The sequence below is a fragment of the Neorhizobium alkalisoli genome, from assembly GCF_007829835.1.
GTDB lineage: Bacteria > Pseudomonadota > Alphaproteobacteria > Rhizobiales > Rhizobiaceae > Neorhizobium.
Genome location: NZ_VIWP01000003.1, coordinates 109,784 through 167,454 on the forward strand (window position 1 = coordinate 109,784; position 57,671 = coordinate 167,454).

General features: G+C 60.6%; 54 protein-coding genes and 1 tRNA gene (2 of these 55 running past the window's edge). 23 read left to right on the plus strand and 32 right to left on the minus strand.

The features are described from left to right. Together FHW37_RS11395 and FHW37_RS11400 are read right to left on the minus strand one after the other, a co-directional pair. Positions 1-787, minus strand: partial view of a response regulator gene (locus FHW37_RS11395; RefSeq protein ID WP_145636332.1) — the 5' portion only. 62 nt of this gene lie to the left of the window's left edge; 787 of the gene's 849 nt are visible here — the first part of the coding sequence; its start codon is at positions 785-787; the stop codon falls past the left edge of the window. Between the two features lie 194 nt (positions 788-981). Then, positions 982-3,438: a mechanosensitive ion channel family protein gene (locus tag FHW37_RS11400; RefSeq protein WP_348642844.1), complete on the minus strand. Its 2,457-nt coding sequence runs from the start codon at positions 3,436-3,438 to the stop codon at positions 982-984. A gap of 175 nt (positions 3,439-3,613) precedes the next feature. On the opposite strand from FHW37_RS11400, the gene FHW37_RS11405 reads away from it, so the two are divergent. After that, positions 3,614-3,865, plus strand: a complete 252-nt coding sequence (locus FHW37_RS11405) for a GlsB/YeaQ/YmgE family stress response membrane protein (protein ID WP_145636334.1) — start codon at positions 3,614-3,616, stop codon at positions 3,863-3,865. 57 nt (positions 3,866-3,922) lie between these two features. Here FHW37_RS11405 and FHW37_RS11410 read toward each other — a convergent pair whose 3' ends face one another. The 3 genes from FHW37_RS11410 to FHW37_RS11420 form a co-directional block, all read right to left on the minus strand. Beyond that, a complete protein-coding gene (locus FHW37_RS11410) occupies positions 3,923-4,414 on the minus strand; it encodes a heme-degrading domain-containing protein (RefSeq protein ID WP_145636336.1) in 492 nt (163 codons plus the stop codon). A gap of 82 nt (positions 4,415-4,496) precedes the next feature. Next, complete coding sequence (locus FHW37_RS11415) at positions 4,497-5,885, minus strand: FAD/NAD(P)-binding protein (RefSeq protein ID WP_186458228.1); 1,389 nt, start codon at positions 5,883-5,885, stop codon at positions 4,497-4,499. Between the two features lie 279 nt (positions 5,886-6,164). Continuing rightward, positions 6,165-6,530 (minus strand): response regulator, encoded by a 366-nt coding sequence (locus FHW37_RS11420; RefSeq protein ID WP_145636341.1) that lies wholly within the window; start codon positions 6,528-6,530, stop codon positions 6,165-6,167. 325 nt (positions 6,531-6,855) lie between these two features. Here FHW37_RS11420 and FHW37_RS11425 point away from each other — a divergent pair, with 325 nt between their 5' ends. From FHW37_RS11425 to FHW37_RS11445, 5 genes are all read left to right on the plus strand, one after another. Then, a complete protein-coding gene (locus FHW37_RS11425) occupies positions 6,856-7,479 on the plus strand; it encodes a YjbE family putative metal transport protein (RefSeq protein WP_145637982.1) in 624 nt (207 codons plus the stop codon). A gap of 426 nt (positions 7,480-7,905) precedes the next feature. Beyond that, the gene (locus FHW37_RS11430; RefSeq protein WP_145636343.1) at positions 7,906-8,316 is read left to right on the plus strand and encodes a hypothetical protein; all 411 of its coding nucleotides are present in this window, start codon (positions 7,906-7,908) and stop codon (positions 8,314-8,316) included. Positions 8,317-8,394: 78 nt separating this feature from the next. Further along, the gene (gene secD / locus FHW37_RS11435; RefSeq protein WP_145636345.1) at positions 8,395-10,911 is read left to right on the plus strand and encodes a protein translocase subunit SecD; all 2,517 of its coding nucleotides are present in this window, start codon (positions 8,395-8,397) and stop codon (positions 10,909-10,911) included. A gap of 108 nt (positions 10,912-11,019) precedes the next feature. Further along, positions 11,020-11,460: a YqaA family protein gene (locus FHW37_RS11440; RefSeq protein ID WP_145636347.1), complete on the plus strand. Its 441-nt coding sequence runs from the start codon at positions 11,020-11,022 to the stop codon at positions 11,458-11,460. 106 nt (positions 11,461-11,566) lie between these two features. Further along, entirely contained in the window at positions 11,567-12,937 is a 1,371-nt protein-coding gene (locus tag FHW37_RS11445; RefSeq protein WP_145636349.1) for an APC family permease, read from the plus strand. Here FHW37_RS11445 and FHW37_RS11450 read toward each other — a convergent pair whose 3' ends face one another. After that, complete coding sequence (locus FHW37_RS11450; protein WP_246690782.1) at positions 12,938-13,555, minus strand: HAD-IA family hydrolase; 618 nt, start codon at positions 13,553-13,555, stop codon at positions 12,938-12,940. 247 nt (positions 13,556-13,802) lie between these two features. Between FHW37_RS11450 and FHW37_RS11455 the strand changes: the two genes are divergently transcribed. Beyond that, on the plus strand, positions 13,803-14,573 hold the full coding sequence (locus FHW37_RS11455) for an SDR family NAD(P)-dependent oxidoreductase (RefSeq protein WP_145636353.1): 771 nt from the start codon (positions 13,803-13,805) through the stop codon (positions 14,571-14,573). A gap of 183 nt (positions 14,574-14,756) precedes the next feature. Here the strand turns inward: FHW37_RS11455 and FHW37_RS11460 are convergent, their stop codons facing one another. The 3 genes from FHW37_RS11460 to FHW37_RS11470 form a co-directional block, all read right to left on the minus strand. Further along, complete coding sequence (locus FHW37_RS11460; protein WP_145636355.1) at positions 14,757-17,939, minus strand: efflux RND transporter permease subunit; 3,183 nt, start codon at positions 17,937-17,939, stop codon at positions 14,757-14,759. Between the two features lie 111 nt (positions 17,940-18,050). Beyond that, entirely contained in the window at positions 18,051-19,229 is a 1,179-nt protein-coding gene (locus FHW37_RS11465) for an efflux RND transporter periplasmic adaptor subunit (protein WP_145636357.1), read from the minus strand. Between the two features lie 229 nt (positions 19,230-19,458). Further along, positions 19,459-20,256 (minus strand): alpha/beta hydrolase fold domain-containing protein, encoded by a 798-nt coding sequence (locus FHW37_RS11470; protein ID WP_432442855.1) that lies wholly within the window; start codon positions 20,254-20,256, stop codon positions 19,459-19,461. Between the two features lie 162 nt (positions 20,257-20,418). Between FHW37_RS11470 and FHW37_RS11475 the strand changes: the two genes are divergently transcribed. Next, on the plus strand, positions 20,419-21,354 hold the full coding sequence (locus FHW37_RS11475; RefSeq protein ID WP_145636361.1) for a LysR family transcriptional regulator: 936 nt from the start codon (positions 20,419-20,421) through the stop codon (positions 21,352-21,354). 35 nt (positions 21,355-21,389) lie between these two features. Here FHW37_RS11475 and FHW37_RS11480 read toward each other — a convergent pair whose 3' ends face one another. From FHW37_RS11480 to FHW37_RS11520, 9 genes are all read right to left on the minus strand, one after another. Next, entirely contained in the window at positions 21,390-22,139 is a 750-nt protein-coding gene (locus FHW37_RS11480) for a BA14K family protein (RefSeq protein WP_186458229.1), read from the minus strand. Positions 22,140-22,300: 161 nt separating this feature from the next. Beyond that, positions 22,301-22,376 (minus strand) — tRNA-Lys (locus FHW37_RS11485). 245 nt (positions 22,377-22,621) lie between these two features. Further along, a complete protein-coding gene (locus FHW37_RS11490; RefSeq protein WP_145636363.1) occupies positions 22,622-23,542 on the minus strand; it encodes a PhzF family phenazine biosynthesis protein in 921 nt (306 codons plus the stop codon). Positions 23,543-23,595: 53 nt separating this feature from the next. Then, positions 23,596-24,351 (minus strand): NUDIX hydrolase, encoded by a 756-nt coding sequence (locus FHW37_RS11495; protein ID WP_145636365.1) that lies wholly within the window; start codon positions 24,349-24,351, stop codon positions 23,596-23,598. Then, entirely contained in the window at positions 24,348-25,457 is a 1,110-nt protein-coding gene (locus FHW37_RS11500) for an endonuclease/exonuclease/phosphatase family protein (RefSeq protein WP_145636367.1), read from the minus strand. Before FHW37_RS11500 ends, FHW37_RS11495 begins: the two co-directional genes overlap by 4 nt. 48 nt (positions 25,458-25,505) lie before the next feature. Then, positions 25,506-26,534 carry an ABC transporter ATP-binding protein gene (locus tag FHW37_RS11505; protein WP_145636370.1) on the minus strand — a complete coding sequence of 343 codons (1,029 nt, stop codon included), beginning with the start codon at positions 26,532-26,534 and terminating at the stop codon, positions 25,506-25,508. Beyond that, complete coding sequence (locus FHW37_RS11510) at positions 26,522-28,216, minus strand: ABC transporter permease (RefSeq protein ID WP_145636372.1); 1,695 nt, start codon at positions 28,214-28,216, stop codon at positions 26,522-26,524. Before FHW37_RS11510 ends, FHW37_RS11505 begins: the two co-directional genes overlap by 13 nt. Positions 28,217-28,228: 12 nt before the next feature. Continuing rightward, positions 28,229-29,230, minus strand: coding sequence for an ABC transporter substrate-binding protein (locus tag FHW37_RS11515; RefSeq protein ID WP_145636374.1), 1,002 nt, complete (start codon positions 29,228-29,230; stop codon positions 28,229-28,231). A gap of 158 nt (positions 29,231-29,388) precedes the next feature. Next, positions 29,389-30,633, minus strand: a complete 1,245-nt coding sequence (locus tag FHW37_RS11520; protein WP_145636376.1) for a PLP-dependent aminotransferase family protein — start codon at positions 30,631-30,633, stop codon at positions 29,389-29,391. A 195-nt stretch (positions 30,634-30,828) separates the two neighbouring features. On the opposite strand from FHW37_RS11520, the gene FHW37_RS11525 reads away from it, so the two are divergent. Further along, positions 30,829-31,281: an RbsD/FucU family protein gene (locus FHW37_RS11525; protein ID WP_145636378.1), complete on the plus strand. Its 453-nt coding sequence runs from the start codon at positions 30,829-30,831 to the stop codon at positions 31,279-31,281. Positions 31,282-31,441: 160 nt separating this feature from the next. Here FHW37_RS11525 and ilvC read toward each other — a convergent pair whose 3' ends face one another. Next, complete coding sequence (gene ilvC / locus FHW37_RS11530) at positions 31,442-32,461, minus strand: ketol-acid reductoisomerase (protein WP_145636380.1); 1,020 nt, start codon at positions 32,459-32,461, stop codon at positions 31,442-31,444. Positions 32,462-32,502: 41 nt separating this feature from the next. Next, complete coding sequence (locus tag FHW37_RS11535) at positions 32,503-33,141, minus strand: TetR/AcrR family transcriptional regulator (RefSeq protein ID WP_145637985.1); 639 nt, start codon at positions 33,139-33,141, stop codon at positions 32,503-32,505. Positions 33,142-33,361: 220 nt separating this feature from the next. On the opposite strand from FHW37_RS11535, the gene FHW37_RS11540 reads away from it, so the two are divergent. Genes FHW37_RS11540 through FHW37_RS11550 form a run of 3 tightly spaced genes read left to right on the plus strand, consistent with a single transcriptional unit; the run spans position 33,362 to position 34,865 of the window. Further along, the gene (locus tag FHW37_RS11540) at positions 33,362-33,685 is read left to right on the plus strand and encodes a DUF4087 domain-containing protein (protein WP_145637986.1); all 324 of its coding nucleotides are present in this window, start codon (positions 33,362-33,364) and stop codon (positions 33,683-33,685) included. A 43-nt stretch (positions 33,686-33,728) separates the two neighbouring features. Beyond that, on the plus strand, positions 33,729-34,448 hold the full coding sequence (locus FHW37_RS11545; RefSeq protein WP_145636381.1) for a helix-turn-helix transcriptional regulator: 720 nt from the start codon (positions 33,729-33,731) through the stop codon (positions 34,446-34,448). A gap of 45 nt (positions 34,449-34,493) precedes the next feature. Then, complete coding sequence (locus FHW37_RS11550; protein ID WP_145636384.1) at positions 34,494-34,865, plus strand: DUF1330 domain-containing protein; 372 nt, start codon at positions 34,494-34,496, stop codon at positions 34,863-34,865. A gap of 62 nt (positions 34,866-34,927) precedes the next feature. On the opposite strand, the gene FHW37_RS11555 is transcribed toward FHW37_RS11550, so the two are convergent. Beyond that, complete coding sequence (locus tag FHW37_RS11555) at positions 34,928-35,836, minus strand: AraC family transcriptional regulator (RefSeq protein WP_145636386.1); 909 nt, start codon at positions 35,834-35,836, stop codon at positions 34,928-34,930. Positions 35,837-36,032: 196 nt separating this feature from the next. Here FHW37_RS11555 and FHW37_RS11560 point away from each other — a divergent pair, with 196 nt between their 5' ends. After that, complete coding sequence (locus tag FHW37_RS11560; protein ID WP_145636388.1) at positions 36,033-37,082, plus strand: NAD(P)-dependent alcohol dehydrogenase; 1,050 nt, start codon at positions 36,033-36,035, stop codon at positions 37,080-37,082. Positions 37,083-37,157: 75 nt separating this feature from the next. Here the strand turns inward: FHW37_RS11560 and FHW37_RS11565 are convergent, their stop codons facing one another. Continuing rightward, on the minus strand, positions 37,158-37,517 hold the full coding sequence (locus FHW37_RS11565) for a winged helix-turn-helix transcriptional regulator (protein WP_432442856.1): 360 nt from the start codon (positions 37,515-37,517) through the stop codon (positions 37,158-37,160). A 190-nt stretch (positions 37,518-37,707) separates the two neighbouring features. Here FHW37_RS11565 and FHW37_RS11570 point away from each other — a divergent pair, with 190 nt between their 5' ends. Both FHW37_RS11570 and FHW37_RS11575 read left to right on the plus strand, forming a co-directional pair. Further along, positions 37,708-38,592 carry an SDR family oxidoreductase gene (locus FHW37_RS11570; RefSeq protein ID WP_145636393.1) on the plus strand — a complete coding sequence of 295 codons (885 nt, stop codon included), beginning with the start codon at positions 37,708-37,710 and terminating at the stop codon, positions 38,590-38,592. A 116-nt stretch (positions 38,593-38,708) separates the two neighbouring features. Then, entirely contained in the window at positions 38,709-39,668 is a 960-nt protein-coding gene (locus FHW37_RS11575) for a bifunctional helix-turn-helix transcriptional regulator/GNAT family N-acetyltransferase (protein WP_145636395.1), read from the plus strand. Between the two features lie 42 nt (positions 39,669-39,710). On the opposite strand, the gene FHW37_RS11580 is transcribed toward FHW37_RS11575, so the two are convergent. After that, entirely contained in the window at positions 39,711-40,979 is a 1,269-nt protein-coding gene (locus tag FHW37_RS11580) for an NAD(P)/FAD-dependent oxidoreductase (RefSeq protein ID WP_145636398.1), read from the minus strand. An 87-nt stretch (positions 40,980-41,066) separates the two neighbouring features. Next, positions 41,067-41,819, minus strand: a complete 753-nt coding sequence (locus tag FHW37_RS11585; protein ID WP_145636400.1) for a pyridoxine 5'-phosphate synthase — start codon at positions 41,817-41,819, stop codon at positions 41,067-41,069. Between the two features lie 370 nt (positions 41,820-42,189). On the opposite strand from FHW37_RS11585, the gene FHW37_RS11590 reads away from it, so the two are divergent. Beyond that, a complete protein-coding gene (locus FHW37_RS11590; RefSeq protein WP_246690740.1) occupies positions 42,190-42,846 on the plus strand; it encodes a MerR family transcriptional regulator in 657 nt (218 codons plus the stop codon). Positions 42,847-42,850: 4 nt separating this feature from the next. On the opposite strand, the gene FHW37_RS11595 is transcribed toward FHW37_RS11590, so the two are convergent. Further along, on the minus strand, positions 42,851-43,975 hold the full coding sequence (locus FHW37_RS11595; protein WP_145636404.1) for an ATP-dependent DNA helicase: 1,125 nt from the start codon (positions 43,973-43,975) through the stop codon (positions 42,851-42,853). Between the two features lie 504 nt (positions 43,976-44,479). Here FHW37_RS11595 and FHW37_RS11600 point away from each other — a divergent pair. The 4 genes from FHW37_RS11600 (at position 44,480) to FHW37_RS11615 (ending at position 47,225) form a co-directional block, all read left to right on the plus strand. After that, the gene (locus FHW37_RS11600; protein ID WP_281407255.1) at positions 44,480-45,382 is read left to right on the plus strand and encodes an N-acetylmuramidase domain-containing protein; all 903 of its coding nucleotides are present in this window, start codon (positions 44,480-44,482) and stop codon (positions 45,380-45,382) included. A 100-nt stretch (positions 45,383-45,482) separates the two neighbouring features. Then, entirely contained in the window at positions 45,483-45,857 is a 375-nt protein-coding gene (locus tag FHW37_RS11605) for a COG4315 family predicted lipoprotein (RefSeq protein WP_145636408.1), read from the plus strand. Next, entirely contained in the window at positions 45,841-46,431 is a 591-nt protein-coding gene (locus tag FHW37_RS11610; RefSeq protein WP_145636410.1) for an RNA polymerase sigma factor, read from the plus strand. Before FHW37_RS11605 ends, FHW37_RS11610 begins: the two co-directional genes overlap by 17 nt. Further along, positions 46,428-47,225 carry an anti-sigma factor family protein gene (locus FHW37_RS11615; RefSeq protein ID WP_145636412.1) on the plus strand — a complete coding sequence of 266 codons (798 nt, stop codon included), beginning with the start codon at positions 46,428-46,430 and terminating at the stop codon, positions 47,223-47,225. Before FHW37_RS11610 ends, FHW37_RS11615 begins: the two co-directional genes overlap by 4 nt. Before the next feature lie 11 nt (positions 47,226-47,236). On the opposite strand, the gene FHW37_RS11620 is transcribed toward FHW37_RS11615, so the two are convergent. Genes FHW37_RS11620 through nthA form a run of 3 tightly spaced genes read right to left on the minus strand, consistent with a single transcriptional unit; the run spans position 47,237 to position 48,955 of the window. Continuing rightward, a complete protein-coding gene (locus FHW37_RS11620; protein ID WP_246690741.1) occupies positions 47,237-47,623 on the minus strand; it encodes a nitrile hydratase accessory protein in 387 nt (128 codons plus the stop codon). After that, a complete protein-coding gene (nthB, locus tag FHW37_RS11625) occupies positions 47,610-48,269 on the minus strand; it encodes a nitrile hydratase subunit beta (protein WP_145636416.1) in 660 nt (219 codons plus the stop codon). The genes FHW37_RS11620 and nthB overlap by 14 nt, the downstream gene beginning before the upstream one ends. After that, a complete protein-coding gene (nthA, locus tag FHW37_RS11630; RefSeq protein ID WP_145636418.1) occupies positions 48,266-48,955 on the minus strand; it encodes a nitrile hydratase subunit alpha in 690 nt (229 codons plus the stop codon). Before nthA ends, nthB begins: the two co-directional genes overlap by 4 nt. Positions 48,956-49,169: 214 nt before the next feature. On the opposite strand from nthA, the gene FHW37_RS11635 reads away from it, so the two are divergent. Then, a complete protein-coding gene (locus FHW37_RS11635; protein ID WP_145636420.1) occupies positions 49,170-50,012 on the plus strand; it encodes an aldo/keto reductase in 843 nt (280 codons plus the stop codon). Here FHW37_RS11635 and FHW37_RS11640 read toward each other — a convergent pair. The 3 genes from FHW37_RS11640 to FHW37_RS11650 all read right to left on the minus strand — a co-directional run bounded on the left by FHW37_RS11640 (position 50,009) and on the right by FHW37_RS11650 (position 53,548). Continuing rightward, positions 50,009-51,019, minus strand: coding sequence for a capsular biosynthesis protein (locus tag FHW37_RS11640; RefSeq protein ID WP_145636422.1), 1,011 nt, complete (start codon positions 51,017-51,019; stop codon positions 50,009-50,011). The genes FHW37_RS11635 and FHW37_RS11640 overlap by 4 nt on opposite strands. 119 nt (positions 51,020-51,138) lie before the next feature. Further along, complete coding sequence (gene ilvN / locus FHW37_RS11645; protein ID WP_145636425.1) at positions 51,139-51,711, minus strand: acetolactate synthase small subunit; 573 nt, start codon at positions 51,709-51,711, stop codon at positions 51,139-51,141. 49 nt (positions 51,712-51,760) lie between these two features. Further along, the gene (locus FHW37_RS11650) at positions 51,761-53,548 is read right to left on the minus strand and encodes an acetolactate synthase 3 large subunit (RefSeq protein WP_145636429.1); all 1,788 of its coding nucleotides are present in this window, start codon (positions 53,546-53,548) and stop codon (positions 51,761-51,763) included. 439 nt (positions 53,549-53,987) lie between these two features. On the opposite strand from FHW37_RS11650, the gene FHW37_RS11655 reads away from it, so the two are divergent. After that, positions 53,988-56,096 carry a helicase HerA domain-containing protein gene (locus tag FHW37_RS11655; protein ID WP_145636431.1) on the plus strand — a complete coding sequence of 703 codons (2,109 nt, stop codon included), beginning with the start codon at positions 53,988-53,990 and terminating at the stop codon, positions 56,094-56,096. Between the two features lie 18 nt (positions 56,097-56,114). Here the strand turns inward: FHW37_RS11655 and miaA are convergent, their stop codons facing one another. Then, positions 56,115-57,005, minus strand: coding sequence for a tRNA (adenosine(37)-N6)-dimethylallyltransferase MiaA (gene miaA, locus FHW37_RS11660; RefSeq protein WP_145636433.1), 891 nt, complete (start codon positions 57,003-57,005; stop codon positions 56,115-56,117). On the opposite strand from miaA, the gene serB reads away from it, so the two are divergent. Further along, positions 57,006-57,671 carry the 5' portion of a phosphoserine phosphatase SerB gene (serB, locus tag FHW37_RS11665; RefSeq protein WP_145636435.1) on the plus strand. 225 nt of this gene lie beyond the right edge of the window, so the window shows 666 of its 891 coding nt (coding positions 1-666); the start codon lies at positions 57,006-57,008; the stop codon falls past the right edge of the window.

The following is a 57,671-nucleotide window of genomic DNA, read 5'->3' on the forward strand; positions in this document are numbered from 1 at the left end:
GCGTGTCGAGGTTCTGGTTGACGCGGCAATAGAATTCCTCGTCGATGAACGGACGCAGCATGAAGTCGTTGCCGCCGGCCTTGAGGAAACGCGCCGTCAGAAGCCGGTCGGAAGAAGACGAGACGCCGATGATGCGCAGCTCATGCGAACCGCGGACCGAGCGGATGCGACGGGTCAGTTCGAAACCATCGATATCCGGCATGTTGTAATCGGTGACGACCAGGCCGATATCCGGGCTCTTCTTGAGGATTTCCAGCGCCTTGGCGCCGTTCTCGGCAACGCTGACGCGGAAATTGTAGCGCTTCAGGCGGCTCGAAAGCAGAGCGCGCGCCGTCGGGCTGTCATCGACGATCAGCACATGGTGGCGATGGTTGGTAAGGAAGCGGCAGACCGATTCCGCCAGCATCTCGACCGCAAAGACATTGTCCTTGAGAATGTAATCGACGATGTCCTTGGCGAGCAGCTTGTCGCGGGTTTCCGCGTGAAAGGTGCCGGTAAAGACGATGGTCGGGATCGACAGATCAACGAGATATTCAAGTGCCTCGCCGTTTTCGGCGCCCGGCAGGTTGATGTTGGAGATCGCAAGGGTGACCGGATCGGTCGAGCGGTCATAAGCCAGCTGCAATTCCTCGAAATTGCGGCAGATCTCGACCTCGATGCCGAACAGCTCCTTCATGCGCGTTCCGATCATCGACGTGAAGACGTTCGAGTCCTCGGCAAGCAATATTCTCGAACCCGCCAAAGACTCGCCTGCATACTGCATGCCAGAAATACCGAGGAATGCCATGGATACCCCTACCCTGATGATACTGTCCCTATGCAAGTATCTCTAGAGCAAACGATTTGCAGAACCGTTAATCGCGGCGGCGATTTCTGTATATATATCAACGGCCACGTACGAGCCGTCGATCAAGGTCAATGATCTCTTACTTGACAGCCCGACTTACATGACTTGTTTTTTACAGTCCGGTCACAGTCGTATCATGCGCCGCCACGCATATCCGCGTCTTCATCTGCCGATATCGGCTTTCCACGATGGAAAACGATCTCCTGCTGCGGGAACGGGATTTCGATATGCTCCTCGCGAAAACGCTTGAGGATGGCGATCCTGAGGTTGTTGCGGATCCGCAATCCGTCACCCATGTCGGCGAGATGGAAGCGCAGCTCGAAATTCAGCGCCGAGGCACCGAAGCTCAGGAATTCCACATGCGGCTCGGGGTTGCGCAGCACTTCCGGGATCTGGTCGACGAGCTCCAGAAGAATATCCATCACCTTCTGCGGATCGGAATCATGGCTGACCGAGATCGGCACTTCCGAGCGGCCGATCCTGTTGCGATGGGTCCAGTTGCCGACCGGCGAGTTGATGAGGTCGGAATTCGGCACGATGATCGACTGCTTGCGGAAGGTTTCGATCTCCGTCGCACGCACGGAGATGCGCTTGACGATGCCTTCATTGGCGCCGGTCACGACATGGTCGCCGACCTTGAACGGCCGTTCAACGAGCAGGATCAGGCCGGAGACGAAGTTCGACACGATGTTCTGCAGACCGAAACCGATACCGACCGAGAGGGCCGAGGCGACGAGCGCGAAGCTCGACAGGTTGATGCCCGCCGCCGAGACGCCAACGATCACGGCCAAGCCCACGCCGAGATAACCGATGCCGGTCTTGACCGAGTTGCGCACGCCGAGATCGACCTGGCTGCGCGCCATGACATTGCCGTCGACCCATTTCTGAACCCAGCGAGTGACGATGTAACCGAGCGCAAAGAGCAGGACGCCGCCGAAAATGCCGACGATCGAGATCGAGACATTGCCGATCCGGATTTCGGTGAAGAAGCGGAAGAACCAGCTCTCGATATCGGCGGGCTGAAAGCCCCAGGTCAGAAGAATAAGCGGAATGCCGAACAGCAGTGCGACCGCATAGATGCTGAGACCGGCAACAAGACCCGTCTGGTCGAGCGCAACTTCGCTGAAATGCCGCTTCTCCGCCAGGCGTCGGCCGATCGTGGTATTCTTGAACGCGCCCTGCTTGGAAATCGCCTTGCCCGAGAGGAAGCCGAGATAGACCAGCACGGCGACGGCGCCGGTCAGGACGATCTGGGTCGAGACGAAGCGCGCAAGGCCGACATAGCCGGTCAGCACGGCGAAGATCAGCAGGCCGCCCGCGACACGAAGCAGGATCGAAAACACCCGCGGCCAGGCATGGCCGGCCGAATCCGGATCTTCATCTTCATTCAGCCTCGGCCGCACGAAGGAGATCGCGATCAGAATCAGGCCGACGATCACGGAAGCGATCAAGCTCTTGGCGATCGTCAGCACCAGCGGCGAGCTCAGGGCGATGCTGATGGCGCCGAGCAGATAATCGAGGCTGTTGACGACGGCCATGACGAGAACGGCAACCGTCAGCAGCCAGGCGCCCCTGTTGGTGATGCGCACCAGCCGCCATTCCGGCTCGCCAGGTGCCAGCACGCCATAGGTCAGCTTCCAGACGAAGGAAATGAACCAGATGAAGCCGAACAGGGTCGCGATGATCGGCGCGATATCCGGCCTCAGAACATTAAAGCCGTCCAGGAAAAGATAGGACGAGACGAGAAACGCCGCGACCGACACTGTCTGCACGACCGTCGACCAGAAGGCGACCGACAGCCGCCGGATATAGGATGTATCGCCACCACCATTGCGGCGAAGAAAGCGGCCAAAGATCCGGTAACCGCCCGACAGAAAAATCATCGCCGCGCCGAGCGAAAGCGCGATCGCGCCGAGAAGCTGCCAAGCCTTGAACCGCAGCACGAAGCTGATCCAGCTACCGAAGGTCGAGCCGAAATTGCCGACCTCGGCCACAAAGGCAGTGCCCGCATCCTGGAAAAGATCACCGCTCAGTTCCGTATGACGGAACAGCGTCTGGGCGAACAGGGTGCGGCGCAGGTTGGTAATGCTGTTGGCGAGATGCGTCGCGCTGTTGGAAAGGCTGTTGGCGTCGTCGACGATCAGGTTGAGTTCCGAGCGTTCGTTCTCGAGCTTGGAGCGCTCCTCGACCACGGCCGGCGCCTCGGCCGGTTGGCCTGCGGCCGGTGGCTCGCCGAGGCTGGTGAGCCGCGCCTGGATCTGCTCGACACGCGCCTTCATCGATTCCGAGGCTTCCCGCATGGCAGCGACGATGTCCTCGGCCTGCGCCCGCAGTTGCGCAAGCTTGGCGTCGTCCTGGGAATCGTCGTTGAGCCGGGACTGGAAGCGCGAAAGCTGCTGCTTGATCGCGTCCATCTTCGATTTCATCTGCTGATTGATCGAATCGACCGTCACCTTGGCATCCGGCCCAGCCTGCTGCGCCAGCACGGCCGATGGCATGACCGAAAGCATGCAGCTTGCCGCCACGATCATGACCAGGAAAGCAATACGCAAGGACTGCATTGCGCGCGGAAGGAAGCCGGAAATATGCACGTTCGCCAATTCTCTACTCTTCGCTCGAGATCAGGATTCGGCGCGAAAATAGAGACAGTTCAAGGCGAAGAAAAGGACGCCTCAAGGATTAAGGAGGCACTCAGATGCAATTGCCAAGGAACCTTGGAACATTTTTGACGTTACCAGCCGTCAGTTCAACAGCGAGGGTAAGGTCATGGAAGACGCAGGCATCGGCTGGATCGCAGCCATCATCATCGGCGGCATTGCCGGCTGGCTCGCCGAACAGTTCATGAAGAGCAATATGGGCATCTTCATGAACATCATTTTGGGCATTGTCGGCGCGATCGTCGCCAATGCCATTCTCGGCGTGTTCGGCGTCGTGCTTGGCGGCTGGATCGGTTATCTCATCGCCGGCTTCATCGGCGCATGTATCCTGATCGCGGTCGGCCGCATGATCCGCCGATAATTCGGCATCCCAGGCAGACGATTTTCAAGCGGCGGGATTCTCATGGAGGCTCGCCGCTCAGTCCATCTGGAATTCCGCATTATTCCTGTCGAGCAGAATGCAAAGCGCATCGATGACGACACGGTGATCATCCCGCTGCGGCAAGCCGGACACGGTCACCGCACCGATGCAGCCGACATTTCGGACCTTGATCGGAAAACTGCCGCCGTGCGCCGCGTATTCCGCGGAAGGCAGGCCGAATTTTTCCTCAAGCGAGGTCTCCTGCTTTTCGAGCTTGCGGCCGATCCCATAGCTCGAATGGAAGAAACGCAGGACGAGATTGCGCTTGCGGCGAACCCAGAATTCATTGTCAGGCGAAGAACCGGGAAGAGCGGCGTAAAAAGCCGGCATCGAATGCAGCCGGACATCGAGTGCAACCGGCAGATTCTGCGCATGCGCCATGTTTCGTAGAAGCGACCCGAGGTCCCAGGCGTCGCTCAGATCGAACCGGTCGAATACCAGCTCCGCCTCCTGATAAGCGATCTTTGCAATATCGTCTTCGATCGTCACGGCACGCTCCTCTACCTTCTACAGGACGTCATTGATCGCAATGACCGTCAGGAAAGTAAAGGCGTGTGCTGCAACGGTTTTATCAGGCTCTCTGCGCCGCGCGCGGCAATGCCTTTGCCACTTCATCGGCAATGACGACAGAGAGATCCTGTGCCTGCGCACGGATATCCGGCACCGCGGTGATTTCCCAGAATTGCCCCGCCGTCAGCGCACCAACCGCATAGACACCCGCCTGACGCCCGCCATCCGGACCGAGAACCTGCGACCGCTGATCGACGCAGATACCGAGCCCGAGTGGATCGGTTGCCAGCATGCCACCGTCGCGCATCGCCTGCAGAAGCGGTGAATGAGCAATGCCTGCCCGTTCCATACCCGTACAATTGACGACCCAATCGGCACTCAGGGAAGCAGACACGTCGGTACCCCGCGGCCGGTAATCGATACGGCAGCGATCACCCTCACCCGTCATGCCCTTGATATAACCGGCATGAACAGAAACCGTACCATCCTCGACCAGCGCGCCGAAACGGGCGGCGACCTCGGGCGCGATCCGGTGGCGATGAATATTCCACCAGGCAAAACCATGACGGAGAAAACGGGACCGCTGCTCGCGTGTCAGGCTTTGCCACAGAGCCTGTGTCTGCGGCCGCAAGCCGTCGACAACCGCGCGCCAAGGTGCACCCTGCTTTACCTGCTGGCGCATGGCACGGAGCAGGCCGCTGATATCTCCGCTATTGGGCAGAACCGGCGGCTCGGGCGTTTCCCGTCTCGCCAGGTGCCCGTGTGGCACAAGTCCACGGCGCGAAAGAACGCTGATCCGGCCACGATGTCCGTGTTCCCGCAGCGACAGGACCTGATCGATCATGGTCAATCCCGAGCCGAGAATACAGATCTCGTCATCGGGCCTGACCCGCGAAAGCCATCCAAGCCGCCAGGGATTTTCGATCACGCGTTCGCGCGACCGCAACGGAAGTTCCGCCGCAGCGGCAGGAAGTCCTGCACTGCCGACGCCGAGCGCCAGAACCACATTCGATGCCCGCAGCATCGTACCGCTGTCGAGATTGAAGACGAGTTCGCTCCCCTCGCGCCGTGTGCAGCAGATCGCCTTCGCCTTGATGAAATCGACATCCGCACGCTGCCTGTTGCGCAGAAGCGCTGCGAGCGTATCGCGCAGATAAAGCCCGTAATCGGCGCGACAGGCGAAATCCTCGGCAAAGACAGGCTTGCCATTGCGCCGCAGCCAATCGACGAAATCATTGGGCTTGTCGGGAAACATGCTCATCCGCGCTGCCGGCACATTGAGCCGGTGCAGATGGAATTCCGTGCGATAGGCCGTTCCCCGACCAAAACCGGGGTCATCCCCCACGACTGCGATACAGGCCGATGGCGGCAGAGTGCGCAGCAGATTGATGGTCAGGGCGATTGCCGAAAATCCGGCTCCGACGATCACGACGTCATAGGTCACGTGCACACTCCTCATCCCGCTTGGTAAAAGGCCGCATTGAAACCGGGCATCGAGTCTTGAGACCGGTCATTCGCAATCACTACCAGACTAATAGAGATTGAACGCGAGTAAAGGGATTTGTGCCGGGGCCGATTGGCAATGCCGCATCGGCGCGCATGCAGGGCAGGAACAGCAAGGCTTTTCCCGAATATTCGCAAAACCTCATTTCCGGCTCCTCCAGCTCTGGCTGGCAGGTAAACCGGATTGACGATCATCGGTTCCCTCGATCGCCTCGAGGCAAGGCGATCAGGCCGCCAGTTCGTAGATCGCCGTCAGCAGGGCATCATGCTGATAGGGTTTTGGCAGAAAGATCGTATTCGCCGGCAACAGGGCCGGATCGAGATTGACGACACCCGAGGTGATGATGATCGCCATGCTCGGGCGAATGGCCCTGATCCGCCGCGCCAGCTGGATTCCGTCGATAGAACCCGGCATGTCGACATCGGTGAAAAGCACGCCGATCTCATCGTGATTGCGAAACAGCACCATGGCCTCGTCGGCATTGCCGGCCTCGAAAACCAGATGCCCGACATCTTCCAGAGCATCCAGTGTCGAAAAGCGGATCAGCGGCTCGTCCTCGACAATCAGAACGGCAGGTTTCTGCGGCGCCATGAAAATCTCCCAACAGATAAGAAGGCAGTTTTCGCATTCATGCGAATCGCCCACATCCACCACGGTTGCAGCCATGCAACACGATATAGGCGCGATATATGAAAGCCTCTTCGTCCCGGCAAGGCATCGCGAGGCATGGCTGCACCGCGCTGTGGTTGATCTTTTGCCCCATCGGAGCACCGGAAATTCCAGGAGATCACGCAATTGCACGCAGCGGGCGAAGAATTGATGTCAAATCGTCGCACCGAAAGGCTTGTCGGAACACACAAAGACGTGAATAGAAGGAAATCCCACCTCTTCAATCCATATCGGGTCCGTATTCATGATGGAACTTTTTACGGCAGCGGGCTTGGCGGCACTCGTCGAGGTCATTGCGATCAACCTCGTGCTCTCCGGCGACAACGCCATCGTCATCGGCCTTGCTGCGGCCGGCCTTCCTGAAAATATCCGGCAGAAGGCGATCCTGTTCGGCATCATCGCGGCAACCGTGCTGCGATTGATCTTTGCCGCCGTCACCTCCTATCTGCTCGGCATTGTCGGGCTTCAGCTTCTCGGCGGCCTTCTGCTTGCCTGGGTCTGCTGGAAGATGTGGGGGGAATTGCGTGCCCATGACGCCGTCAGTGCCGAAGACCAGCTCGAAGCCGCCGCCAAAAACCAGCCCCAGAAGACTTTCCTTCAGGCTGCCATGCAGATCGTCGTCGCCGACGTTTCCATGTCGCTCGACAACGTTCTTGCCGTCGCCGGTGCCGCTCAGGAACATTCGACCGTATTGATCATCGGCCTCATCGTGTCGATCGCGCTGATGGGTGTTGCCGCCAACTTCGTCGCAAAGCTTCTCAACCGCTACCGCTGGATCGCCTATCTCGGCCTTGCAGTCATTGTCTATGTGGCGATCACTATGATCTATCACGGCTTTGTCGAAGTACTGCCGCTGATACAGTCGGCCTGAAGCATTTATCTAGATAAGAAGTAACTCAATAAGACCCCGCAGATCTAGACAGACTGCGGGGCTTTTTCTTTCCCGCTTCCGGACAATATGTCCGCGACTGAAACACCATTTTAAACCTTCTTCACCATCAGCTTCACTTTCACTGGATCGCGGCGACAACGCGATTGAACCGGTTTCGAAACCGCCGCTACTTGAACCTCAGCCGGCATGAAGCCGGTTAGGGGCTCGCGGACCCACTACTCGAGAGAGTTGGTGAGCCCCGTCCTGAATTCCTACTCGGGCGAGATCCGGCACGGAATTCGGACACAAGGACGGGAAAGGCCCGGCTCAAGACTTCATTGACCATGGCAGACCACTCCTTTAGAAGCGGGCATTCTTCCGAAGCAGGCACTTCGGCTTACGTGAACGATCCGGAGCGGGTTTGGGATGGCAGTGTTTCCAGGGGAAGCACTTGAGGTGACGCAGAACGCGCAGGAAAAAGCCCTGTCGCGCTGGTCCGTCCTTGCCGCAGCTCTTCTGATCGCGATGATCGGCCTGTTTTCGGTCGGCACCCGTGAAAGCCAGGCCGAACGCAGCGTTCATTCTTCCAACAAGGCCGACGGTCAGCAGATTTCGCGACGCGATCCGATACGCGCGATCGTTGTTCTGGAACGGCGCGATGCCGGCGCAAACCATTGGCAGAATGCCGATGCTGCCGCACCGCCCGCCGCCTGGTCCACTGCATTTTCGGCCTTCAAGCTCGCCAAGCCGGCGACAATCGCCTTTGTCAGAAGCCCGACCGATTTCTGGCCCGCCCCCCTGCCCCGCGCGCCGCCTTGCCCGGAAGCTGTCATCTGACGCACCTGACGACTTGAAAAGCATATCTGCCCGTGACCGCCGACGCTGCGTGACCTGGGCCAAGCAGGATTGATAGACATGAGAAATTCCCGTTGGCTGGTGGCGACCTACGCCATCGTCATCTTTATCGGCATTCTGATTGCCTTGCCGAATGCGGTCCCGCAATCGGTGCTCGACCGCATGCCGTCCTGGCTGCCGCATAGCCGCGTTTCGCTTGGTCTCGACCTCCGCGGCGGCTCGCACCTCGTTCTCGAAGTAGATCGTGCCGATCTGATCAACGAACGCGTCCAGAGCCTGCTTCAGGAAAGCCGCCGCATCCTGCGCGAAAAGAACATCCAGACCTCGGCAATCCGCCGCGCTGGCGACGCGGTTGTCGTGACGCTGCGTGATCCGGCCCAGCGCGCCCAGGCCGTGACCGAGCTGCAGACGCTGTCCAACCCGATCACCACCACGACCTCGGTCGGCGCAAGCGATCTCGCGATCTCCACGCCGAGCGACAATTCGATTTCGATCGCCCAGACCGAAGCCGGCATCAACGCCCATATCACCGGCGCCGTCGAGCAGAGCCTTGAAATCATCCGCCAACGTATCGACCAGGTCGGCGTTGCCGAACCGACGATCCAGCGCATCGGCTCCGACCGCGTCCTGGTCCAGCTGCCGGGCGAACAGGATCCGACCCGCCTGCGCCAGCTGCTTGGCTCCACCGCCAAGATGAGCTTCCACCTTCTCGGCGACCAGGGCCAGCCCGGCGTCACCATGCTGTCGGACGAGCGCGGCAACCAGTATCCGGTTCTCGATCGCGTCGAACTCTCGGGCGACCGCCTGACCGATGCGCGCGCCGCCTTCGACCAGCAGTCCCGCCAGCCGATCGTCACCTTCCGCTTTGACACCGCCGGTGCCGCACGCTTTGCGCAGATCACACAGGCCAATGTCGGCAAGCCCTTTGCCATCGTTCTCGACAACAAGGTTTTGAGCGCGCCAGTCATCCAGACGCCGATCACCGGCGGTTCGGGCCAGATTTCGGGCAGCTTCACGCCTGAAGAAACCACGACGCTCTCGGCCCTGCTGCGCGCCGGCTCGCTGCCGGCCAAGCTGACGGTCATCGAAGAGCGCACGGTTGGTGCCGACCTTGGCGCCGACGCGATCCAGATGGGTATCTATACCGGTCTGATCGGCCTCGTCCTCGTCATCGCCTTCATCTTCGCGCTCTACGGCACTTGGGGTCTCCTTGCCAATATCGCGCTGATCATCCACACGATCCTGACCTTCTCGGCCCTGACCCTGGTCGGCGCAACGCTGACCCTGCCGGGTATCGCCGGTATCGTTCTCGGCATCGGTCTTGCGGTCGACGCGAACGTTCTGATCAACGAACGTATCCGCGAAGAATCGCGCAAGGGCAAAAGCGCCTTTGCTGCGATCGACACCGGCTTCAACCGCGCCTATTCGACGATCATCGACGGCAATGTTACCGCCCTGATCGCCGCCGCCATCCTCTTCTACTTCGGCTCCGGCCCGGTCCGTGGCTTCGCGGTCACGATGGCGCTCGGCCTGATCATCTCCATGTTCACCTCGGTCGCCTTCGTCCGCGTTTCGATGATCGCGCTTGCCGGCCGCATGAAGATGAAGACGATCAACATCCGTCCGCTCATCCCGTTCAACCCCTACGACAAGCACATCCAGTTCATGAAGGCGCGCTTCTTCGGCGTGGGCGTTTCCGCCCTCCTGTCGCTCGCCTCGGTCGTGCTGTTCTTCCATCCGGGCCTCAATTACGGCGTCGACTTCCGCGGCGGCATCCAGATGTCCGTCCGCACGCAAGGGACGGCCGATCTCGCAAAGTTCCGCGAAGGCCTGAATACGCTCGGCCTTGGTGAAATCACGCTGCAGTCCTTCGGTGATGCCAACAGCCTGCTTGTCCGCGCCCAGCGCCAGGAAGGCGGCGAGGAAGCGCAGACCGCAGCCGTCACCAAGCTGAAGGATGAAGTCGTCAAGATCGATCCGACGGCAACCGTGTCGGGCACCGACGTCGTCGGTCCGAAGGTTTCCGGCGAACTCCAGACGGCAGGCTTCCTGTCGGTCTTCATCGCCAGCGTCGCGATGCTGATCTATATCTGGGTCCGCTTCGAATGGCCCTTTGCGGTCGGCGCCATCATCACGCTGGTGCTTGATATCACCAAGCTGATCGGCTTCTTCGCGATTACGGGCCTCGACTTCAACCTGACGGCCATCGCAGCAGTCCTGACGATGGTCGGCTACTCGGTCAACGACAAGGTCGTGGTCTACGACCGCATGCGTGAAAACATGCGGCTCTACAAGTCGATGCCGCTGCGCGAACTGATCGACAAGTCGATCAACGAAACCCTGGCACGAAGCATCTATACCAACGCGACCGCCTTCCTGGCGCTTGTACCGATGGCGATCTGGGGCGGCAGTGCCGTTGCCAGCTTCGCGATCCCGATGGTGTTCGGCATTCTCGTGGCCGGTGCATCGTCGATCTTCATCGCAGCACCGATCCTGCTCTTCCTCGGCGACTGGCGCACCCGCCACCGCGCCCACAAGCCGGAAGCGACGGACGACAAGCAGGTTACCAAGGCCTGATCCAGGGTTACCGATAATGAGAAAAGGGCGGACCGGTTTCCGCCCTTTTTCATATTGCCGGAACCTTACGTTCCGGCGCGCTTAGCATCATCTGCTGAAAGCTAGAGAATGGTCGATCTCGCCGCCTATGCCGGGTTGTTCGCTGCGGCCTTCATCGCAGCCACACTGCTTCCGATGCAGTCGGAAGCGGTTCTGGTCGCCATGATCCTCAGTGATCATTATTCGCTGGCAGCCCTCGTCCTGACGGCCTCAATCGGCAATACGCTTGGAGCCGCGGTCAACTGGCTGCTCGGCCGCTACATCGAAACCTTTCGCGAAAAACGCTGGTTTCCCGTTGGCCCGCAAAAGCTCGAAAAGGCGCAAAACTGGTATCGCCGTTATGGCAGATGGTCGCTTCTGTTCAGCTGGCTGCCGATCGGCGGCGATGCTCTCACCGTCGTTGCCGGCGTGCTGAAAGAGCCGTTCTGGATCTTCCTTGCTCTGGTCTTCATCGGCAAGGCCGCCCGCTATGCGGTACTGGCTGCCGCAACGCTCGGCATTGTCGGCTGACGTTACGGCAGGCTTGCGCCCAACGAAACTCGCGTCCCGGTCTGGAACATTCGGCCGCCGCTTCCATTGAGAATGGCAGGAATGTCAGTGCGATGGAGGAACCGCGATGACGGACAGGATCGAAAAGGCCGGGATCACCCAACCGACGGGAGAGACGCCGGAACTGAAACGGGTGATGGGGCCGGGCCTGCTGCTGCTCTTCATCATCGGTGACATTCTCGGTACCGGCATCTATGCGCTGACCGGACAGGTGGCCGCCAAGGTCGGTGGTGTCGTCTGGCTGCCTTTCCTGATCGCCTTTATCGTCGCGCTCCTGACCGCCTGCAGCTATCTCGAACTGGTAACAAAATACCCCAAGGCCGCCGGTGCCGCGCTCTACACGCACAAGGCTTTCGGCGTGCATTTCATCACCTTCCTCGTGGCTTTTGCGGTCATGTCCTCCGGCATCACGTCGGCGGCCACGGCATCCCGTGCCTTCGCCTCGAACTTTTCCGCGACCATCGGCCTTGATCTCGGCAGTTTCGGCGTCCCGCTGATTGCGGTCGGCTTCATCGCTCTGGTGGCTGCGATCAACTTTCGCGGGGTCGGCGAAAGCGTCAAGATGAACGTCGTCCTTACCATGGTCGAGGTCACCGGTCTTCTCATCATCATCGGCATTGGCCTTTGGGCGATCGCTGGCGGACAGGGCGATTTTTCGCGCGCATGGACATTTGCAACGCCGGAGGGTTCCGGAACATTCTGGCCCGTCGTCGCCGCAACCGGCCTCGCCTTTTTCGCCATGGTCGGTTTCGAGGATTCCGTCAACATGGCCGAGGAATGCAAGGAGCCGAGCCGGCTTTTCCCGAAAGTCCTGCTGACCGGTCTTGCCATCACCGGCGTGATCTATGTCCTCGTCGCGATCTCGGCGATCACGCTGGTACCGGCCGATCAGCTTGGCGAAGGCGAAACGCCGCTTCTGAAGGTCATCCAGGCCGGCGCACCCGCCTTCCCGATCGGTATCTTCGCCGTCATCACCATGTTCGCCGTCGCCAATTCGGCACTGATCAACATGATGATGGCAAGCCGGCTGATCTACGGCATGGCGCGCGAAGGCGTCGTGCCGGAAATGCTCGGCAAGGTCCATGCCGGCCGCCGCACGCCTTATGTGGCGATCATCTTCACGTCGCTGCTGGCCGTCGCCCTCATCCTGTTTGCCGGCGGTGTCCCGGCGCTGGGCGGCACGACGGCACTGCTTCTGCTCTGCGTCTTTGCCATCGTCAATGTCGCCGTACTGGTGCTGCGCAAGGACAAGGTCGAGCACAAGCATTTTCGCACGCCGACCGTGCTGCCTGTACTCGGCACAATCTCCTGCGTTTTCCTGGCAGGCCCTTGGGCCGGGCGTGACCCGATCCAATACGCCATCGCCGCCTGCCTCATCGGCCTCGGTGTCATCCTGTGGCTGGCAACGATACGGTTGATGCGGACGGCAGAAGCCTGATCAGGCTTTCGCAACAATCGAGATCGCGCCGTCTGCATCGACATGCGGCGCGACCTGCAGATAATTCCGAATGCGGAAATGACCGCCTTCGACCGGATGCGAATGGGTTTCGGTGATCACCATCACCTCGGCACCAGACGCCTCGCCGGCCTTAATCCCGGCAGACACATCCTCGAACACCATGACATCGGAAGACGCGAAACCCAGCCGCTGCGCGCCGAGCTTATATCCCTGCGGATCCGGTTTGCCGACGGTCACGTCTTCCGCGGTAACGAGATGGCGCGGCTGCGGCAGGCCGGCTGCAGCCAGTCGTGCCCTCGCCAGTTCGAGCGGTGAGGAAGTAACGATGCCCCATTGCTCCGGCGGCAGTGCCGCCAGGAACTCGGCCGCGCCGGGGATCGGCACGACCCCTTCCAGATCCTCGATCTCTCCGCGAAGAATCTTTTCCGCCTCGACTGCCGGATCGACGCCCGGAAGGTTCAGCGAGGTGATCGTATCGATGCCGCGCTTGCCATGCATGAAGGGCAGGAATTTTTCGACATCGAGCCCCTGTGCCTCCGCCCAGCGGCCCCAGACCCTTTCGGCCGCCGCAATCGAATTCAGGATCGTGCCATCCATGTCGAAGAGAAAGCCGCGATAGGAGCGGGTCGGCAGGACGGGATTTTCGGATGCGGAAGAAGACAAGGCGGGCTCCTGAACAGGCCGTCCGGAATCGGACATCAAAACTCTTGTGCCCCTTCCGAGTAAACGCTGCGGCCGGCCGATGCAATCACTGCTTCCGTTGCGTGACGATAACCGATAGCCGGCTTTCCAGTCTCTTGCCGCTGCGCTAGAACTGAAACATGTCTTGAGGGAGGACAAGTGCATGATGGAGATTTCGGCGCTTTACGCGGACCTGTCGGATTGCGGCGTGCTTGTCACCGGCGGCGGTTCCGGCATCGGTGCGGCGCTGGTCGAGGGTTTTGCCCGCCAGGGCGCCCGCGTCGCCTTCATCGATTATGCGGATGGCCCGAGCCAGGAGCTTGCCGCGCGCCTGTCGGTGACATCCCCTCACCCGGTCCTCTACCTCAATGCCGATCTGCGCGACGTCGCAGCAACGAAAAACGCCGTCGATACGGCCGCCGAACAGCTCGGTTCGCTTTCCGTCCTCGTCAACAATGCCGGCTGGGACGACCGGCACGATTTCGATACCGTGACCGAGGAATACTGGGACAAAAGCCAGGCGATCAACCTGAAACAGGTGTTTTTCGCGTCTCAGGCTGCCGTCCCCCATATGCGCCGCGCCGGTGGCGGAACGATCGTCAACTTTTCGTCGATCGCCTATCTGCTCAATATGGGAGAAATGCCCGCCTACACGACCGCCAAGGCCGCCATTATCGGCCTGACGAAAAGCCTGGCTGGCCGGCTCGGGCCTGAAAACATCCGCGTCAACGCCATCCTGCCCGGCATGATCGTCACGGAACGTCAGAAGGAGCTCTGGCTGACGGAGGACGGCATGTCGGCCATGGTGGCGCGGCAATGCCTGAAACGTCTGCTGCTGACTGAAGATCTCGTCGGCCCCTGCCTCTTCCTCGCCTCGAAAGCTTCCTCCGCCATGACCGCCCAGACGATCGTCATCGACGGTGGCGCGCTCTGAACAACCGATCTGCCCGTTAAAACGAGATCGGCGGCGAGCGGCGCGCATCTACCCCCACGATAGATGCACTCCGATCGCCGCCGTTCCTGCATGAACCTGCACGGCCGACGAGCCGGACAGGGATGATGTGAAAAAGCCGCGCGGGATACGACTGGAGAGATCCCGCGCGGCCTGGAGGCCAGCTTACTCCGCTGGAGAGAGAGCGGGCGCCGCCTCCGTACCGTGCTGCCGCAGAGGGCGACCGCCGGTAAGCAAACGGGCCAGCATGTAGAAGACCGGCGTCATGAAGATGCCAAAGAAGGTGACGCCGATCATGCCCGAGAACACGGCGATACCCATGGCGGAGCGCATTTCCGCGCCCGCACCTGTCGAGACAACGAGCGGCACGACACCCATGATGAAGGCCATGGAGGTCATCAGGATCGGACGCAGACGCAGCCGGCTCGCCTCGACCGCGGCCTGGAACGGCGTCCTGCCGTCGAATTCCAGTTCGCGGGCAAATTCGACGATCAGGATCGCGTTCTTCGCCGAGAGCCCCACCAGCACCACCAAGCCAATCTGGGTGAAGATGTTGTTGTCGCCCCCCGTCAGCCAGACACCTGTCAGGGCCGCCAGCACGCCCATCGGCACGATCATGATGATCGCAAGCGGCAGGACGAGACTTTCATACTGCGCGGCCAGCACGAGATAGACGAGCAGCAGCGCGAGCGGGAAGACGACGATGCTCGAATTGCCGGCAAGGATCTGCTGATAGGTCAGGTCCGTCCATTCGAACTCGATGCCCGGCGGCAGGGTTTCGGCAAGGATCTTTTCGATCGCCGCCTGTGCCTGGCCGGAGGAGAAGCCCGGCGCCGGACCGCCATTGATATCGGCGGCCAGAAAGCCATTGTAACGGGTCGTCCGTTCCGGACCTGCCTGTGCATCGACCTTCAGAAGCGCGGAAAGCGGGATCATCTGACCGGATTGCGAACGCACCTTCAGCTGACCGATATTTTCTGGCTTCGCACGGAACTGCGCGTCTGCCTGCACCCGCACGCTGTAGGTACGGCCGAAGGCATTGAAGTCGTTCACATAAAGCGAGCCGAGATAGATCTGCAGCGTCTCGAACACGTCCGTCACCGAGACACCGAGCTGCTGTGCCTTGGCACGGTCGAGATCGGCATAAAGCTGCGGTACGTTGATCTGGAAGCTCGAGAAAATGCCAGCCAGTTCAGGTGTCTGATAAGCCTTGCCGATGACGGCCTTGGTTGCCTCGTCGAGCGCCTGATATCCAAGACCTGCACGGTCTTCGATCTGCAGCTTGAACCCGCCCGTCTGGCCGAGACCGTTGACCGGCGGCGGCGGGAACATGGCGATGAACGCATCCTGGATGCCGGCATATTTCTGGTTCAGCGCCATGGCGATTGCGCCGCCGGAAAGATCCGGTGTCGTGCGCTTGTCGAAATCATCGAGAACCGCGAACACGATGCCGGAGTTCGAGCCGATGGTGAAGCCGTTGATCGACAGGCCCGGGAAAGCGATGGCGTGGGTGACGCCAGGCTGTTTCATCGCGATGTCGCTCATCTGCTTGATGACGCTCTCGGTGCGGTCCAGCGTTGCGCCATCCGGCAGCTGGGCGAAACCGATCAGATATTGCTTGTCCTGCGCCGGCACGAAACCGCCCGGCACCGCGTTGAACATGCTGTAGGTGGCACCGATCAGGGCAAGATAGATCACCATGACCAGGCTTTTGCGCGACAGCAGCCCGCCAACGGTACGACCGTAACCATTCGAGGCAGCCCCGAAAACCCGGTTGAAGCCGCGGAAGAACCAGCCGAACAGAAAGTCCATCACCCGCGTCAGGCCATCTTTCGGCGCATGGTGGCCCTTCAGGAGAAGAGCGGCCAGAGCCGGAGACAGGGTCAGCGAATTGATCGCAGAGATGACGGTGGAGATGGCGATGGTCAGGGCGAACTGCCGGTAGAACTGGCCGGACAGGCCACTGATGAAGGCGAGCGGCACGAAGACCGCGACGAGCACGAGGGCGATCGCGATGATCGGTCCTGACACTTCCTTCATCGCCTTGTAGGTCGCATCCCGCGGATTGAGACCGTTCTCGATATTGCGCTCGACATTTTCAACGACGACGATCGCGTCATCGACGACGATGCCGATCGCCAGCACCAGACCGAACAGCGTCAACGCGTTAACGGAAAATCCGAACAGATACATGACGGCGAAGGTGCCGATGACCGAGACCGGAACCGCGATCAGCGGAATGATCGAGGCACGCCAGGTCTGCAGGAAGATGATGACGACGAGCACGACGAGTGCGATCGCTTCCAGCAGGGTATCCAGAACCTTCTCGATCGAGGCACGCACGAACTTGGTCGTGTCGTAGACGATCTCGAACTTGACGCCTTCCGGCATCGCCTTCTGCAGATCGTTCATGGTCGCCTGAACGGTATCGGCGATCTGGATCGCATTCGAACCCGGAGCCTGCAGTACGGCGATGGCGACAGCCGGCTCGCCATCGAGCAGCGAACGCAGCGTATAGTCGGCCGCGCCCATTTCGACACGGGCGACGTCACGCAGACGCGTGATCTCGCCGTTTTCGCCGCTCTTGACGATGATATTGCCGAATTCCTCCGGCGTCTTCAGGCGACCCTGCGCATTGACGTTGAGCTGCAGGTTGACGCCCGGCTGGCTCGGCGAGGCACCGATAATGCCGGCCGCGGCCTGGACGTTCTGCGAGCGGATGGCATCGCTGATATCGCTTGCGGCAAGCGAATGTTCGGCCGCCTTCTGCGGGTCGATCCAGACGCGCATCGAATAATCGCCGGCGCCAAACACCTGAACCTGGCCGACGCCTTCGATCCGGGCCAGCCGGTCCTTGACGTTCAGCGTCGCATAGTTGCGCAGGTAGGTAATATCATATCGGTCGCTGCTCGAGACGAGATTGACGACCATGATGAAGTCGGGCGAGCTCTTTGCCGTTGTGATACCAAGCGCCCTCACCTCGGACGGCAGACGCGGCTCGGCCTGGCTGACGCGGTTCTGCACCAGCTGCTGTGCCTTGTCCGGGTCGGTCCCGAGCTTGAAGGTGACGGTGACGTTGAGCACACCGTCCGATGTCGCCTGGCTAGACATGTAGAGCATGTCCTCGACGCCGTTGATCTGCTCTTCGAGCGGGGTGGCGACGGTTTCGGCGATGACGGCCGGGTTTGCACCCGGATAGCTGGCCCGTACGATGATCGATGGCGGCACGACTTCCGGATATTCGGAAATCGGCAGCGACCGCATGCCGATCAGGCCGGCGACGACGATGAGGATCGACAGAACGCCGGCAAAGACCGGCCTGTCGATAAAGAATCTGGAAATATTCATGTTGGATCCCTCTCTCCAGGGAAGACGTTCGAAACGCAGGCGTCCTTCCCGCAGCCTTGCGGCTGCAGGCGGAAAGACGCCGACGCTTTATCGTGGTGGTATTGGGTTACGTTATTTCGCGGCGACCTTGGCCTCGTCCTGCGGAGCGACGATGGCACCTGGCCGGACGCGCTGCAGGCCGTTGACGACGATTCTGTCGCCGGCATTCAGGCCCTTGGTGACGATCTGCATGCCGTCGATCGAGGAACCGAGCAGAACCGGCCGGTAGTTGACCTTGTTCTCGCCATCGACGACGAGCACGAACTTCTTGTCCTGATCGGTGCCGACAGCCTTTTCGCTGATCAGCAGCTGCTCCTCCGGCTTCGGCTGACCGAGCTTGACGCGCACGAACTGGCCGGGGATCAGCCTGCCGCCGGGATTGCCGAAGACAGCGCGGACACGCACCGTGCCGCTCGAGGCGTTGACCTCGTTGTCGATCAGTTGCAGCTTGCCCTTCACCGGCTTGTCGTCGCCAAGCGTGGTCACTTCGACCGGAACCTGATCAATTGCCGGAACGCCATCGGCGACCGGAAGCTCGGCCATGATACGGGCAACGAGTTCCTCATTGGCGTCGAAGCTCGCATAGATCGGATCGATCGACACAAGCGTCGTCAGCGGGGTGGCGGACGAGCCTTCGGCGACGAGGTTGCCGAGCGTCACTTCCAGCTTGCCGACGCGGCCGGCGATCGGTGCACGGATCTCGGTATAATCGAGATTGAGCTGGGCGGATTTCAGCGCCGCCTTGGCGGACTGGAGATTGGCGACGGCTTCGCTGCGGGTGCTCTGGCGCTGGGCAAGATCACTCTGCGAAATCGTGTTTTTCGCCACCAGGTTCTTGCCGCGCTCCAGTTCGGAATCGGCAAGCTCCAGCTTGGCCACGGCCGAAGCGACCTGACCTTCTGCCTGGGCAACGGCTGCCTTGTAAGGCTCCTGGTCGAGCGTCACGAGCACATCGCCCGCCTTGACCAGACCGCCTTCGCGGAAATGAACCGACTGGATCAGGCCGGAAACGCGCGGACGAATCTGCACCCGGTCGACGGCTTCCAGACGGCCGGAAAACTCCTGCCATAGGATCAGGCTGCGCGGCGCGACGGTCGCGACCGTGACCGGCACGGCCGGCGGAGCTGCAGCGGCCGCCGGCGCGGCATTGGCGCCCTGCGGCAGATCGAGATAGATGGCGGCGCCGACAATCAGCGCAGCAGTGCTCAGTCCGGTGCCCCACAGGGCCCAGTTCTTGATCTTCGATGTCATAGTGCTCTCCTGGCGGTCTCTGATCCGCCTGTCATTCCAGTTCAAATTCGGTGCAGGACCGAAATCGTTACCCGCAGCGCGAACATATTTCGCAATGCCGCGGGCGGATCGACACCCGAAACCGGGGCCGACAATGGCTTCACCCTAAAATTCTGGTCTTTCGTATCGTCTCATTCCGGCTCCGCGGGTCATCGGAATATTGCGCCTATTCCGTCTCGATCCGCCGAGCTTACGCCTGTAACCCTTCGACGAACCCGGAAAACTCGGCGCGCAAGCTCGCCATCCACTTTCCGGAATCGCCTTTGTAGATTCCCGTCCAGCCACAGCTTTCGGGAAACACTTTCTGCCTGACCGATACGCCGGATGCGGCGAGCCGCTCGGCATATCCGACAACCTCGTCATGCAGCGGATCGTCATCCGAGGTCACGACCAGAGCAGGCGCTACACCAAAGAGCCTCGAACAGAGGCAAGGCGCAGCATAGGGATGCTGAAAGCCGCAGGCGGAACGCAGATACCGGCTCCAGCCATCCGACCACTTTTCCCGCATGCCGATTTCGTCGGCCCTGCGGAAGGATTGCGTCGCCATCATCGGATCGATCATCGGCGACAGAAGGATCTGGCCGCTGAGCTCTCCCGGAAGCTGGTCCCGCGCCTTCAGCGCTGCACCAGCCGCCACATTGCCACCCGCCTCGTCGCCGGCGATGAACAGCGGCGAGCGGGCCGAACCGAACTGCTTGCGGCGCCCGGACAGCGATTTCAGCGCCATGAAGGCGCATTCCATCGCCTGCGGAAACAGATTGCTCGACGCCGACCCATAATCGGCCTCGACAACCACCGCCCCGGCTTCCGACAGGACCCTGCCGATCGGCCGTTCCATCTGCGGCCTGCCGTCGTCCTGAAAGGCCGAACCGCGCAGGTAGAGCACGATAGGCGGCGCCTTGGTTGCGATCGCCCCTTCATAGCGGCGAATGGGGATCGGCAACCCGGCCCACGCGATGTCTTCAATATTGTCCCAGGCCGCCATGATTCCGTCCTCGTTGCGAGCCTGCAGCATAGCGATGCCAAAGCCCGCTTGCCGAAAAACTTGATCCTGATATTATTATTCCTGGCAGATCGCACAAGCAGGCCGCATCGGCAACACTATTCCGAATACCGGAACAATGTTGCATCGCAAGAGGAACGTCAGGATATGGACCAGCTTTCGGCAATGCGCGTTTTCGTGCGCGTCGTGGAAACCGGCAATTTCACCCGTGCCGCCGCGACCCTCAACATTCCGAAGACAACCGCCACCAATATGGTGCAGAGCCTCGAGGCACATCTGCAGACCAAGCTGCTCAACCGCACGACGCGGCGGGTGATGGTGACGACCGACGGCGCCCTCTATTACGAGCGTGCGACGCAGATTCTCTCGGAAATCACCGAACTGGACGGCAGCCTGTCGAATTCGCAGACCCAGCCCTCCGGCCGCCTGCGCGTCGAAATGGCCGGCGCCTTTGCCGACCTCCTCGTCATCCCACAACTCTGCGACTTCTATCAGCGTTATCCGGAGATCAAGCTCGACATCGGCGTCGGTGACCGGCTGGTTGATTACATTGCGGAAAACGTCGATTGCGCGCTGCGCGGCGGCACGCCGAAGGACCAGTCGCTGATCGCCCGCAAGGTCGGCGAACTGAGGATGAAATTTTACGCCTCGCCGGATTATCTCCGCCGATTCGGAGAGCCGACCCATCCGAGCGAACTCGAAGAAAAACACATGTCTGTCGGTTACCTCAACGCGACAGCGGGTCGGGTCATGACCATGGATGCCTGCCGCGGCGATGAAGTGCTCGAACTGACGCCCCGCTATGTCGTGTCGGTGAATGACGCGCGCAGCTATGTCAGCGCCGCCCTCTCAGGCATGGGCATCATCCAGTCAGCCTGGTTCATGGCGAAGGATTCGGTCGAAAGCGGCAAGCTGGTAGAAATCCTGCCCGGTTGGGAATGCGAGCCTTTGCCGCTCTACATCGTCTACCCACAGACCCGCCACCTCTCCAACAAGGTGCGCGTCTTCGTCGATTGGCTGGCGAAACTGGTGCAGAACATGAAGGCTGAGGAAAACCGGGAACAGATTCGCAAGGCGAGCTGAACCGAGCGGCTTTGTAACCGCCCTTCCCTGATCATTTAGCCGAACGGAGACTGGCAGGCTTTTCGAGGCCCGCCATCGAAAGGCTGATAGCTGTTGTCGCCGGCGCGGTATGAACGATAACGCGCAGAGCACCATTCGTCATGCGATCCGGACGTGTCGCCGGAAGCAGAAGCACCCGCCGTCTGAACGGGTACGACGTTCTCATCGCCCTTAATCGCCGCATTCTGCACCAGCGCATGACTGCCCTCTTCATCGCCAGCGGAACCATCGGAAGCAGCCATGTCGCCAGCCGCTGCAGCCATGTGCTGTGCCTGTCCAGGCAATTCGCATGGCCTGCGGGGACCGCCATCATAAGGCTGGTAGCTATTGTCCTCGATTCGATAGGAACGGTAGCGCGCAAAACACGACTCGGCCTGAGCCGTATCAACGACTGGGGGCGCGCCTACGGACGCGACAGACGCGGGCTGAGCATCGGCCGCAACAGTTGCTCCCGGCGCCTCTGACGAGGCCGCTGCGGCCTTTGCAGGCCCACGGGCTGCAACCATGACATCAGGCAGGTCGGAGGCTGGCACATCGGCCGCCAGGACCGGCCCCGGCACGCGCTCATAAGCCTGTTTCTGGGTATCGATCCTGACCGGCTCTGCAGTCCAAAGATCGGGCGTATCGAGATGCGCGAACCGGTGCGGCGCGGGATCCGCGATCATGTAGGCGCTGACTGCCATGCCGCCGATAAACACGACGACTGCCGCAACCAGACCCGACAACAATATCAGAATTGCCTTCACCTTGGCGCTCCGTTCCATGACTTTGCGCAGGCAGAATGCGGCCAGGCGACAAGGGTTCCCATCGCACTGCAAAAACACTTAGACTGTGTCGGAAAACCAATCCTGAAAATGATAAAGGCCCCGCGCTGCGAGGCCTAACCATTTGTAATCCTGAGAGGATTTGGTGGGTGATGTAGGGCTCGAACCTACGACCCGCTGATTAAGAGTCAGCTGCTCTACCAACTGAGCTAATCACCCGTACCGTTTGCTGCGACCGCGTCGCTGCCGGTGAAGGGGCGTATAAAGAGGAAGTTTCGGCTTGTCCAGCGGCTGTCGCAAAAAATATACGTAGCACCGGAAAAAAATTCACGCCGGCTGTGGATGCGGCGCGCCCAACCCTCGAAAAAGCCCGGAAAACCGGGATTCTTGCCAGTCTTCTCAATATCTTACGAAAATCGCTTTTTTTCATTCGGCACCAGCCGTTTCCACAGCCCGCACCAGACTCAGAGATGAAGAAAACCGTCGGCGACCTTTACCGCCTGACCGCCGATGCGTGATTTTGCGATCACACCGTCCTTCACATCGATATTGAGATAGATGAAGGAAGGCCGTCCCATCTCGACGCCCTGCTCGATCAGCAGTGGATGATGCCCGTCAGGCAGACTATCGAAATGACGGATCGCACCGCAGAGAGCCGCTACCGCCCCGCCGGTCGCCGGATCCTCGGCAATCCCCATATCCGGCGAAAACATCCGCGCGTGAAATTTCGCCTGATGATGAACACCGCCGCGGCAATAAACATAGGCCGAGGCCAGCGAGCCTTCGACGAAGGGCGCCGCCTTTTCCCAACGGGCCGTATCGAATTCCAGGCTCTGCACCGCGGCCAGATTGTGCAGCGGGATCATCAGGAATGGCACGCCGGCGCTCCAGATCGAGGCGACATGGTTCTCGAAACCGATATCGGTCGACTTGACGCTCAGCGCATCCGAAAGGCTTTGACGGTCAAGCGGCAGTTCGATGCGCCATGGCCGTTTCGGCAAGTCGAATTCGGCAAAGCCCGCCTGCCCGGCCCGCAGCCGCACCGCACAGCGCACCGGCCCGATCGTTTCTTCCAGCATGCAGACCAGATCAACCTCGGCGGAACCGCCGGTACCCTGGTTGCGCTCGGCAAGCGCAACGGCCGCACCGACCGTCGGATGACCGGCGAATGGCAATTCCTTGGCGGGGGTAAAAATTCTTAGCCGCGCCGCATGCGCCGGGTTGTCGCTGTGCTGGACGAACACCGTTTCGGAGAGGTTCATCTCGCGCGCAATGGCCTGCATGGCCGGCCCCTCCAGCCCGTCGCCATCGAAGATCACCGCAAGCGGATTGCCGGCAAGCTTCTGATCAGTGAAGACGTCGTAGATGCTGTAGCTGCGGGCCAAACGAAACTCCTCCTCGAAAGTTCATTCGGCGCAAAACTGCCCGAGCCTCTCGATCAACGCAACCCCACGTTCCGCGCCTTGTCAAAATACCAGCCGAGCACCGGCAGCATGGAACTATGATAGGGTTGCGCATCGGGATCTGCAGACCAGATCGCGACCGCGCCGGCGATCTCCTTGTCCTCGGCAACCTGCATATGGGCTTTTATGCGTTCGATCATCTGCTCCGCCGTCAGGTCGAACCGGAAGAGCCGGAAAATCGTGACCACGGGGCCCTGATGGCTGGCGTGATAGTCCGAAGCGATCGTCGCCGATGCCAGATCGAGGCCCGTCTCTTCGAGCACTTCACGCCGCATATTGGACGCGACGTCGCAATATCCATCTATGACGTCCTCGGGTTCGAACGACCCGGCAGCGAAATAGACCTGGCCGGCATTTGCCGTATGCGCCCCCATGCGGATCGCAACGAGCGCGCCATCCGCGGTCTCGATAGCTGCATAGGCGGAAATGTGGACACCGCCCGATCGCGGCATCTGACGCCGCCACCAGATGAAGGCGGAAAAAGGCGTTACGTATCCTTCCGCGTGAAGCACCCCGTCCTCAAGACTGGCGCGGAAATTGAAGATCATCCGTCCATCAAAAAGCGCCGGATTGGCTGTGATCTCGCTGTGCCAGTTGCGAGTGATCGCCTCGCCATTCTCGTCGAGCACCGGATGCGTTCCCGGAAGGACGCGCAGCTTCACATCACCAAGTGGAGACACGATGCTATCGCCTGGCCAACCGATCAGTCCGTCCGGGTTTTCCGTCGTCATGTCAGATCGATCTCCATCACGACGGGGCAATGATCGGAGGCTTTCGGCCGGTCCCAGCCGATCCGCGGGAACCGCTCCACCTCCTGCCCTGGCGGAAACGGCGTACGGAACGGCTGGCCGCCGCGGATGATGTCAGGCACTGAATTGGCGTTCTTTTCCGCAAGCGCGGGCGACAGCCAGATATAGTCGAGCTGGCAGAGATGCTGCTCCTGCGGCCCGCGCTGGTGGTAGAGCGTCCAGCGATCCATCACATCGCGCCGCGTCATCGGATTGACCGCAAACCCGTCATGGCTGAAGACGTCGAGCGCACTCACCTCTTCCCTGCGCGGCTCGAAGCGAAAACCTTCCCGACGGGACCCGATCACCTGCACCTTTTCCTGGTAATCGTTCATGTCGCCGCAAATGGCGAAATTCTTTTCCGCAGTCCGTCCCTTGCCGAAGCGCTGTTCGACGATTGTCCGCACGGCCTGCGCCTCGGCGCGTCGCACAGCCATCGTGCCCGTGCGCCCGTCCTGCCCATCGCGCGCATTGCCCATCGATTTGAAATGCACGACGAACAGCGACAGATGCCGGCCGCCGATCTTCAGATCCAGTTCCAGGCAGTCGCGTTTGAAAATCTTGTCATGCGGTTTGAAATCGAGCGCCAGCTCGTCGTTGAAAAGGCCGAGCTGATCGTAGGTCGCCATCGCGTGGCTGCGGATGTCCAGAACCTCGATCTTTTCGCCCGTACGCGTTTCCGTCCGCATAAGGACGGCGACATCGATACCGCGCGAATCATTGCCCTCGACCAGATATTTCTGGCGGTAACCGCTGCCGACCATCCGGTAGAGATACCCGTATTCGAATGCCTCCAGCGCCGGCATGTTGTCGACTTCCTGCAGGCAGAGAATGTCGGCATCCGCATCCGCGATGGCCAGCGCCGAGAGCTGACGGGTATCGTCTGTCTCGGCGATCATCCGCGCCTGTTCCAGCTGCTCGTAGACGGCCTTGTCCTGCACGTCATAAAGCTGCAGCACACGATCCTGCCGGAAGCGATTGCGCCAGCCGGAGAAGTCGAAACGCGTCATCAGGTTTTCGATATTGAACGTTCCGAGGCGCAACGACATTCTGCATTCCCTGTGAGCGTCCAGCATAGCGGTGCTTGAGCGCCGTGGCTACAATCTCCATCCGGAACGGATGACGATGCCAAGCACATCCCCGACTTTCACCGGCTGGCGGCTGAAGGCGCGCAGAAGCTGCCCGTCGGCGAGTGCAAGCTTCAGCGCATACCGTTCGCCTTCGAACAGGACCGAAGCGACGGTGGCCGACATACCGCCTTCGACGATCTCGACATCCTGCGGCCGCACCAGCATGTCTGAACTATGGCCCGGCCGACGGTCGGTCAGAAGATGTCGAAGCGCGTGCCAGTCGAACAGGCGCTGCTCGCCGGTCAGGAGCGGGACCTGCAAAATGGATCCCTGCCCGATCAGCCCGCCCACCAAGGCGCCCTCCGGCCGTGCATAGATTTCCTCCGGCGTCGCGAGCTGCAAAAGCCGACCTTCGGACATGACGGCGACATCGGTCGCAAGCGCCATGGCCTCGGCCTGATCATGGGTGACATAGATCATCGTTGCGCCGGAACGGGCATGGAATTCGCGAAACGTCTCTTCCATCTCCTGACGCAGATGCCGGTCGAGATTGGCGAGCGGTTCGTCGAGCAGGACCACGGCCGGTTCGGTGACGAGGCAGCGGGCCAGCGCGACACGCTGCCGCTGACCGCCCGACAGATCGGCTGGACGACGATCGGCATAGGGTTCGAGACGAACGGTCGAAAGCGCCTCCATCACCTTGCGCCGCCGCGCCTCGCCGCTCACTCCCCTCACCTTCAGCGGATAACCGACATTGTCGGCCACCGACATATGCGGCCAGAGCGCATAGGACTGAAAGACCATCGCCATGTTGCGATGTTCCGGCGGCACCATTTTGCCGGCACCGGCAAGCGTGCGGTCACCCAGCTGGATCGTGCCGTCGCTCGGATGCTCGAAGCCGGCAATCATGCGCAGCACCGTCGTCTTGCCGCAGCCGGAAGGCCCGAGCAAAGCCAGGAAACCGCCGTCGCGTACCGAAATCGACACATCGCTGACGGCAGCGCGCGCACCGCCTTCATAGGTCTTGTAAAGGGAGTTGAGGGTCAGCTGCGCCACGGTATCACACCTTTCGGCAGCCGCTTCGCCATCAGCTCGAGGATCAGCATCATCACGATCACCATGACGACAACGAGAACCGAGAGCGCGGAAGCAAGATTGAAGCTGCCACTGTCATCGAGATTATAGATCACCACGCCGAGCGTCTGGGTGCCGGCCGACCACAAAAGGGCCGAAACGGTAAGCTCGTTGCAGGCGATGAGGAAAACGAGGATCACCGACGCCCCGGCGGCCGGACCGACCAGCGGCACGACGATATCCCACATCCGGCGCCCGAAGCCCGCTCCGGAAAGCCGGGCCGCCTCTTCCAGAGACGGATCGATCTGGCGGAAGGCGCTGACGACGGGTTTCAGGCTGACGGCGAGGAAATGAGAAAAATAGGCGATCAGGATGATCCAGATCGTCCCGTAGATCGAGAAGCCGAGTACCGGAAGCGGTGCCGCGAAGACGAGGATGAACGCGACCGCCGTCACCACGCCCGGCAGCGCATAGGGAATTTCGGCGATCGCCGACAGGACCGGCGCGATCCGCGAGCGGCTGCGCACGATGAAATAACCGATCAGCACCGAGACGAGCAGCAGACCGAAAGCGGTCGCCAGCGACAGGCCGATCGAATTGGTGAAGGCAATACGGGTGATCGCCTGCCGGTAGATGATTTCCTCATAGGCATGGAATGTCACCGTCTTGAGACTCAGCGGCACGCCATAGGCGGGCGCGAGCGAGCTTGCGATCAGCGCCAGCATCGGCATGACGAGGATGATCAATAGCGTCAGCCACAGAACAAGTTCTGCGAGGATACGCCACGGCCCCAGCGAAAACACCGCAACCTGGCCCGAAAGGCCAATCACCCGGTAATCGCGGCCGCGCAAAACACGCTCTTCGATCGCAAGGCCGATGACGGCGAGAATGGCGATCAGGCCCGACAGAAGCGAGACATCGGCAAAGGTATTCGGCCCGAAGGCGGCAAATTTCGAGTAGATCAGCGTCGGCAGCGTGTAGATCGAGGCCGGAATGCCGAGAATGGCGGGAATGCCGAAATTGCCGACGCCGGAAACAAAGGCGATCGCCGCACCGGCAGTAAAGCCCGGCAGCGACAGCGGCAGGATGATATCCTTCAACACGCGCCAGGAAGAGGCACCCGACAGGCGCGCCGCTTCCACCGCATCGCGCGGCAGGGCCAATAGGCCGGCCCGCAGCGACAGATAGACGAGCGGGGCATGCTGCACGCCGTAAAGAAGCGCGATGCCGCCGGCCGAATAAAGCGGCTGCGGCGAGCCGAGCGGCGGCGCAAGGCCGATCGCTTTCAGGAGCGCGCTGGAAGGACCGGTCATGCCGATCCAGGCCAGCGCCGTCACCTGCGGCGGGATCATCGTCGGCAGCATGAACAGGAAACCGATCAGCGTCTTGCAGCGCAGGTCGAACAGCGTCAGCAGCAGCGCAAAACCGCCGCCGAGCACGATAGCCGCCAGCATGCCGAAGAACGAGGTCGTGACGGTGTAATAGACCGACTGCCACAAAGCGGGATCGGTGATGAGGTCGCTCGCACCGCTCCTGAAGGCCGAGCTTATGCCGGTCGCGGCAAGACGGCCGAGCGGCAGCACGCTCAGGAGAAAGATGACGACAATGACAAAAGGAAACAGCCAGCGCGGCTGGCTGTTTCCACTTTTTGCAGATCCGAACATGGGACGCTTATATCAGCCCTTTACGGCAAAGATCTCGGAGAACGTCTTGACGTCCTTTTCCGAATTCTTCAGCGCTTCGGCCGGGTTGAGCGGCAGGACCTTGATCGTGTCGCGAGCCGGGAAACCGGCCGGAACCGGCATGCCGTTGCGGGCCGGGATATAGCCCAGCTTCAAAAAGCCTTCCTGGCCCTTGGTGGAGAGAACGTAGTCGATGAACTTCTTGGCAGCGTCGGCATGCTTGGTGCCAGCGAGGATCGCAGCCGGTTCGGTGACGGCGGAAACGCCTTCCTTCGGGAAGACGAACTCGACCGGAGCGCCCTTGGCCTTTTCGCGGATCGGCATGTAGTCGACGACGACGCCATAGGCCTTTTCACCCGAAGCGACGGCCTTCAGCACGCCGCCATTGCCACCGGCAGCGACAGCGCCGTTAGCCTTCAGCTGCTTGTAATAATCCCAGCCGAGGCTGGAAACGCCGGCAAGCGTCTGGGCGTGGATGAGAGCAGCGCCCGAAGCGATCGGGCTCGGCATGGTGACGAGGCCCTTGGCTTCCGGCTTGGCAAGATCAGCCCAGCTCGTCGGCTTCATGGCGGCCTGGGTGTTGTACATGATGCCGGTGGTGATCAGCTTGGTCGAATAGTAATAGCCGTCGGCGTCATAAAGCGAAGCGTCGTAATTGGCAGCTTCCGGCGACTTGTAGGCGAGAAGCTGCTTGGCTTCCTTCATGCGCTCAAGCGTGACGGTGTCGGCGATCAGGAGAACGTCGGCAACCGGATTGCCGGCAGCGATTTCGGCATTCAGCTTTGCCATGATCTGCGGAGTTCCATCGCGAACCCACTGAACATCGACACCCGGATTGGCGGCCTTGAAGCCATCGACGGTCGCCTGGGCGTCTTCGTTCGGCTGGCTCGTATAGAGAACCAGATCGGCTGCCGAAGCGGTGCCGGCGATCAGACCGACGGCGAAAAGTGCCGTGAAGGCGGAAAGTGCCGTGAAGGCGGAAAGGAGTTTGTTCATGGAGGACGGACCCTGTTTCAAGATGGGATGCGTTAAACACAGGTCCGTAACACGGATATGACACCCCTAAAATTCAGGGGTGGACAGGCTTGAAGCCGCTGGAAAGCATAAGGGCGGCATAACGCCGCCCTCGCCTCAATATTGAGATGGCTGTCGCCTCAGATGATCGGCAGCGCTTCCTGCTGCTCGGCATCGGCATTGGCGACCAGACGGCCAAGCCGCTTGATGCCTTCGTCGATCATCTCGGCATTGGCGCAGGAAAAACTCATGCGCAGCGTATTGGCATTGCTGCCATCCGCATAGAAGGCACGGCCCGGCACGAAGGCGACCTTTTCGGTGGCAATCGACTTCGCCAGAAGCTCGGCGCCGTCCATGCCTTCCGGCAGCGTCACCCAGACGAACATGCCGCCTTCCGGCTTGGTCCAGCTGGTGTTCTTCGGCATGTATTTTTCAAGTGCCGCCAGCATCGCATCGCGGCGCTCGCTGTAAGCCTTCTTGATCTTGGCGACCTGGGCATCGAAACCGCGCGAGGCGACATGTTCGATGGCGATCTGGTTGATCGTCGAGGAATGCAGGTCGGCCGCCTGCTTCATCAGGACCAGCTTGCGGATGACCGGCATGGCGCCGATGACGAAACCGACGCGCAGGCCCGGTGCCAGAGACTTCGAAAAACTGCCGCAATAGATCGTGCGGGTGTTTTCGATGCCGCCCTTGGCAGCGATATCCATGGCAAGGATCGGGGCGATCGCTTCGCCGTCATAACGAAGATGCTGATAGGCTGCGTCCTCGATGACGGCGATATCCAGTTCGTCGGCCAGCGCCAGCAGCTTTTCGCGGCCGGCCTTGTCGACGGTCTCGCCGGTCGGGTTGGAGAAATCGGCCGAGAGATAGGCAAATTTCACGTCACCGCCGAGCTTGGCTGCGGTCTCGCGATAGGCTTCCGGCGTGCGATTGCCGTTGACCGAAAGGTTGTCGTAATTCGGCTCATAGGCGTTGAAGGCCGAAAGCGCGCCGAGATAGGTCGGCCAGGTGACGAGCGCGGTATCCTTCGGTGACAGGAAAAGCTTGCCGAGATAATCGAGCGCCTGCTGCGAGCCGGACGTGATGAAGACGTTGTCAGCCGTACAGTCGATACCGATCTTGGCGACTTCCTTGACGATCCAGTCGCGCAGCGGCTTGAACCCTTCGCTGACCGAATATTGCAGCGCTGCGTTCACCTGCGGGCCGGAAAAGATGTCGTTATAGGCCGTCTTGAACTCGGCGTCGGGGAACAGTGCCGGGTCGGGAATGCCGCCTGCAAAAGAGATGATATCCGGCTGTTCCAGGAGTTTCAGCAGTTCGCGGATTTCGGATGCGCGCATCCGGCTGGAGCGCGTTGCGAAGATATGTTCCCAATCAAGCATGGAATGTTTCCTCAAATTTCAATTTTGTTGCGTCAGCTTTACAGAAGTTTCGACACGTCAGCAATACTGACCTATCGGAATGACATGTATTTTTTGTCCCTGCGACAATTCGTGACCACCCCTTGCGGGTGCTGTGATAGCAATGCGATTGCTGGTCGCCACATTTCGGCGACGCAGGCTTCAAGGAGGAGAAACATGCTCAAGAATATCGACCCGGCACTCAACGCCGACGTCCTTTATGCGTTGCGGTCCATGGGTCATGGCGACACGCTGGTGATCGCCGACACCAATTTTCCATCCGATTCGGTCGCCCGCCAGACGGTGCTGGGCCGGGTCCTGCGGATCGACAACGTTTCCGCCGCCCGCGCCATGCAGGCCATCCTGTCGGTCTTTCCGCTCGATACACCGCTGCAGCCTTCCGTCGGCCGTATGGAAATCATCGGAGATCCTGACACGATCCCCGAGATCCAGCGCGAGGTCCAGGCCGAGATCGACGCCGCCGAGGGCGGCTCCGCGCCGATGTACGGCATCGAACGCTTTGCGTTCTACGAAAAGGCCAAACAGGCCTATTGCGTCATCACCACAGGAGAGACCCGTTTTTACGGCTGCTTCCTGCTCACCAAGGGCGTCGTTCCGCCCAAGGCTTGATCTTGCTTGCTCCGGGCCGCGCGATATGGCGCGACCCGGAAATTCACTCAGTCCTGAGACCGATTAGTTGACGGCCTTGTCGACCAGCTTGTTTTTGCCGATCCCCCGCGTCGCCGCAGGCGCGCATCGAAAGATGCTCTGGATCGGCAAGCCACAGGTCTTAGTTGACGGCCTTGTCGACCAGCTTGTTCTTGCCGATCCAGGGCATCATGCCGCGCAGCTTGGCGCCGACTTCTTCGATCTGGTGGCTGTCGTTCATGCGGCGGATGCCCTTGAAGCGCGAGCCGCCTGCCTTGTATTCCTGCATCCAGTCCGAGGTGAACTTGCCGGTCTGAATGTCCTTGAGGACACGCTTCATCTCGGCCTTGGTCTCTTCGGTGATGATGCGCGGACCGGTGATGTATTCGCCCCACTCGGCCGTGTTGGAGATCGAGTAGTTCATGTTGGCGATACCGCCTTCATAGATCAGGTCGACGATCAGCTTCACTTCGTGCAGGCATTCGAAATAAGCCATTTCCGGAGCGTAACCGGCTTCGGTCAGGGTTTCGAAACCGGCGCGGATCAGCTCGACCAGACCGCCGCAGAGGACGACCTGCTCGCCGAACAGGTCGGTTTCGCATTCTTCACGGAAGTTGGTTTCGATAATGCCCGAACGGCCGCCGCCAACGCCGCAGGCGTAGGAGAGAGCGAGTTCGAGAGCGTTGCCCGAAGCGTTCTGGTGAACGGCAACGAGGCAGGGAACGCCGCCGCCCTTCTGGTATTCGCCACGAACCGTGTGGCCCGGGCCCTTCGGCGCGATCATGACGATATCGACCGAAGCCTTCGGCTCGATCAGGCCGAAATGGATGTTGAGGCCGTGGGCGAAGGCGATCGCTGCGCCGTCACGGATGTTGGCGGCGATATCGGCCTTCCAGATGTCGGCCTGCAGTTCGTCCGGGGTCGCCATCATCATCAGGTCTGCCCAGGCGGCAGCTTCGGCAACGGTCATGACCTTGAAACCGTCGGCTTCGGCCTTCTTGACGGTCGGCGAACCGGCCTTGAGGGCGATGACGACGTTCTTGGCGCCCGAATCCTTCAGGTTCAGCGCGTGGGCGCGGCCCTGCGAACCGTAGCCGATGATGGCAACGTTCTTCGACTTGATGAGGTTGAGATCAGCGTCCCGATCGTAATAAACGCGCATCGTATTGTTCCTTCCCTATGCGTGTAGCTTGTTGATGTTAATCATCGTCCGGCCGAGGCGCGAAAGGCCTCTGCCGGCTGTTTCTCGACGCCATGCAGGGTGAGGAAGGCATCGACCGCCCTCTCCGCCTGGCGCGTATTGTCCTTGAGGCCCGGTTCGCCGAGCAGCATGCGCACATGCAGGTCGGAAACGATCAGGCCATAAAGCGTGTGATAGGCGGCGTCGGCATTGTCGAACCGCAACAGCCCTGCCCTTTTTCCCGCATCGATCAGCGCCATGGCGCGGCGATCGATCTGCCGGCGGCCATGCTCGACGAGCAGCTTGCCGAGCTTCGATCCGCCCGGCCCCGACTGGCCGATCGCCAGACGATTCAGCGCCAGCGAAACGTCACCGGCCAGAACTTCGAGAAGATCACGGGCAAACACTTCCAGATGCTCGCGCAGCAAGTCGCTGTTCAGCCGCTCACCGGAACGCTCGAAAGTGCGAACCTTGCTGGCCTGATGCGCGATCATCGCAGCCAGCAGGCCCTCGCGATCGCCAAACCATTTGTAGAGGCTTTCCTTCGAACAGTTGGCGGCTCGCGCCAGCCCGGAAGTCGTCAGCCCCTTCTCGCCGCCTTCGACGAGAAGCCGAAGCGCCTGTTCCAGAACGGCGTTCTGGCGTGGCGAAAAATCGGGCATCTCGTTGGCGTCGGGTCTCACGGGTTCAATCCTTTTTCGGCCGGCATATTTGCGTACCGTACCGTACGGTTCCGTTCGTATAAAGCATCCGCGGCGATCGTCAAGCGGGATTTTGAGACGGATGTTTCTTTCCTCCGGAGGCGATAAGATCGCCGACAAACATGGAGATAATTTGATGCCGATTCGACACGCTTATGCTGCCGCATTCATCGCTCTCGTCATGCTGGCGCCCACCGTCGCGGCGGCGGCCGAAAATCGCTGCGGCTGGATCGAAAATCCGACGCCGCGGAACTGGTGGCTTGAGGATCGCGACAATACCTGGACGATCATGACCCAGGTCAGCGAGGAAGGTCCGGAGGGAATGGACCTGATCCCCGATATTTCCGAGCGCGATTACGTCAAGACCAATGGCAATTACGGTTATGCCTGCGCCTGCCTGAAGGTGGAGACGGACGGCAAGGAAACGATCACGAAAATCCTCTCCTTCAAACAGCTGAAGCTCGCCCAGTGCCGCAACGACAAATCGCTGAAATTCAAGGGCTGAGGCTCAGGCCGAAACACCGCATATGCCGAGGAAGGTTCTGTTTATGGTAAGAACGAGCCGTCTGTTTGAACTCTTAAAACTGCTGCGGGCACGTAGGACGCCCGTCACCGCTCTCGATCTGGCGCACGAACTGGATGTCTCTCAGCGAAGCATTTATCGTGACATCGAAACACTGCGTTCCCTGGGCGCACCTCTCGATGGCGAGGCGGGTATCGGCTACTGCCTGAGAGAAGGCTTTTTTCTTCCGGAATTCGCATTCTCGCAGGAAGAGATGGACGCGCTGATCCTTGGTCTGGGCTGGGTGCGGCAACGCGCCGACCCTGCGCTCGCGCAAGGCAGCGAAAGTGCCCTGGCAAAGATCCTCTCCGCTGGAAAGAACAGCCAGGCAATCAGCGAAGGGCCGCCTTCCATCGCCGCGGCGGCCTCGGCATCCGAGCGCGTGGATCCTCCCCAGGCCGCTTCATTGCGCGATGCCATCCGGCGGCAATGGAAAGTCATGATCAGCTATGAAGACGCACAGGGCGCCTTGTCGGATCGTACCGTCTGGCCAATCGCCATCGTCTATTTCGACGATGTGCGTGTGCTGGCGGCATGGTGCGAACAGAGATCGGCCTTCCGCCATTTCCGCATCGATCGCTTGCAGGTGAACACGATTTTGGAGGAACGTTACCCGGGACGTCGCCAGTCGATCATCGCGCAATGGCGAGAGCAGGATCGCGACTGGCGTTCGCTCCTGCCAGTTTCTGACACGGCGGCAGGCTAAGCTTTGACAAGGCACCCACCCGGTGTCCCGTCAAAGGAAAACAAAATGGTTTCATTGTCACCCGCCGCCATCGACGCCTTCCTCAGCGAGGAAGACGATACGCCCGTCGTCATGCTCAATCTCATCAAGTTCGAGCCGGATGGCGGTCGGGAGCGGTATTTGCAATATCTGCAGATGGCCAAGCCGATCCTGGCGCGATTTGGCGCAAAAATCCTGTTCGGCGGCGATGGCTTGCCGGTCCTGACGGCGGGTGAAGCACAGGGATGGGATGCGACCGTGCTGGTCCAGTATCCGCTGCGATCCGCCTTCAGGGACATGGTTGCCGATCCGGAATACCAGGTGGCGTTCAAGGTCGGTATATCGGCCATTGCCGATATCGTGCTTCAGCCCCTGAAGCCCATCGACGGCCTAGTCTGATGGCCAGCGTCTGACCGCAGCCACGGCAAATCCCTCAACTCACGAATTGAGGGATTTGCGTCTCACGCCATGACGCCACCCTCGCGAACAGCTTCCATATCCCTGGTTGGAGACACGCCGTAAAGCCGGCTGTATTCGCGGCTGAACTGCGACGGGCTCTGGTAGCCGACCCGGTGTCCGGCATTGCCGACGTCGAGCCCCTCCGCCAGCATCAGCCGCCGCGCTTCGTGCAGCCTCAGCTGTTTCTGGTACTGGACCGGCGTCATCGCCGTGATCGATTTGAAATGGTGATGGAAGGAAGAAGGGCTCATGCCGGCATGTTCGGCCAGCTCCTCGATCCTGAGCGGGCTTGCGAAATGGGTTCGCAGCCAGGCGATGGCGCGGGCGATGCGATTGCCCTGATTGTCGGAGACGGCCATGTTGACCAGCTGCCCGCCTGCCGGTCCGGTCAGGACACGATAGAGGATCTCCTGCTCGATCAGCGGCGCCATGGCCGCAATATCATCCGGACGATCGAGCAAGCGCATCAACCTGACGGCGGCATCCTGCAGTTCCGGCGTGGCGGCATTGACGATGATGCCGCGCTGGCCTCTGGCGGCATCCAGGCGCCTGTCGAGGCCCGTCCGCTCCATCAGGTCGAGAACCTTTTCGCTGCTGATCGCCACCGTGATGCAGAAATGCGGGACCTCCCTGCTCGCCTCGACAACCCGCCAAGCGACCGGAAGGTCGAGCGAAGTCAGGAGATAGTTTCCAGGCCCGTAATTGATCGTATCGCTGCCCAGCTGCACGCTTTTCGCACCCTGGATGACCATTGCGAAACACGGCCTGTAGCTGCCGTGGCAGGGTTCGCTCGGGTTCACGCGACGGCTGATCCCGAGCGCTTCGATCGCGGTGCGGACCTCGCCATCCTCGGCGATGAAACGCGAGGCGATCGAGGCAATCTCCTGATACGGGCTGAAAGGCAAAGTCATGCGGCGATCTTTCTGAAGGCGGAATTGCCCCTCTAATCTAAAATGCCTTGGCGCTTGCGCAAAGTATCGCACCCATCATTTTTGCAGGATCGTGCAAGAGAACTGGAGGATCGATCTAACGCTCTTGCGCATTCCGCTCCATATTCCGCCTCGTCCATGTAACCCCATCGGGGGTCATCCAACACAGGAGCATTTCATGGCTATTGCAAGAGGCTATGCCGCGACCGACGCATCGAAGCCGTTGACGCCCTTCACGTTTGAGCGCCGCGAGCCGAATGACGACGACGTCGTCATCGACATCAAATATGCCGGCATCTGCCATTCCGACATTCACACCGTTCGCAACGAATGGAAGAACGCGGTTTATCCGATCGTTCCCGGCCACGAGATCGCTGGCGTCGTCAAGGCCGTCGGCTCCAAGGTCACCAAGTTCAAGGTCGGCGACCATGTCGGCGTCGGCTGCTTCGTCGACAGCTGCGTCGGCTGCGCAACCCGCGACCTCGACAACGAGCATTACATGCCGGGTCTGGTCCAGACCTATAACGACACCGACACGCTGAACGGCAATGCCCGCACCCAGGGCGGTTATTCCGACTCGATCGTCGTCAAGGAAGGTTATGTCCTGTCGATCCCGGACAATCTTCCGCTCGACGCGTCCGCACCGCTTCTCTGCGCCGGCATCACGCTCTATTCGCCGCTGCGCCGCTGGGGTGCAGGCCCCGGCAAGAAGGTCGCGATCGTCGGCATGGGCGGTCTCGGCCATATGGGCGTCAAGCTCGGCGCAGCCATGGGCGCGGACGTCACCGTCCTCTCCCAGAGCCTGTCGAAGAAGGAAGACGGCCTCAAGCTCGGTGCGAAGGAATATTACGCCACCAACGATCCGGAGACCTTCAAGAAGCTCGCCGTTTCATTCGACCTGATCATCTGCACGGTTTCCGCCGAAATCGACTGGAACGCCTATCTCGGCCTCCTGAAGCCGAAGGGCAGCATGGTCGTCGTCGGCGCGCCGGAAAACCCGATCCCGGTCCACGCCTTCTCGCTGATCTTCGGCGCCAAGGAACTGTCCGGCTCAATGATCGGTTCGATCAAGGAAACCCAGGAAATGCTGGATTTCTGCGGCGAGCACGACATCGTCTCCGAGATCGAGACGATCAACATCCAGCAGGTCAACGAAGCCTATGAGCGCGTCCTGAAGAGCGACGTGCGCTACCGCTTCGTCATCGACATGGCCTCGCTCGACGCCTGATCGAAAACATTCTGCATCAGACACGAAGGGCGGCCCTGAGCCGCCCTTTTGTCATTCGCTGATCTGCGCCTGCAATCAGGCAAGTTCGCTTTCATCGAACTTCACCCGTGCCGCCTTGACGGAAGCATGGTTCGCCTCTGCCCAATCGAGAACCCGTTTCAGCGGCTCGAACAGCGAAAGCCCGAGCGGCGTCATGCTGTATTCGACGCTCGGCGGCTTGGTCGGAAACACCTTTCGGTCGATATAACCATCTCGTTGAAGATCCCGCAGCGTCTGGGTCAGCATGCGCTGGGAAATATCCGGAACCAGCCGGCGCAACTCGCCGAACCGATAGGGTTTGTCGGCCAGCGCCTGCAGAAGCAGCGTCGACCATTTGCCGGCGATCTGGTCCATCACATCGCGCACCGGACATTTGCCGGCATCCCAGGTCGACATGTCGCATTCTTCGCCGGCGAAGGTTGGCACGCGTGCAGCGCCTGTTTTCATGGTGGTTCCCTTCAGGTAACGATCTCCCTGAAAAATGCCTCCTTTACAGTTTTCCGTCAATTCCTATTCTAGTGCTAGTCTCTTTTTGAGACCAAAGATCATGCCGGCAAAATTGCCGGCGCATCAGGAAGGAAGACCTATGACCAAACTTCTCGTCACCGGCGCCGCCGGCCAGCTCGGCCGCGCAGTTCTGACCCATCTTCTGGAAACCTCGAAGGTCGCCGCCGGCGACATCGTGGCTGCCAGCCGCGATACGGCCAAGCTTGCCGATGTCGCCGCAAAGGGTGTCGAAACCCGCAAGGCCGATTTCACGGATGAAGCCAGCCTTGCCGCCGCATTCGCCGGCATCGACCGTGTCCTGATCATCTCCACCGACGACCTCGTCACGCCGGGCGGCCGTTTGGCACAGCACAAGGCAGCCGTTGCCGCCGCCGCCAAGGCCGGCGTCAAGCACATCCTCTACACGTCCATGCCGAACCCGGACAAATCGCTGGTCAGCTTCGCACCCGACCATCTCGGCACCGAGGAAGCCATCAAGGCGACCGGCATTCCCTACACGATCATCCGCAATGCCTGGTATGACGACAACTACCTGATGTCGATGCCGCACAATCTGGCGGGCGGAAAGTGGTTCACGGCCATGGGCGCCGGCAAGGTTTCCAATATCAGCCGCGACGATTGCGCCCGTGGCGCAGCGGCCGCCCTCGCCAACCCGCCGGCCGGCAGCAAGACGCTGACCCTGACCGGCCCGCAATCGCTCGACGCGACCGAAATTGCCGCGCTCTTTTCGAAGGCTGCCGGCAAGCCGCTGGAGGTCGTTCCGGTCACCGACGAACAGCTCGCCCAGGGCATGACCGCCGCCGGCCTGCCGGATTTTCTGGTCAAGATGCTGGTTTCGGCTGACGCCAATGTCCGTGCCGGCAATTTCGATCTGGTGACCAATGATTACGAGAGCCTGACCGGTACCAAGCCGCAGACGCTCGAAGCCTATCTCTCGACCCGCAAGGCAGCGCTGGCCGGCTGATCCATGACAGCACCGGCCGGTCATTCCGGCCGGTGCCGCACATTTCCACCCAGCGCAGCAAAATACTTGACTCAGTCAACAATTTCTCGGAAAACCTCCTCGAAAGAGGAGTTCTCATGTCTGATCCCGATATTCTCGACGCCATCCGTGCCTTCAACCGGTTTTACACGAACAAGCTTGGTGTGCTGGCCAAGGGCTATCTCAACACCGCCTACACGCTGACCGAGGCACGTATCCTCTACGAAATGGGCGCCCGCAAACAGGTCTCGGCGACCGGCCTCAACCGCGATCTAGGCCTCGATCCCGCCTATCTCAGCCGCATTCTAAAGAAATTCCGCGAAGCCGGTTTTCTGACGAGCGAACCGGATCCGGCGGATGGGCGCAGCCAGATCCTCTCAGTCACCGATCAGGGACAGGCCGAATACGAGCGGCTCGGAGCTCTTTCGCGAGCCCAGATCGCCGGCGAGCTCGCCGATCTCGTACCGGAAAAGCGTGATGCGCTGGTCGCCTCCATGGCCTCCATCCGCACCATACTCGAACCGGCGCCCGCCTCTCCTGCCACTGCCGCAACGGCATCTGTCGTGATCCGCGAGCACCGGGTCGGCGACATGGGCTGGATCATCGAGGCACAGGCCGTGGCCTACGCGACCGAATATGGCTGGAACGAGAAATTCGAAGGTCTTCTTGCCGAGGTCGCCGGAAAATTCATCGTCAATTTCAACCCGGAAAAGGAGCGCTGCTGGATTGCCGAAAAAGACGGAAAACGGGTCGGCTCGATCGCAATCGCCGATGGTGGCAATGGAACCGCAAAGCTCCGCCTCCTCTATCTCGATCCGGCAGCCCGCGGCCTCGGCCTCGGCCGCCTGCTGGTCGATCAATGCATCGCCTTCTCGCAGCTTGCCGGTTACGACAGGCTGTCGCTCTGGACCAATGACGTCCTCAAGGCTGCGATCCGCATCTATGAAACGGCCGGATTTACGCTTGTCTCCGAAGAGAGACATGCCATGTTCGGCCCGGCCTGCAACGGGCAGACCTGGGAACTTGATCTCGAGGAAAGGCGGCGCGCCGGGCGTTGATCACCCTTTTTCACGCCGCCAGAATCACAAGGACGAAAATCCTCAGGACTCGTCGCGAAGCGTCTCTTTCTGGGTGATCAGCCGGGCGCTGTGCTGGCCCGAAAGCAGGATCCACAACCAGCTCCAGGCGACCGCAAAGCGAGATCTCGTGCCGATCAGGAAGTAGATATGGGCAAGCCCCCAGATCCACCAGGCAAGCCCGCCCTTCAGCTTGAAGCGGCCGAAGTCGATCACGGCTGCACGCTTGCCGATCGTAGCAAGGCTACCCTGATGACGGTAGCGGAAGGGCCCTGGTGCCGGCTTGCCGGTCAGCCGCGCCTTGATCACCTTGGCAACATAGGAACCCTGCTGCTTGGCGGCAGGCGCAATGCCGGGCACCGGCTTGCCGTCCGCCTGCAGCACGAGCGCCGTATCGCCGACGACGAACACATCCGGATCCGATTCGATGGCAAGATTGGCACCGACAATAGCGCGGCCTGCGCGATCCGCCGGTGACTCGAGCCATTTTGCAGCCGGCGACGCCTGAACGCCGGCCGCCCAGACGACGGTGCGGCATGGCACGAATTCGTCACCGATCGTAACGCCCTCTTCCGTAATGTTGGTGACCGGCTTTCCGGTCCGCACTTCGACGCCGAGCTTTTCCAGCGCGGCACGGGCATAGGCGGAAAGGTCCTCGGAAAACGCCGGCAGCACACGCGGTCCGGCCTCGATCAAAAGCACGCGCGTCTTGGTCGTGTCGATCTTGCGGAATTCCGGCGGCAGAATATCGTTGGCGAGCTCGGCAATCATGCCGGCCATCTCGACCCCGGTCGGTCCGGCACCAATGATCGCGAAGGTCAGATGGGCATCGAGATCCGCCGTCTTCTCTTCCATTTCCGCACGTTCGAAGGACAGAAGCACGCGGCGGCGGATGGTCGTTGCATCCTCCAGCGTCTTCAGTCCCGGCGCCACACTCTCCCATTCGTCATGGCCGAAATAGGCATGCCGCGCACCGGTCGCGAGAACCAGCGTGTCATAGGGCAAGACGTTTCCGGAACTCAGCATCACCGTCTTTGTCTTGCGGTCGACGCCGATAACCTCGTCGAGCAGCGTCGTGACGTCCTTGCGGTCCTTGTAGAGCCGCCGGATCGGCCAGGCGATCTCCGAAGTGGCCAGTACGGTCGTCGCGACCTGATAGAGAAGTGGTTGGAAAAGATGGTGATTTCGCCGGTCGACCATGGTGATCCGGATACCGGGCACATTTTTGAGCCCATTCACCGTGCTCAATCCACCGAATCCCCCACCGACAACAACGATCTTGTGATCTGCCACCGAAAATATCCCGTAATAGAGTTGCGCAAAGTCAATGCTGCAGCGCAGCGAACTGACATAGACACATTCGGGCGAGGTAAAGCTGCGTCATACTGTCTGACCGCAGGCGCGCCGGAAGCGCCGCACGGTCTCCGCCATTCCGTATTCCAGCGCATCCGCCGTCAGGCCGTGGCCGATCGAAACCTCGGCCATTTTCGGAATGCGCTTCACCAGTGCCGGCAGGTTGGCGACGGTCAGGTCATGCCCGCCATTCACGTCAAGCCCTTCTGCGAAAGCTGCATCGGCCGTGCGGCCGAGCAATTCGATGATCTCGGCCCCGCGTTCCGGATGATCGAAGCAGCCGCCATAAGGGCCGGTATAAAGCTCGATCCGGTCGGCACCCGTCGCCTTGGCCAGCTTCACCGCCTCGACATCGCCGTCGCCATCGGCAAACAGCGATACCCGCATGCCCTTGGCCTTCAGGCGCGCAACGATCGGCTTCAACATCTCACCATGCGCGCGAAAATCAAAGCCATGGTCGGAGGTCGCCTGCGACGGATCGTCGGGCACCAGCGTTACCTGTTCGGGTTCGATCTTCTCACAAAGTTCGAGAAAATCCTCGCTCGGATAACCTTCGATATTGAACTCGGCCTGCGGGAATTCATCGTCGATCAAAGCGCGGATGATTGGCAGGTCGGAAAAGCGGATATGCCGCTGGTCGGGGCGCGGATGCACCGTCAGGCCTGAAGCCCCCGCCTGAAGCGCGATCCGGCCGAGATGCGCGACATTCGGCCAAGGCAGGTCGCGACGGTTGCGCAGCATGGCAATGGCGTTGAGATTGACGGAAAGCTTGGTGGGCATGGCAGCATCCGGAATAGGGGGCAAAACTGTAAATGCCAGCGTTTTAGGCCAAGCGCAGCCGGAACGCCACATCTGTGCACAAATTAGCCGCCGAACTAATTTTAGTAGATTATAATTTACGCATTTCGGCGGCTATGAATTCTTTGAATTTAAAGTAATTTGTAATCAACGGAATTCGCCTGACCTGCCAGATGCGGCAAACTTGGGCAAAGACGGCGAATTCCGTTCCTCAGATCACTCGGGTCCGCATATTCTGTACCGGCGATCATACGCATCTTCTCACCGGGATGCAGCGATTGGATGCATGAAACAGATATGGTGCCGCATAAAGGACCTGATGCGAAACGACTTGTTTGATGGTGCGGATGTTGTGGGCGTAACTGCAAACGAAACATCCTCTTCTTTTTATCTTCCGGCAATCCAGCTCCCCTTCGACCTGCCGGATGAGCCTCTCCCGATTGCCGAAGTGGCCGACCTTTTCGGCGTCACCCACAGAACCCTGCATTTCTACGAGGAAAAGGGCCTGCTGCACGCCAGCCGCGTCGGGCCGATGCGGGTCTATTATGTCGAACAGCTCCGCCGCATGGCGATCATCAATGCCTGCCGCGAAGTCGGCATCGGCATCGCGGTCATCCAGGAGTTTCTAGAGGAACTGGTCACGGCCCGCTCGCAGGACGACGCCGACGAAATATTTCGCACCACACTCGCCCGCCGCAAGCGGGAGCTGACCGCCGATATCTCGCATATCCACCGGCAGATGCAGCAGATCGAAACGCTGATGACCTGCGAGGAAGAAGAGCGCCCGCGGATCGGCACCAATCCCAAATCCCCGGCCCTCACCGACATGGAGCGTCAATGCCTGTCGCTGATGGCCGAAGGGTATTCCCCACCACGACTGGCGCGCACGCTGCATATCGAATTCGACGACCTGCGCCGGATCGAGGCGGATATCATCGAGAAATTCCAGGCGACCAACCGTTTTCAGGCCGTTGCGAAAGCGGTTCTGCTCGGCGTCGTCCTGAACTGAAAGCTCAGCGGACGATCGTCAAAGTCTCGGCAGCGCGGGTGATCGCCGTATAAAGCCAGCGCTCGCGGCTGTCGCGAAACGCCCAGCTCTCGTCGAACAGAACGACATTGTTCCACTGCGAGCCCTGCGCCTTGTGGACCGTCAGCGCATAACCGTAGTCGAATTCGTCATAACGCTTGCGCGTCGACCAGGGGATTTCCTCCTCGGTCTCGAACGCCTGTTTCAACAGCTTGATCTTCGCCGCACCGCGATCCATGTCGTCGTCTTCGGGGCGGATCATCAGGTTGATACCCGGCTTCACCGTCTCGCGCGACGAACTCATAACCTGCCAGAGCGAGCCGTTCAGCAGGCCCTTGACCTGATCGTTCCTAAGGCAGACCAGCTTGTCGCCCGATTGCGGATAATCGGCCGAGAACCCCTTCAGCTCGCGGAGCCGCTGATTGTAGCGCTTTCGCGTCTTGTTGGTGCCGACCAGAACCTGATCCGCCTCCAGCACCAGCGGCTGCGTCACCTCGTTGCGGGAGATGACCTGCGCCTTGCCATAATCACCATACATGATCTCCTTGCCCTCGCGCACATTCATGGCGAGCTGGATGATCGGGTTGTCGCGGGCCTGGCGATGGATATCGGTGAGGAGATAATCCGGTTCCTGCTCGGTAAAAAAGCCACCGCCTGAAACAGGCGGAAGCTGGCCGGGATCGCCGAGCACGAGGATCGGCGTGCCAAAGCTCATCAGATCCTTGCCGAGCGCCTCGTCCACCATCGAGCACTCGTCGATAACGATCAACGCCGCCTTGGCGACCGGGCTCTGCCGGTTGATCGAAAACATCGGCGCGATCTGCGTCTTGCCGGTCTCTTCGTCCTCGACCGCCTCTTCGCCGCGCGGCCGGTAGATCAGCGAATGAATGGTTTTGGCATTGCGGGCGCCACGTGAACGCAGAACCTGCGCTGCCTTTCCGGTAAAGGCAGCAAACAAGACTTCGCCATCGACATGCTCGGCAAAATGTTTGGCAAGCGTCGTCTTGCCCGTGCCGGCATAACCGAAAAGCCGGAAAACCGGGCTGCGTCCCTCCTTCAGCCAGTTCGAAACGGCCTTCAGGGCTTCATCCTGTTGCGGTGCAAATTGCATGGCTGCGACTTGCCAGGATTCTGGCCGAAAGCGCAACTGAAAAATAGAACGAAAGAAGAATGAACAGCCCCTCAATCTAAAATGGAAATAACCCAGGATTGATGAACGCAGCCGCACAACCGAAATCTTGACACACCTATTGATTGCGCTACCATCGGCAGGACCGGCGGGGGAGATAGGGATGGCATTCTACAAGGATATTCCCGGCATTGATGCCGTAATCATGGCGGCAAGCAATCCGCTGCCTGAGCCGGCTACGCCCGGATCCCGTCGAACAATTGCCCTCAATTACAACCGCCTTGGCGGACTGATGGCAATGCTCGGTGCCGAGGCAGGTATATCCGTGAGCGCGGCACTCGCCGTCTGGTTGGCGGAAAGCGGCTCACTCGGGTATACGCCGAACAAGACGGTGCTGCGGTTTGAGAATCACAAATTCTTCAAGAACTGGGCAATACGCACGAACAGAACTTCGACCAACATTTTCAGTTCGGCGGGCGTAAGGGTATTCTCGGGAAATCCTGGGAGAAGCACAAATGGCGGCATGACACCACAGCAGCATGGTCGAGCTTTCACGGCGACCAGACTGCTGAATATCAGATTTTCAATTTTGCCATCAGTCTCGCCGGCACGGAGCCGGCCGCCATGTCGAGCAGCTTTGGAGGCTGCCAGATCCTGGGCTCCAACCACGATATCTGCGGTTATCCGTCAGCGGCGGCGATGTTCCAGGCCTTCAACACGTCGGAACGCTGGGAGATTTGTGCCTTCTTCGACTTCTGCAAGAGCAATAATGCAATCGATGAGCTGAAAAATCACCAATGGGAAGATTTTGCTTCGATCTACAATGGCTCGGCAAACGCCAAGCACTACGGCAAGATCATTGGCGAGAATTACGACGTTGCGAGTGAACTGCTATCGAAGGTCGGCCAGCAGCAGGTGCCTGTCAATGCGATGGCTGCAGGTCCGAGCGAGGAAAGCAGGTTTGCGGCCTTCGTGATCAATCTAGGCTTGAAGAACTTCAAGCCCTACGAACTTCTGACTATGGGCCATCAGCATTCCAACCCCAATAGCCCGGCGTTCGGATTGAACACACTGCCGCCAGAAGCCTTGTGGCCAAATATAGTTCCGACCATTCGCGTGCTCGACAATCTCCGAGACTTGCTTAACGCACCGATCGTCATCCAAAGCGTCTATCGCTCGCCAGCCTACAATACAGCGATTGGCGGAGAGGCGAACAGCCAGCACATGGAGTTCCGGGCAATCGACTTCATTGCCAAGTCTCTTTCAAGCCCTGCCGACTGGGCGGCAGTATTGAGACAGATGCGCGCCAATGGAGCGTTTGCCGGCGGCATTGGAACCTATCCAACCTTTGTTCATGTCGATACCAGAGGTCATAACGCAGACTGGTAGCAGACGAAAAATCCTCCCGGATCACGGAATAAATCCGCCTCCCCCGGTGTCTTGACACTGACGGCCGCAACGGGCCGCCGTAAAATCTGGGAGACGAACCATGAAACAGCTTATTCTGGCGCCTTTCGCGCTTGCCGTGCTGACCACCGCCGCCTTCGCCGCCGGCCCCTTCACGACCGTCAAGACCGACAAGGGCGACGTGCTTGCCGGCGAAAAGGGCATGACGGTCTATACGTTCAAGAACGACAAGGCCGGCACCTCCAATTGCTATGACAAATGCGCCACCAACTGGCCGCCTGTCATGGCCGCTTCCGATGCCAAGGCCGATGGTGCATACTCGCTCGTCACCCGCAAGGACGGGTCGAAGCAATGGGCCAAGGACGGCATGCCGCTCTATTACTGGGTCAAGGACACGAAGCAGGGCGACACCACCGGCGACGGCTTTAACGGCGTGTGGGATGTCGCGAAACCCTGATCATCCGGAAACGGCGCGCGCCCCTGAGGCTCCCCACCAGCGTTTCCCTGGAGACGCTGCCGAAGGAAGCGTGCCGTTTTCGTTCGAAGCACAGATCCTTGCTCTCCTGCCGCAACTCAGGCGCTATTCGCGCAGCCTGACACGATCGGCGGCCGAGAGCGAGGATCTGCTGCAGGACTGTGTCGAGAAGGCGCTCATCTCCCGGTCCCAATGGCGCGGCTCCAATTTCAAGGCCTGGGCCTATCGCATCATGACCAATCTTCATCTCAATACGCGCCGTGCCTCCGGCCGACGGCCGGTCGTTGCGCTCGACGAGGCTGAAAACGCCCCGGTGATCACGCGCGAGGACGATCCGCTTGAGAGAAGCCGCCTGACCGGCGCCCTCGAAACCCTGCCTTCGGATGCCCGTGCCGTGCTGATGCTGGTCGTCGTCGAAGGTTATGCCTATCAGGAAGTGGCCGACATGCTGGATATTCCGATCGGCACGGTCATGTCCCGCCTGTCACGGGCGCGGCATGCCCTTCGCGAAAAAATGCGGGAGGAAAACGTCATTCCACTGCGGAGACCGAAATGAACGAAAACCGCCCCGTCTCCGAAGCAGAGCTGCACGCCTATGTCGATGGCTTTCTCGGCGAGGAAGATAGCGCTCGCGTCGAAGCTCATCTTGCCGCCAATCCCGACCTTGCCGGGATGGTCGCCGACTGGCAGGCGCAGAGCGCCGGATTGCAGGCCGCCTTCGCCGGTGCCGCAACACCGAAGGAGAACGATATCCGGCTCATCTCCGATATCGTCGCGAAAGCATCGAAACGGCCGGCTTCCCAGCCGCGCCACAGGCTTGCGCTCGCGGCATCGGCCATTCTGGTTTTCGGGCTCGGGCTCGCAGCGGGGCATTACGGTCCGAAAATCTTCGAAGCACCGCAGATCGAACTCACCGCAACCGAAATCCTGCCGCGCGAGGCTCGCGACGCCTTCCTCATTTACGCAAGCGAAGTCCGCCATCCGGTCGAGGTCTTTGCCAATGAGGAAGCGCATCTGGCGACCTGGCTCGGCAAAAAGCTTTCGGTCGCCAATCTCAAGGTTCCGAACCTGCAGACGCTCGGCTTCCGGCTGGTCGGCGGCCGCCTTCTGCCGGTGGATGGCAGACCGGGAGCGATGTTCATGTACGAGGACGGGTCCGGCCAGCGCATCACCGTTCTCGTTGCGAGGAACGCCGAAAACCGCACGACAAGCTTCCGCTTTGCCTCGGCAGACGAGATCGAGACCTTTTACTGGATCGACGGCGATCTCGGTTACGCCGTCACGGGGGAGATTTCCCGCGACATGCTGCAGAAAATCGCCGAGGAATGTTACCGGCAGTTTCCATCGTAAGCCGGCACCAGCTACCGCATCGGATCGTTGGACAGCTCGATCGGCTTGCCATGCGGTGTAGCCTCGGCCGCTCTTTGCCAGCTTTCCTGTAGGCCAATGATCATCTCGTCGTCGGCAATGCCCTTTTCGATGATCAGGCCACACAGGGCGGCCACCCAGCAATCGAAATAGTCGCTGCCATCCTCGGCACGGCCATCACCATGTACTTCGCCGGAAAGCGCTGCCGCCCATTCGCTCCAGGTGAACACGCCTTTCTGGTGCAGATGCACGGTCATGGCAAAGGCCTGTGCATTCCAGGGTTCGGCAAAGACGGGGTCACCTTCCGGCGACTTCGGCAGCCCGACGGATTGCGCGAGCGGCGAAGGCGGCAGCTCGGTGCCGATCTCACAGGCGCTCAAGATAACTCTCCCAGGCATCGATCGAGACGGTCAGGGTCGGATCGCTGCCCTCACCCCAGATTTCCGGCCCGTCGAAGACGACCGTATAAAGCCATTGCGGGTTTTCGCCCTTGCCATGTGCATTGTCGTCCGGAAACACGAAGGCGCCCTGCACCGCTTCGATGACGCCCGTCTTGGCGCGCGCATAACGCGGCAGCCGCGTATGGGTGGAAGGATTGAAATTTTTGGTCCGCACCCCGTCGCCGACGGCGAAGACGGGAACCGCCTCCACCTCTCGGCTGCACGGGCCGCCGGTCGACAGAATGCCGGCAACCATCTCCGCCTTCATCACCCGCTTCGGCACCGCCGGATCGACCTGGCGATGGCCCGCATCGACTTCCGACTTCATCACGAAACCGTGGCGGTCCAGCAGGGTCTCGAGTGCCCTCACCCAGATCTCGTAATAGCTGGCCGAGAGATAGTTGGCCGGCGGGATGTTTTCGCGCACATGCCGGCTCTCGTCGAGGTTCCAGGCGCCAAATGCGCCGCAGGAGAGTGTCAGCCCCAGTGCCCGCTTTTCCCAGTCTGCATGGAAGATCGGCTCGTTCTTCTCCGGCGCGACTGCACCAAAACCCATCTGTCCGCCAAGATCATGGGGGCCGTTCATTCCGCTGCCCTCGCAACCGTGGTCGAGGCAATCGCAGTGCCGATCATCGCATCGCGGCTGACAAGTGCGGCAAGCGCCGCCTCATCAAGCCCTTCCGTACCTTCGGGCCGTTCCGGAATGACGAGATACCGCAGCTCGGCCGTCGAATCCCACACGCGAATTTTTTTGTCTTCCGGCAGCGTCACGCCGAATTCCGCCAGCACGCCACGCGGATCGATGACCGCCCGCGACCGGTAGGCCGGCGCCTTGTACCAGACCGGCGGCAGGCCGAGCACGGCCCAAGGATAACAGGAGCAAAGTGTGCAGACGACGAGATTATGCGTATCGGGCGTATTGAACACCGCCCGCATATGCTCTCCCTGCCGGCCGGTATAACCGAGGCTCGCAATCGCCGCCGTCGCGTCGCGCTTCAGCCAGTCGGAAAAATCAGGATCGCTCCAGGCCTTGGCGACGACATGCGCGCCATTGCGCGGCCCGACCTTGGTTTCATAGGTCTCGACGATCGCATCGATCGCAGCCGGGTCCAGCAGGCCCTTTTCCGTCAGCACCGTTTCGAGTGCCTTCACCCGCGCCTGCATGTCGGTATAGCGATTGTCGTGATGGTGATCGTGGCCATGCCCGTGTGCGTGATTATGGCCGTGACCATGATCATGGTCGCCGTGATGGTGGTGATCGTCGTCGTGCATGAAAAACTTCCTCGCAAGCGTCAGGATATGCGGCCTGCCGAAACCGTGCGATCCCGGTCCTCGACGCATATCCGATCGTATGACCCAAGGTGTAAGCCGCCATTCGCCGATCGGCAACCACCTGCATGCCGTCCGGCCCACTTCGGTTTGCGCCGGGCTTGGCACGCGACGGGATTTGCATATCTTAGCCCGAAAGCAAAAGACGAGGTGCACCATGGTCGAGATCCCGACAGTTTCCCTCCCCTCCGGTATTTTGGTACCGGCACTTGGTCTCGGCACCTGGAAGATGGGCGAGGATGCCCGCCACGCAGATGCCGAAGTGGCGGCCCTGAAACACGGCCTCGATCTCGGCATGACGCTGATCGACACCGCGGAAATGTATGGCGAGGGCGGCGCTGAACTCGTGACGGGCCAGGCGATATCAGGCCGCCGCGACGAAGTTTTTCTTGTCAGCAAGGTCTATCCCTGGAATGCCCGCCGCAAGGGCGTGATCGAGGCCTGCGAGAAAAGCCTGAAACGGCTGAAGACGGACCGGCTCGACCTCTATCTCCTGCACTGGCGCGGCGAACATCCGCTTGCCGAAACCGTCGCCGGCTTCGAGCAATTGCGCCAGTCCGGAAAGATCGCCGCCTGGGGCGTCTCCAATTTCGATCTCGACGACATGCAGGAATTGATGATGGTCCCGGGTGGTGACATGTGCGCCGCCAACCAGGTTCTCTACAATCTCTCCCGCCGCGGCGTTGAATACGACCTTCTCCCCTGGTGCCAGGAAAAGGGCATTGCGGTCATGGCCTATTCGCCGATCGAACAAGGCCGGATCCTGCGCAATGCCGAACTCATCCGTATCGCCAAAGCCTATCAGGCGACGCCGGCGCAGGTGGCGCTGGCCTTCCTGATGGAGCGCGACGGCGTTATTGCCATTCCAAAATCGTCGAGCCCTGAACGGGTCGAGGAAAATGCCGGTGCCGCAGAGCTGGAGATTAGCGACGAGGATCTGGCAGCGCTCGACGCAGCCTTCCCGCCACCGGCGAAAAAGCAGCCGCTGGCAATGCTCTAGTCGAGCCCCAGCGACGCCCGTTCCGCCACGAGCTTTTCGATCGCCGAGAACACGTCGATCTCTGCCCATGTCTTCGGATCACGATAGACGGGATAGAGGCTGAAGGCAGCAGCAGCCAGCTGGTCAGTTGTCGGCCGCACCTGCCTGCGAGCGGAAATACCCGCGGCAGCAGGATCGAAGCGATCTTCCGTCAGCCCCCAGCCGGCATAAAAAGGCGCCGCGTAACAGCGCACCGGCAGTCCGCGCAAAAGTGCATCGAGGCCGAACTGGCTGGACATCGTCCAGACCTCGTCCACGACGTCGAGCAACGAGGCTGCAGAAACCGGTTCGCTCGACAGGATCACACCCGGCATTTTCGCCGCCTGCTCGGTCATATACCCCTTGCGAAAACCGGCCATCACATCCGGATGGGTGCGCACCACGCATTGCGCACCGCTCGCGACCGCATCCGCCAGCATGCGGGAAAAACTCTCGGCGGAACCGCCGGCCATCGGCACGGAAACATCGCCAAAGACCTGATCGACAAGCAGGACGCGCCGCTTTGTCGTGGCATCGAGTTTTGGCGCACGATGTGGAAGATTATTGTATTTCGACAGCCGGTTTTCGACGAGCGCCTCGCGGATGTCACCGCCAAGCGAACCACTACCTGCGTCATCGGCCGAACCGGCGATCAGCCGCTCAAGCCTGGACGGCTTTGCCGCCCGCACAGGCATGCCGAGATCATCGATCTGGATCGAGATCGGCAAAACATTCTGCTTGCCGAGGCCGACGGAGCGCAAAAAACCGTCTTCGAGAAACCAGGACGGCAGGCCACGCAACCCGGCAATCAGCCGCGCCGTCTTGGCCGGAATGCGCCCGCCCCAAAGCACCACGCCACCAATCCCCGGAGACCATGTCGGCTCCAGCGGATCGACGCCAAAATAGTGGCTGAGCCAGGGCTGCGACTGGCGCACGTAAAAGGTCGCGCCGATCCGCGTTCCCTGTTGCGGAAGCCAGTCCTTCTGCAATCGCCTGCCCCTTTGTGCCGCCTGATAAAAATCATGCGCCGATCAGGCGCATGATGGAGGCTTAGCGCGGAAAACCGTGTGCAGCGAGCCGAAAATCATCGTCCGCTGCGAACGGCATCTTACATGCCCTGCGGACCACGGTTCATCGCGGCGATCCCCGTGCGGCAGACCTCGACCAGGCCGAGCGGCTTCATGATCGCCACGAACTGGTCGATCTTGGAGGACTTGCCGGTGAGTTCGAGAATGAAATGCTCGACCGTCGCATCGACCACCTTGGCCTGAAAGGCATCGGCCAGACGCAGCGTTTCAGCGCGGCGCTCGCCCTGGCCGACAACCTTGATCAGCGCCACTTCGCGCTCGATCGGCCGTTCCTGACCGAGATTATGGGCGCGAACCGTCAGGTCGACGACGCGATGGACCGGCACGATCCGCTCGAGCTGGGCCTTGATCTGCTCCAACACGGTCGGCGTGCCGTTGGTGACGATGGTAATGCGCGATAGGTGCGCTTCATGCTCCGTCTCCGAGACCGTCAGGCTTTCGATATTGTAGCCGCGGCCGGAAAACAGGCCGATGACGCGGGCGAGAACGCCCGGTTCGTTGTTGACGAGAACCGAAAGCGTATGGCTTTCGGCCTTGGCCGTTTCAGGGCTGATGAAATAGGCAGATCCGGTCGGTTGCTGATGTGCATTCATGTGCTTGGGTCCGTTTCCTCAAGTTTTAATTCAGGAATGGCAGTGGTCCTCAGACCAGCTGCCGGTCCTTCGCATCAATGGCCTTGGCGACCGCTTCGTCCGTTGCCTCGTCCGGCAGCAGCATCTCGTTATGTGCCTTGCCCGACGGGATCATCGGGAAGCAGTTAGCGAGGTTTGCCACGCGGCAGTCGAAGATGACTGGCTTGTCGACTGCGATCATCTCGGCAATCTTGTCGTCCAGCTCCTTCGGATCGTCGCAATACATGCCGACCGCGCCATAGGCTTCCGCCAACTTGACGAAATCAGGCATCGCTTCCGTGTAGGAATTCGACAGGCGGTTGCCATGCAGCAGCTGCTGCCACTGGCGCACCATGCCCATATACTGGTTGTTCAGGATGAAAATCTTGACCGGCAGGTTATGCTGGATGGCGCAGGACATTTCCTGGATGCACATCTGGATCGACGCATCGCCTGCAATATCGATGACGAGCGCCTCGGGATGCGCGACCTGAACGCCGAGCGCCGCCGGCAGGCCGTAGCCCATCGTGCCGAGACCGCCAGACGTCATCCAGTGATTCGGCTCCTCGAAACCGAAGAACTGCGCCGCCCACATCTGGTGCTGGCCGACTTCCGTGGTGATGAAGGTCTCGCGTCCCTTCGTCGCCTCGTAGAGACGTTCCAGCGCATATTGCGGCATGATCACGTCGTTCGAGTTCTTGTAGGAGAACGACTTGCGACCACGCCAGGCATCGATCTGCGTCCACCAGTCCTTGGTCTGTGCCTTTTCCGGCTTTTTCGGCAGAGCCCGCCACAGGCGGACCATGTCTTCCAGAACATGGGCGACGTCACCGATGATCGGAATGTCGACGCGGACATTCTTGTTGATCGACGACGGGTCGATATCGATGTGAACCTTGCGCGAGTTCGGCGAAAACGCATTCAGGCGGCCGGTGATACGGTCGTCGAAACGCGCGCCGATGCAGACCATGACATCGCAATCATGCATGACCATATTGGCTTCGTAGGAACCGTGCATGCCGAGCATGCCGAGCCAGTTCTTGCCCGAGGCCGGATAGGCGCCGAGGCCCATCAGGGTTGAGGTGATCGGGAAATCGGTCAGCTCGACCAGCTCGCGCAGCAGCTTGGAAGCTTCGGAACCGGCATTGATGACGCCGCCGCCCGTGTAGAAAACCGGCTGCCGAGCCGTCGCCATGAGTTCGACGGCCGCCTGGATCGCGCGCAAATCGCCGTCCAGCTTCGGCTTGTAGCTCTTGTTGATGCCGCCCTCCGTCGGAGGCGTATAGGTGCCGGTCGCGAACTGGACGTCCTTCGGGATATCGACGACGACAGGACCCGGCCGGCCGGTCTGGGCGATCCGGAAGGCTTCATGGATGATGCCGGCGAGGTCGTTGACATCCTTGACCAGCCAGTTGTGCTTGGTGCAGGGGCGCGTGATACCGACCGTATCGGCTTCCTGGAAGGCGTCCGAGCCGATCAGTGTCGTCGGAACCTGACCGGTCAGGCAGACGAGCGGGATCGAATCCATCAGCGCGTCCTGCAGCGGCGTCACCGCATTGGTGGCACCCGGACCTGACGTGACCAGCATGACGCCGACCTTGCCGGTCGAACGGGCATAACCTTCGGCCGCATGGCCGGCACCCTGTTCGTGGCGAACGAGAATGTGCTGGATCTCGTCCTGCTGAAAGATCTCGTCATAGATCGGCAGCACGGCGCCACCGGGATAACCGAAAATGTGCTCGACGCCGTTGTCCTTCAAAGCGCGAAGCACGATTTCGGCGCCCGTCATCCGATTGCCGTTATCTGCCGTGTCCGTCATGTCCTGTCCTCCTGATGTCTGGCCCTGTCTCTGCGATGGCCGGGATTGCTGCTGGAGTTCTTTGCTTCCGGTCCGGCTGGATTATCGAAGGCTGGCCGGAAACAAGGCATAAAAAAAGGCCCCTTGAGGAGCCTGTCTTTCCGCGCATGGGTGGCTGTCGCCGGACGGTTACACCGTCCTGCCCATGCGCGTTCCCACCACAATAAGTGCGTTCGAAATTTTCATGGTCGGGAGTGTTAGCCAGATAAATGCCATTCGTCAACGTGGACCTGCCCCAAAAAACGCCATCTATCTGACTTTGCAGCGACTTATTGCGCATTCATTCGGCGAAAAGCCTACACGAGTTGTTAAGTCCGGCATCCTATAGTGCCCCCTCTCATAGGTGTGACAACCGACCGACGGACCATCAGATCTAAACCCCAATGACAGGGGCGCCTGTTTGTTGAACAACGACCTTCACCATTCGATCTCTGCAGGAGAGCAGGATCGCCGCGATGTCCAGAAACCCGGCAACCGCCTGCTCGGCCGCGTCGTCGCGTGCAACGGCGCCCATGCCACCATCTCTGCTGTTGCCGAACATGGTGAAACGGATCTCACCGAACTCTGGTCGGTCGGCCGCCTGATTTCCATAACTGTCGGCCGCAACCGCGTCGTGGCCCTGTCCTATTCCATGCAGTCCGGCGGGCAGCAATGGGGCGAAGGCGAGGACAACAAGTTCAATATCGAGGTCGAGCTTCTCGGCGAAGTGCGGGTTGGTGAAGACGGTCGCGAAGAATTTTCGAGCGGCATTTCCCGCTATCCCTATCTCGGCGCCATCGCTCACCGCATCCGCGCTGCCGACCTTCTGAAGATCTATGATGCCGGCAAGAGCGATACCTGCGTGATCGGCAAGCTCAGTCAGGACGAATCGATCGATGCCGCGATCCATATCCCGTCCATGCTGTCGAAACATTTTGCCATTGTCGGCTCGACCGGCGTCGGCAAATCGACCGCCGTCTCGCTTCTGCTGCACAAGGCAATCGAGGCCGATCCGAAACTGCGCGTCCTCATTCTCGACCCGCATAACGAATTCGCCGCCGCCTTTCCCGAGCACGCCGTCGTTATCGATACCGACACGCTCGACCTGCCCTTCTGGCTGATGCGGCTCGAAGAATTTTCCGAAGTCGTTTTCCGCGGCCGCCCGGCCATTGTCGACGAGCTCGATATTCTGCGCGACCTCATCCCGGAAGCAAAACGGGCCTTCCGCGGCAATGACGGCGGACTGATGCGCCGTGCGACGGAAAAGAGCTCGATCACCGCCGACACGCCGGTGCCCTACCGCATGGCCGATCTTCTGGCCCTGATCGACGAGCGTATCGGCCGCCTGGAAGGCCGGGGCGAAAAGCCTTTCCTGCGCTCGCTGAAAATGCGCGTCATGTCGGCAATCAACGACCCGCGCTACCATTTCATGTTCTCCAACAACACGATCAACGACACGATCATGGAGACGATCGCCCATATCTTCCGCATTCCGGGAGACGACCGGCCGATCTCGACTTTTCAGCTGGCCGGTATTCCGTCGGAAGTCGTCAATTCCGTTGCCTCGATCCTGTGCCGAATGGCTTTCGAGCTGGCGCTCTGGAGCAATGGCGGCATCCATATGCTCGTCGTCTGCGAAGAGGCGCATCGTTACGTGCCGGCGGATCGTGAGCGTGGTTTCGTGCCGACCGTGCAGGCGATTTCGCGTATTGCCAAGGAAGGCCGCAAATACGGCGTTTCGCTCGGTGTCATCACCCAGAGACCGGGGGAACTCGACCAGACGATCCTGTCGCAGTGCTCGACCCTGTTTGCCATGCGCCTGTCGAACGACCGCGACCAGGAAATCATCAAGTCGGCCATCCCGAATTCTTCGGTCTCCACCACCAGCTTCCTGTCGTCGATCGGCAATGGCGAGGCAATTGCCTTCGGCGAAGCGCTTTCGGTGCCGATGCGCATGAAATTTGCCCGCGTCGAACCGAAATATCTGCCCAAGGCCAATGGCGTGACGGACAAGGGTGCGGAAGAGACGCCGGATACCGTCGACCTTCGCTCCATCGTCGCCCGCATGCGTTCGGTCAGCGGCCCGGATATCAGCAGCTTCCAGCAGAGCTACAGCAGCGACATGGCCGCCATGACGGAGCAGAGCCAGAGCCTGCGTGCGGAAGAGACGGAAAGATTTGCACCGGCGACCGATGCCGAACTCGGACGCTGGCGCGATGAAGTGCGGCGTGATGCCGTGCCGCCGGCACCGGCCTTCACGCCGCGCCAGCCCACAGTTTCGCAATCCGCGCCTCCGCAACCCGAGCCCTATCGGCCTGACATGCTGCCAAGAGCCCGCACCTACGAGACCACAGCCTCGGCTGCGCCCGACCGCTTTGCCGACCTGCGCCGCGACCGCCTTCAGGAACAGCCCGCACAGCCACGCCAGCCTGAATCGCCCATGCGCTCGCCACTGCTGCGCCGCGAGGGTTCATCCCTGCGGGAAAGCCTGCTGAAAAAGCCGCTCGGCTCGCTCTACGACAAGGATTGAGCCGAGCCGCCACTCCCCTCAGGAGAGGCGTTCCCAGCTTTCGTCCATCTGGTTGCGGAACCATGTCATCTGCCGCTTGGCATATTGACGGGTAAGAGCGGCACCACGCTCGATCACCATCTCGCGACTCATCTCGCCTTTCAGCATGGCTGCGATCTCGCGCACGCCGATCGCTTTCATGACAGGCAGGTCCGGCGCCGGGTCGAGCGCCATCAGGGTTTCGACCTCTTCGACTGCACCAGTTTCCAGCATCTTCACGAATCGCTGATCGATCCGGCCATGCAAAACTTTCCGGTCCGGCAGGACGACAAATTTTCGCGCACGGGCCGGATCGATGACCATCGGCCCCATCCGGTCCTGAAAGTCGGCGATCGAGCGGCCGGTCTCCTCCAGCACTTCGAGTGCCCGTACGATCCTCTGGCCGTCGCGCATTTCGAGCGAGGCCGCGACCGGCGCATCGCGGGAAGCGAGTTCCGCGTGAAGAACCTCCGGCCCCTCTTCCTTCAATCGCAGCCGCACCCGGCAGCGAATGTCCTGTGAGATCTCTGGCATATCCGAAAGCCCGCCGGTCAGCGCCTTGAAATAAAGCCCCGTTCCGCCGACGAAGACCGGCATGCGGCCTTCCGCCTTCAGCCTCGGCAACAGAGCCGAAACATCGCGCAGCCATTCCCCCGTCGAATAGGCGCGCGTCGCCGGCACATGCCCGTAAAGCAGATGCTCGATCCCGCCCATGTCCTCTTCGGAAGGGCGTGCCGTAATCACCCGCAGCGTGTCATAGACCTGCATGCTGTCGGCATTGATCACGACGCCGTCGGTCTCGCGCGCCAGTTTCACGGCAAGCGCCGACTTGCCGCTGGCCGTTGGCCCGGTTATCAGGATCGCGTCATTGTTTTCGATAAGGTCGGTCATATGGCTTTCGTTGCCACGCTCATTGCCCATCCGTCAAATCCCGTTCTCAACGTAAGGCTCGGAGAGCAGGCGGCGGAAGCGGTCAATGCCTCCGGCCTCTACTGGCTGGCGGACGGAATTGCCTGCGATATCGCCCTTCGCGACGGCTCCGACATTGCTGCCGCCGAGGCCACCCTGCGCAGCCTGATCGGCGACGCCCCTGTGGACGTCGTGGTGCAGAATGCCGAAACGCGGCGGAAAAAATTCCTCATCGCCGACATGGATTCGACGATGATCGGCCAGGAATGCATCGACGAGCTTGCCGATGTCGTTAGCCTCAAGGACAAGGTCGCAACCATCACCGCCCGCGCGATGAACGGCGAGATCGCCTTCGAACCGGCCCTGCGTGAACGCGTCGCGCTGCTGAAAGGCCTGCCGATCGGCGTCGTCGACGACGTCATCGCCAAGCGCATCACGCTGACCTCCGGCGGCCCGGAACTGATCGCCACGATGAAGGCCAAGGGCGGTTACACGGCCCTCGTCTCCGGCGGCTTCACCGTCTTCACAAGCCGCATCGCCGCCATGCTTGGCTTCGATACCAACCGCGCCAATATCCTGATCGAAAAAGACGGTTTTCTGACCGGCGAAGTCGCCGAGCCGATCCTCGGCAAGCAGGCCAAGGTCGAT

Coding starts and splice junctions, on each gene's coding strand:
- FHW37_RS11405 (WP_145636334.1), top strand. CDS start 3,614: ATGGAAGACGCAGGCATCGGCTGGATCGCAGCCATCATCATCGGCGGC.
- FHW37_RS11420 (WP_145636341.1), bottom strand. CDS start 6,530: ATGGCGCCGCAGAAACCTGCCGTTCTGATTGTCGAGGACGAGCCGCTG.
- FHW37_RS11425 (WP_145637982.1), top strand. CDS start 6,856: ATGGAACTTTTTACGGCAGCGGGCTTGGCGGCACTCGTCGAGGTCATT.
- FHW37_RS11430 (WP_145636343.1), top strand. CDS start 7,906: ATGGCAGTGTTTCCAGGGGAAGCACTTGAGGTGACGCAGAACGCGCAG.
- secD (WP_145636345.1), top strand. CDS start 8,395: ATGAGAAATTCCCGTTGGCTGGTGGCGACCTACGCCATCGTCATCTTT.
- FHW37_RS11440 (WP_145636347.1), top strand. CDS start 11,020: ATGGTCGATCTCGCCGCCTATGCCGGGTTGTTCGCTGCGGCCTTCATC.
- FHW37_RS11445 (WP_145636349.1), top strand. CDS start 11,567: ATGACGGACAGGATCGAAAAGGCCGGGATCACCCAACCGACGGGAGAG.
- FHW37_RS11450 (WP_246690782.1), bottom strand. CDS start 13,555: ATGGATGGCACGATCCTGAATTCGATTGCGGCGGCCGAAAGGGTCTGG.
- FHW37_RS11455 (WP_145636353.1), top strand. CDS start 13,803: ATGATGGAGATTTCGGCGCTTTACGCGGACCTGTCGGATTGCGGCGTG.
- FHW37_RS11460 (WP_145636355.1), bottom strand. CDS start 17,939: ATGAATATTTCCAGATTCTTTATCGACAGGCCGGTCTTTGCCGGCGTT.
- FHW37_RS11465 (WP_145636357.1), bottom strand. CDS start 19,229: ATGACATCGAAGATCAAGAACTGGGCCCTGTGGGGCACCGGACTGAGC.
- FHW37_RS11475 (WP_145636361.1), top strand. CDS start 20,419: ATGGACCAGCTTTCGGCAATGCGCGTTTTCGTGCGCGTCGTGGAAACC.
- FHW37_RS11495 (WP_145636365.1), bottom strand. CDS start 24,351: ATGACGACGGAAAACCCGGACGGACTGATCGGTTGGCCAGGCGATAGC.
- FHW37_RS11500 (WP_145636367.1), bottom strand. CDS start 25,457: ATGTCGTTGCGCCTCGGAACGTTCAATATCGAAAACCTGATGACGCGT.
- FHW37_RS11510 (WP_145636372.1), bottom strand. CDS start 28,216: ATGTTCGGATCTGCAAAAAGTGGAAACAGCCAGCCGCGCTGGCTGTTT.
- FHW37_RS11515 (WP_145636374.1), bottom strand. CDS start 29,230: ATGAACAAACTCCTTTCCGCCTTCACGGCACTTTCCGCCTTCACGGCA.
- FHW37_RS11520 (WP_145636376.1), bottom strand. CDS start 30,633: ATGCTTGATTGGGAACATATCTTCGCAACGCGCTCCAGCCGGATGCGC.
- FHW37_RS11525 (WP_145636378.1), top strand. CDS start 30,829: ATGCTCAAGAATATCGACCCGGCACTCAACGCCGACGTCCTTTATGCG.
- ilvC (WP_145636380.1), bottom strand. CDS start 32,461: ATGCGCGTTTATTACGATCGGGACGCTGATCTCAACCTCATCAAGTCG.
- FHW37_RS11535 (WP_145637985.1), bottom strand. CDS start 33,141: ATGCCCGATTTTTCGCCACGCCAGAACGCCGTTCTGGAACAGGCGCTT.
- FHW37_RS11540 (WP_145637986.1), top strand. CDS start 33,362: ATGCTGGCGCCCACCGTCGCGGCGGCGGCCGAAAATCGCTGCGGCTGG.
- FHW37_RS11545 (WP_145636381.1), top strand. CDS start 33,729: ATGGTAAGAACGAGCCGTCTGTTTGAACTCTTAAAACTGCTGCGGGCA.
- FHW37_RS11550 (WP_145636384.1), top strand. CDS start 34,494: ATGGTTTCATTGTCACCCGCCGCCATCGACGCCTTCCTCAGCGAGGAA.
- FHW37_RS11555 (WP_145636386.1), bottom strand. CDS start 35,836: ATGACTTTGCCTTTCAGCCCGTATCAGGAGATTGCCTCGATCGCCTCG.
- FHW37_RS11560 (WP_145636388.1), top strand. CDS start 36,033: ATGGCTATTGCAAGAGGCTATGCCGCGACCGACGCATCGAAGCCGTTG.
- FHW37_RS11565 (WP_432442856.1), bottom strand. CDS start 37,517: ATGTCGACCTGGGATGCCGGCAAATGTCCGGTGCGCGATGTGATGGAC.
- FHW37_RS11570 (WP_145636393.1), top strand. CDS start 37,708: ATGACCAAACTTCTCGTCACCGGCGCCGCCGGCCAGCTCGGCCGCGCA.
- FHW37_RS11575 (WP_145636395.1), top strand. CDS start 38,709: ATGTCTGATCCCGATATTCTCGACGCCATCCGTGCCTTCAACCGGTTT.
- FHW37_RS11585 (WP_145636400.1), bottom strand. CDS start 41,819: ATGCCCACCAAGCTTTCCGTCAATCTCAACGCCATTGCCATGCTGCGC.
- FHW37_RS11595 (WP_145636404.1), bottom strand. CDS start 43,975: ATGCAATTTGCACCGCAACAGGATGAAGCCCTGAAGGCCGTTTCGAAC.
- FHW37_RS11605 (WP_145636408.1), top strand. CDS start 45,483: ATGAAACAGCTTATTCTGGCGCCTTTCGCGCTTGCCGTGCTGACCACC.
- FHW37_RS11610 (WP_145636410.1), top strand. CDS start 45,841: ATGTCGCGAAACCCTGATCATCCGGAAACGGCGCGCGCCCCTGAGGCT.
- FHW37_RS11615 (WP_145636412.1), top strand. CDS start 46,428: ATGAACGAAAACCGCCCCGTCTCCGAAGCAGAGCTGCACGCCTATGTC.
- nthB (WP_145636416.1), bottom strand. CDS start 48,269: ATGAACGGCCCCCATGATCTTGGCGGACAGATGGGTTTTGGTGCAGTC.
- nthA (WP_145636418.1), bottom strand. CDS start 48,955: ATGCACGACGACGATCACCACCATCACGGCGACCATGATCATGGTCAC.
- FHW37_RS11635 (WP_145636420.1), top strand. CDS start 49,170: ATGGTCGAGATCCCGACAGTTTCCCTCCCCTCCGGTATTTTGGTACCG.
- ilvN (WP_145636425.1), bottom strand. CDS start 51,711: ATGAATGCACATCAGCAACCGACCGGATCTGCCTATTTCATCAGCCCT.
- FHW37_RS11650 (WP_145636429.1), bottom strand. CDS start 53,548: ATGACGGACACGGCAGATAACGGCAATCGGATGACGGGCGCCGAAATC.
- miaA (WP_145636433.1), bottom strand. CDS start 57,005: ATGACCGACCTTATCGAAAACAATGACGCGATCCTGATAACCGGGCCA.